The sequence below is a fragment of the Coprobacillus sp. AF33-1AC genome (genome assembly GCF_003475785.1).
Lineage (GTDB): Bacteria > Bacillota_I > Bacilli_A > Erysipelotrichales > Coprobacillaceae > Faecalibacillus.
Window position 1 is genome coordinate 1 of sequence record NZ_QRQB01000010.1, and the last position, 57,671, is coordinate 57,671.

Here is a 57,671-nt window from a genome sequence, read left to right on the forward strand (position 1 = left end):
TAACAAATTTTAAAAAGACTGTCGATAGTCAATTTGTCAACAGTCTGCGAGAAATAGTCAAAACTATTTCTCTTTTTTTTGCTCATTTATTTCCTTGGAAATATGAATATAGACATAAGTCAATAAATAATATACAATATTTTATAATGAAAAAATTAACGAAGATTCTTTTAAACATAAGGTATACCAAGACTCTTAAATTTTGTCCATTTGTCCAAGTGACAAACTTCAAATTCAATAAATTGTAACTGTATGTAAGGGCTTGTATAGTAAGAATTGTAAAGAGAACAACTACAGAAAGGACAAAGGAAAATGAAAGAAAAAGTACAAAAATTTGGTCGTACATTAAGTGCGATGGTGATGCCAAATATTGCTGTTTTCATTGCTTGGGGTTTAATTGCCTCGTTCTTTATTGCTAATGGATGGTTTCCTAATAAAACACTGGCAGCATTAGTAGAACCAATGAATAAGTTCCTCTTACCAATTCTTATTGCCTATACAGGAGGTCATAATGTCTATGGTCAAAGAGGTGGAATCGTTGGAGCGATTATGGCAATAGGAGTCTTAGTAGGAGCACCTATTCCTATGTTTATTGGAGCCATGATTGCAGGACCATTAGGAGCCTATTTAATGAAAAAAGTAGATGGTGTTTTAAAAGACCATACACCTCAAGGCTTTGAAATGTTAGTCAATAACTTTTCAGCAGGAATCTTAGGATTCATTCTAGCAATAATTGGTTGTCTAGCAATTAACCCAGCATGTATTGCATTGAATGATGTTTTATACTCAGGGGTTCACTTCTTTGTAAAACATGGTTTATTACCACTGTTATCAATTATTGTTGAACCAGCTAAAGTATTATTCTTAAATAATGCAATTAATCATGGAATCTTTTCACCAATTGGAATTCAAGAAGCAGCCGCAACTGGAAAATCAATTTTCTATTTAATAGAATCTAATCCGGGACCTGGTTTAGGAATCTTATTAGCTTATTGTTTCTTTGGTAAAGGATCATCTAAAGCATCCGCTCCAGGAGCAGCTATTATTCATTTCTTCGGTGGAATTCACGAAATCTATTTTCCATATATTTTAATGAATCCATTATTGTTAATTGCTGCGATAGCCGGTGGAGCAACAGGAATCTTAATTAATACAATTTTTAATTCAGGACTTGTTTCGGCAGCATCTCCAGGAAGCATCATTGCTATATTAGGAATGTGTTCATCTGATAGTTATTTAGGTGTGATTATCAGTGTCGTTGCCGCTACAGCCGTATCTTTCTTTGTTGGATCATTTATCTTAAAGATTTCCAAAAGTGAAGATGAAGATTTAGAAGAAGCAAAAGAAAGAATGGAAAGTATGAAAAATAAACCTGAAGAAAAAGTTGCTTATAATCAATTAAGAAAAATTGTTTTCGCCTGTGATGCCGGAATGGGATCAAGTGCTATGGGTGCAACAATCTTAACAAAAAAATTAAAAGCAGCCGGAATTGATGTTGATGTACCACATTATGCTATCAACGATATTCCTCAAGATACAGAAGTCGTTGTAACTCATCAATCATTAGTTGAACGAGTTAACAATTTACTTCCAAATGTTGTTGTATTCCCTATTACTAATTTTATGGGTGGTAGTGAATATGATGAAATTGTAGAAAAGTTAAAATAGGAGGATAAGAATATGTATTCATCTCGACAAGCAAAAATTATCATGTTTTATTTATGCAGGGATGAGTACGTCACTTATCAAGAAATATCAAAAGAATTACAAATCAGCTCAAGAACAATAATGAGAGAATTAAATCAAATCAAGGACTCTTTACAAAAAAATCATTTACAAATTCATTCCTTAAAAGGAAAAGGTATTCGTCTTATTGGTGAGGATGCTGATAAACAAAATTTAATGATGGATATCCAAGGATCAAAAATTGATTACATGGATAAAGAAGAAAGACAAGAACTCTTATCTTTAGAACTATTAAGAAATAAAGAAATCCAAAAACTATTTTATTACAGTAACAAATTTCAAGTATCAGAGGCGACTATATCACATGATTTAGATGATCTTGAAACATTCTTTAAAACATACCACATACAGCTAATTAGAAGACCTGGATATGGAGTTGGTGTCACTGGTGATGAAACGCATATTCGTCAAGCTATTTCAGTTATTATTAATAAAACAGTACAAAGGCAAATTGTTGATATTGACTTTGATCGCTATGATATCGAAGATGTAACAAATAATATTCTTTCAAGCCAGAATAATCCAGGACTTAAAAAACTTATCGACACTCAAATACTAACAAAAATACTCGAAGTCTTTAAAGCACATCATGAAGAATTAGAACTTGATACTATCGCTAAAAGCTCATATATGGGATTACTTATACATCTCATGATTGCAGTCAATAGAATTCAAGAAAATAGGCCAATGAGTGATAATCAAGAAATCTATAATCTTATCAATGATGAAAATGCTTATGCAAAAGCTAAAAAATTAATGACTTATCTATCTCAAGCATTTGATATTACTTTTGAAAAGACGGAATGTGCATTTATTGCTATTCATCTACAAACAGCGAAACCTGCTGTTATTGATCAAGAATCTTCAACAGAAGAATATAGTGATATCATTTATAAAATGCTGATGGTTTTTAATGAAGCAGGCTATAACTTACTATCAGATTATGAATTATATCAAAGTTTAACTGCTCATTTAAAACCAGCCCTTATTCGTTTAGAATACGGTTTACCTATATATAATCCAATGTTAAAAGAAATCAAAGAAAACTTTACTGAAATATTTAACATTACTAAACAAGCCAGTCGTGTTATTGAAAGTACATATCATCATGCTATGAATGATGATGAAATCGGTTATTTAGCCTTACACTTTGCAGCCGGTATTGAAAGATATAAAACTACACATTTAAGACCTATACAAGTGGGTGTTATTTGTAGTAGTGGTATTGGTTTATCATCTTTATTGATTGCAAGAATAAAAAGAATCGTTGATTACAATGTGCATCTTGTTCCATTATCAATCACTGATATTGAAACAAGTCAATGCGAATTATTAATTTCTACATTTGATATTGAAAATACATTATACGTGACGCCTTTGCTTAATCAAAATGATGTCGTTTCTATTTTAAAAGCCATAGAAGAAAAAAGAAAACATAAGCAAGTAAAACAAACAAAAAAAGAAAAATATGACTTATTAGAAATTGCTGAAACAATCAAAAATATAATTCAACAAATGAAACTGATCATTTTAAATGCTAATACAAACAAATATGATCTTATTCTTTCAGGATGTAAGCAAGTTACTCAAAACCCTATACTCATTCAACAAATCTTAAAAAGAGAAGAAAAAGGAAGTAATATTTATCATTCATTTCATTTTGCTTTATTACATACAACAACTTCTCTTGTTAATGATTGTATCGTCCATATTATTCAACCTGACCAACACTATTTCATAAATGAAGAACTTCATGATATTGAAATAGCACTCCTTATGCTTATCCCTGAAAATGGTAAAGAATATCAAAAAAGATTAATGTCATATATATCAGCCCAACTATTAGAAAATGCAGAATTTATAAAACAATTACACGATCATAATGAAAATCAAATAAAAGAAATGTTTAACACATTACTTCAAAACTGGATGTTAGATTATATAAAGGAGGAAGAAAAAATTGGCACATATTAATGTTTACTTTGCCTGCGATGCAGGAATGGGATCAAGTGCCCTAGGAGCAACCCTATTAAAAAAATTTGTTAACCGTGAGATATTTGTTTCCAATTGCTCAGTGTATCATATCCCTTTAAATTGTAATATTGTTATATGTCAAAAAAGCTTACTTCAACAAATAGATAGAAAGTATAGATTTTTAAAGATATATGAAATAGATAATTTTCTTGATGAAAAAAGACTTCAATTTATATCAAAGGAGATTATGGAAATGGTAGATACAAATCAGATTCTAGCAAAAGAATCAATTATTCTTGACTGCTCATCATGTACAAGTGATGAAGCCATTACGGCAGTAGGAAAACTATTAGTAGAAAAAGGATACGTAGAAGAACCTTATATTGAGGGAATGTTAAAAAGAGATCATGATTTAACAACTTATATAGGTAATGATTTAGCTATTCCTCATGGAGAATACGATGTAAAAGATTATGTAAAAACAACAGGTATGGCTGTGATGATTTATCCTGATGGTGTGGAATGGAATGGCAATAAAGCAAGAATCGTTATTGGTATTGCTGCTAATGGTGATGCCCATATGGAAATTCTATCCAATATAGCTTTAAAATTATGTGATATGGATACAGTAAATCAAATTGTAGAATCAAAAGATATTAATTATATCTATGATGTTCTAACAAAGGAATAATAAAATGATTATTACAGTAACTTTAAATCCAGCAATTGATAAAACTGCACAAGTCACAAAAATGGTTTGTAATGGATTAAACCGTTTAGACAATGTGATGTTGGATGTTGGTGGTAAAGGAATTAATGTTTCTAAAGCCATCAAAGAATTAAAAGGAGAATCAATCTGTACTGGATTTGTTGCTGGTGATAATGGTGTTTGGATTGAAAAGAAATTAGATGAATTAGGATTAAAGTATGACTTCAAACATGTTGAAGGAAATACAAGAATGAATCTAAAAGTTTTAGACGAAGATATGAACTTGACAGAGCTAAATGAAATCGGAACAGAAATTAAATCTGATGATTTATTAGCGATGAAAAAACAATTATTAGAAATGACTTTACCGGGAGATATTGTTGTCTTGTCTGGAAGTGTTCCTAAAGGTGTACCTCAAGATATTTATAAAGAATTAACACAGTTATTAAAAGATAAAGGAGCTAAAGTCATTTTAGATGCTGATGGTGATTTATTTACCGCAGGTATTGAAGCAGGACCACATTTAATAAAACCTAATAAATATGAATTATGTAAATACTTTGAATTAAGTGAAGATGTCAATGATGTTGAATTAATCGACCATGCTAAAAAACTATTATACAAAGGTATTGAAATGGTTGTGATTTCACTTGGAGCTGATGGTGCTATCTTCATTACTCATAATGAAGTAGCACGTGTAAAAGGTTTAAAAATTACACCACATTCTTCAGTAGGTGCAGGAGATTCCATGGTTGGTGCATTAGCTTATGGAATTGATCACGATTTTGAATTAGTTCGTTTAATTAAATGGGCAGTAGCTACATCAGCAGGAGCTGTGATGACAAAGGGAACAAAAGCCCCACATATTTCAGTTATTGAAAAATTAGTCAATGAAGTATCTATAGAGTTTAAATAATAAGGAGACAAACATAATGAAAACAAGAGCAGTACGTTTATATGACGTTGATGATATTAGATTAGAAGAATTTGAATTACCAGAAATTAAAGATGATGAAATCTTAGTAAAAGTCGTATCTGACAGTATTTGTATGTCAACATATAAAACTGTAAAACAAGGAGCAAAACATAAACGTGTTCCTAATGATGTTTATGATAATCCAATTATTATTGGTCATGAATTTGCTGGAGATATCGTAAAAGTAGGAAAAAAATGGCAAGATAAATTTAAACCAGGACAAAAATTCGCCCAACAACCTGCCATTCCAGGACAAATGGAATCACCAGGTTATTCTTATAGATGGTGTGGAGGAGATACAGAATATTGTATTTTCCCTAATGATATTATTGAAGCTGGTTGTTTATGGACATTTGAAGGAGATAGCTACTTTGCTGCTTCTGTAGCAGAACCTATGTGTTGTGTTATTTCTGGATTCCACAGTCATTATCATACTGTACCAGGATGTTATGATCATGTTATGGGTACTAAAAAAGATGGTGATATCATTATTTTAGGTGGTTGTGGACCAATGGGATTAGGTGCTGTAAGCTATTCATTAACTTATGAAAATAAACCTAAACGTGTTGTTGTTACAGATATTGATGACGCTAAAATTGCTCGTGCTCGTTCAGTTATTTCGGAAGAATATGCAGCGAGTCATGGTGTAGAATTACATTATGTCAATACAGCAAAAATGGATGATCCAGTTAAAGAATTGATGGCTATAACAGGTGGTAAAGGATATGATGATGTTTATGTTTATGTACCTATTCCAGCAGTATGTGAAATGGGAGATCAATTACTTGCATATGATGGAAACATCAACTTATTTGCTGGACCTACAGATGCTAAGTTTGCTGCACCAATGAATTTATATAATTGTCATTATTCAAGACATCGTATTTTAGGAAGTACCGGTGGAACAATTGATGATATGAAAGAAGCAATTGATAAAGATGCTCAAGGTTTAATTCAAACTGCTGTTATGATTACTCATATTGGTGGTTTAGATGCTGTAGTTGAAACAACAAAGAACTTACCAACTATTCCTGGAGGTAAAAAATTAATTTATACTCATATTAATATGCCTTTAACAGCAATTGCTGATTTTGAAGAATTAGGAAAAACTGATCCTTTATTCAAACAACTTGCTGATGCTGTAAGTAAAACAAATGGTTTATGGAATAGTGAAGCAGAAAAAATCTTATTAAATGCCAAACAATAAAAGGACTCATCAGTCCTTTTTTCATAAACAAAAGTTTAAATTTAAATGAAAATCAAGATTTATATTTACAGGTGATATGATAAAAGAAGACATGATAAAAAGCATAATATAAAGGAGATGGTTTTAAGTTATATGAAAACAATGGAAGATAAATATATGGCACTTTTAAATAAAGAATATCCTACAGATTCTATTATTATTCAAGAAATAATTAAACTAGAATCAATCTTAAATCTTCCTAAGGGAACAGAACATTATATCTCTGACTTACATGGTGAATATGATGCTTTTAAACATTTAATGAATAATTGTTCAGGAGTCATTAAAGAAAAAGTCATTTTTCTTTTTCAAAAAGAAATGAGTAATCAAGAGATTAATGATTTTTGTCAATTAATCTATTATCCAGATCTATATTTACCTAAAAAGGAAACGAATGAATGGTACTGTCAATGTTTATTAAGACTAATTCGACTAGCACGTTATATTACTTCAAAATATACAAGAACAACAATTAGAAATTATCTTCAACAAGATTATGCCGATATTATTGATGAATTAATTCATGCTCAATTAGATGAAATGGATCAAAAATATATTTATCATTTAAAGATTATTAATATGATTATTGAACTTCACCAACAAGATGATTTTATAAAAACAATCATTAAATTAATTAAACACTTTGCCGTCGATAAATTACATATTTTAGGTGATCTTTATGATCGTGGGAAAAATCCTCATAAAATCATTAATGATTTAATAGAGTATAAAAGAGTAGACATTCAATGGGGTAATCATGATATCTTATGGATGGGAGCGTATCTTGGTCAAGAGGCTTGTATTGTAACTGTGGTCAAAAATTGTGTTCATTATCAAAATTTAGCTTTGTTAGAGAGATACTATGGTATTCCCTTAAGAAATTTAATGTTAGAAGCAACGAAGTGTTATCCTCAAAAAGAAACGAATAAAGCTATGGAGCTATATTGTTTAGAATTAATCAAGCAATGTGAATTAAAACTCATTAAGCAATATCCTCATTGGCATATGGAATATCGTATTCAAAACCAAAATCCAGCTCATCTATCACCATCACAAATAGCCATTATTAAAGAATTAAAACATAGTTTTACTCGTAGTATGCCTTTAAAAAAGCATATGGACTTTATCTTTCAAAAAGGTTCGCTTTATTTAAAAACAAATCATAATTTATTATTACATGGTTGTATTCCTTTAGATGAAAATGGACAGCTTTATCAGTATCATCACTTTGATCAAATATTAAAAGGTAAAGCTTATTTTGATTATGTTGATCACTATATTAATGAATGCTATCAAAAGAAACAACAACCAGATTATTTTTGGTATTTATGGTGTGGTCAGTATTCTCCATTATGTGGCAGAAAGATTATCCTAGATCAACCAGGAATAGAATTAAAAAATAGTTATTATCACTATATTGAAGATGAAAAAATATGTCTTACATTATTAAGAGAATTTGGATTATACGGGTCAGATTGTCATATTATTAATGGACATACACCAATCAGGGTAAAAGATGGTGAAAGTCCTTTAAAAGGAAATGGAAGATTAATTATGATTGATGGTGGATTTTGTAAACAAAATCAAAAGAAAACGGGAGTAGCCGGATATACATTAATAAGCAATTCTCATGGAATGCGTTTAAAAACACATCATGTACATGTAGGGTCTTATCGTCATGATGTAGAATATGATTCAATGATTATCTATACAGCTAAAAATCAAGAATATATCAAGGATAAAAAGCGTGGATTAGAAATCATAGAACAGATGAATGATTTAAAAAAATTACTCGAATTAAAGCGTCAAAATGAAATATAAGATACCTTGCATTTCTTATTTTAATATCATATAATTAAATTAACGAAGGGGTGTTGTTTATGTGTTTGGGTATTATATTAATGTTGGTGGGAGTAAGCGTAGTTTATATGGGACTACAATATTTCAAATATGCGATGGAAGATTAATAATCTAACGAAAGTTAGATTATTTTTTTTACTTTAAATGTATGTTATGATTAAGACAAATTGTAGGTGATAAAATGAAAAAAATACAAGAAATTGTTGTTGTCGAAGGAAAAACGGATACAGCTACATTAAAACAACTTTTTGATGTAGATACTATTGAAACCCATGGTTTAGCTTTAAGTGATCAAACTTTAGAACTCATTAAAGAAGCAGGAAAAAGCAGGGGTGTGATTGTTTTAACTGATCCTGATTTTCCAGGTATGAAAATAAGAAACCAAGTAAGTGAAGTTGTACCTGATTGTAAACATGCATTTGTCGAAAAAAAGGATGCCCGTGGTAAAAAGAAATTAGGTATTGCAGAAGCGAGAAAAGAAGCGATTGTCGAAGCATTAGAAAATGTGGTCACTTTTCACCAACAACAAGAATCTATTACTTGGAAAGAATTCTTATCTTTAGATATTATTGGTGATAGTCAAAGAAGAAAACAAGTTTATCAATTATTTCATTTAGGATATGGAAATGCTAAAACATTATTTAAAAGATTAAACATGGTCGGTATCACAAAACAAGATATACAACATGCGTTAAAAAAGGAGACACAATGAAACCCATAGCAAGTATTTCAACAACTCAATATATATTAGACCACTATCATTTACAGGCTTTAAAAAAATATGGACAGAACTTTTTAATTGATGTCAATGTCGTTGAAAAAATTGTAGCCTGTGGAAATGTTGACCAAAATACTGCCGTGATTGAAGTAGGTCCCGGAATTGGGGCTTTAACTCAAATTTTATCTCAATATGCTGGTCATGTTTATAGTTATGAAATTGATGAAAGATTTAAACCGGTCTATCATGACTTTATTGATCAAGAAAAAGTGGATATTATTTTTGAAGACTTTTTAAGTAGTTCATTAGATAAAATTGAAAAGATAAAAGAGAAATATCCAAGAGTCATCTTAGTAGCTAATTTACCCTATTATATTACAACTCAAATTATTGAAAAAATTGTTTATAGTCAAGTAGCTATTGATGAAATGATTGTGATGGTACAAAAAGAAGTCGCTAAAAAGTATTGTGGTGATTATAAAAGCCCCCTTACCATGATGATTCATTATCGTGGTATGATAGAATACATGTTTACTGTATCAAAAAATGTTTTTATACCTCGACCTCATGTAGATAGTGCCATTATGAAAATATCACTTAATCGTCATTATCATCCTCAATTAAAAGAAGTATTAGATGTCAGTTTTAAACAAAGAAGAAAAACAATCTATAACAATCTAAAACAGCAATATTCACAAGCTCAAGAAATATTAGAAGCGTGTGGAATTAATGAAAAAACAAGAAGTGAACAATTAGAGATCGAAGATTTTATAAAAATCACAGATTATATAAAAGAACATAAAATATAATGGTGATGATATGAAAATTGGTGATCATGTTTGCCGTAAAAAATATGGCAAAGACATCTGTTTTGAAATAGTAGATATTAAAGATGATATTTATTATTTAAGAGGTATTGAATATCGGTTAGTTGCTGACAGTGATGAAAGTGATTTGGAAATAAAAGAGAGTAACGAACCTCATGAAGATATTCAATTAGATAATCCTCGTTGTTTAAAAGGATCAGTATTACACATTGATGGCGATCCTTACTATTTAAAAATGTGTTTAAATAAATATCATGAGTATGGAATACGCGTGATAGGTTATTATTATAAGGAAGAGGAAATAAAAGATCATATCATTCCTTTATTAGAAAAACATAAACCAGATTTATTAGTGATTACAGGTCATGATGCTTTGAAAAAAGATAGTAATCAAAAAGAAAGTCATAATTATCTTCATAGTCAAGATTATGTTCAAGCCATCATGAAAGCAAGAGAATATGAAGATGATAAAGATGCTTTAATTATTTTCGCTGGAGCATGTCAATCATACTATGAACTATTATTAGCGGCTGGAGCGAACTTTGCTTCTTCACCCGCTAGAAAAAATATTCATGCATTAGATCCGGTGGTAGTCATTTGCCAAATCGCAAATGCAAGTGTAAAGGAATATGTAGATTTAGAAAAAATTATAGATAAAACCTCGCATAAACAACTTGGTATAGGTGGTATTGATACTAGAGGCGTGGCGAGAAATTTATATCCGAGGTAACAGTTATGAAAGTAAAAGCATATGCAAAAGTGAATCTAGCTTTAGATGTTGTACGAAAAAGAGAAGATGGTTATCATGATTTAGAAATGATTATGGCACCAATTACTTTACATGATTTAATTTATGTAGATGTCATTAAAGAAGGGATAGAAATTAAATCTAATAGTAAAGTCATGCCCACAGATCAAAGAAACATTATGTATAAAGTCGCTAAACTCATGCAAGAAAGATATCATTTGAAAAAAGGAATTAAAATTTTTGTTTACAAACATATTCCTACTCAAGCAGGATTAGCGGGAGGTAGTGCTGATGGAGCAGCAATTATTAAAGCTATGAATCATTTGTTTAAATTAAATTTATCAATGGAAGAAATGGCTGCTCTAGGTAAAGAAGTAGGGGCTGATATTCCTTTTTGTATTTATGAACAAACAGCTTTTGTAGAAGGAGTAGGTGAAAAATTGCAATTTATTCAAACTCCATTTAATGCACATTTATTATTAGTTAAACCAAAAAAAGGTGTTTCTACTAAAAAAGCATTTAATCAATTAGATTTAAGTCAAGTTGTTCATCAAGATTGTCGTACAATGAAACAAGCGATAGAAAATAAAGATTATCAAGGAGTAATTGATAACTTACAAAATACCCTAGAAGGACCATCAATTAAAATGATTCCTGATATTAAAAAAATAAAAGCAGAAATGATTGAATTAGGTTTTGATGGGTCTTTAATGTCTGGTAGTGGTTCTTGTGTATTTGGACTTACTCAAGATGAAAAAGTATTAGAAGCAGGTTATGAATACTTTAAAGGAAAATACTATTTTGTTAGAAAGACAGATATTCTAAATAAATGACAAAAAGTGAGGCTTTTTGTCATGTTTTATCTTTAATTTATGTAAATATTTTGTTAGAATGTTGACCGTAGAGAGGTGACGCAATGAAAACATATGCAGTCGTTATGGCAGCCGGAAAAGGAACAAGAATGAAATCCGACAAGCCTAAAGTTGTTCATGAAGTTTTATATAAACCCATGATTTGTCATATTGTTGATGAATTAAAAGGTTTAGGCGTAGATGGTATCTACGTTATTGTAGGACATAAAGCGCAAGAAGTTGAAAAATTAGTTGATGGCGTTGAGTTTGTTTTACAAAAAGAACAGTTAGGAACTGGTCATGCTTTAATGCAAGCAAGGAGTGTTTTAGGTGATAAAGAGGGTACAACTATTGTTTTAAATGGAGATGCACCACTTATTACTAAAGAAACATTAAAGGGGTTAATTCAATATCACAATGATCATCATTTACAAGGTACAGTAATGACATGTGATTGTGATCTTGATAAGAAATTTGGTCGTATTATTAAAGAAAACGATCAAGTAACAGGAATTGTTGAATACAAAGATTGTTCACCAGAACAAATTCAAATTAAAGAAATGAATGTTGGTGAATATTGTTTTGACAACCAAGCATTATTCAAAGCATTAGAAAAAGTAACCAATGATAATGCCCAAAATGAATATTATATTACAGATGTATTAAAAATTATGAATGATGATCATTTAAATGTAGGTGGTTATAAAATTGCTGATTTAGCTGAAGTAGGTGGTATTAATGACCGCGTAGAACTTGCTGAAGCAACAAAACAATTACAACTTAAAGTCAATAAAAAACATTTACTAAATGGTGTTAACATCATTGATATTAATAATACTTATATTGGTGTTGATGTTGAAATCGGACCTGATACAACAATCGAACCAGGATGTATCATTAAAGGAAAAACAACAATTGGTAGTCATTGTCATATTGGACCATATTGTGAATTTGATAATGTAGAAATCAAAGATCATGTAGAAATTAAATTCTCAGTTATCGCTGATTCAATTATTGAAAATGGTGTTGATATTGGACCATATGCAAGACTTAGAAATCATTGTCATATCTTAGAAAATGTTCATATGGGTAACTTTGTAGAAATGAAAAAAGCCACTTTTGGTAAAGGAAGTAAAGCAGCTCATTTAAGTTACATTGGCGATGCTACTGTAGGTAGTGATGTTAATATTGGATGTGGAACAATTACAAGTAACTATGATGGAAAAAATAAATTCCAAACAGTGATTGAAGACAATGTCTTTGTCGGATGTAATTCCAATTTAGTTGCACCAGTTACTGTTGGTAAAAATGCTTTTATTGCTGCAGGATCAACAATTACTGATGAAGTTCATGAAGATGCTTTTGCTATCGCAAGAAGTAGACAAGTGAATAAAGAAGGATATAGTAAAGTATTAGAAGAAAAAAGAAATCAAATAAATAAAAAATAAAATAGAGGTAGAAAAGGAAATGAAAAACAAAATTACAGTATTTGCATTATCATCAAGTGTCAAATTAGCTAAAGACATTTGTGACAATTTAGGATGTCAATTAGGTAAATCTAAAGTTCATCATTTTGCTGATGGAGAAATCTTAGTTGAAATTGATGAATCAGTTCGTGGTAAAGATGTATTTATCGTTCAATCAACATCAAACCCAGTAACTGAAAACTTAATGGAAATTTTAGTTTTAGCTGATGCTTTAAAAAGAGCATCTGCTAAAGAAATTACAGCAATCATCCCATATTTTGGATATGCTAGACAAGATCGTAAAGCTAAACCAAGACAACCAATTACTTCAAAATTAGTTGCTGATTTACTTACAACTGCAGGAGTTAACAGAGTTGTTACTGTTGATTTACATGCAGCTCAAATTCAAGGTTTCTTCAATATTCCAGTTGATGAAATGCAAGCATTACCATTAATTAGTAATTACTTTAAAAATAAAGGTGTTGAAGATATTTGTGTTGTATCTCCAGACCATGGTGGAGCTACACGCGCTCGTAAATTAGCCGTTGCCTTAGATGCTCCAGTTGCTATTATTGATAAAAGAAGACCTAAACCTAATGTTGCTGAAATCATGGGAGTATTAGGTGATGTTAAAGGTAAAAACTGTATTATGATTGATGATATGATTGATACTGGTGGTACAATTGTTGCTGGTATTGATATGTTATTAGAAAAAGGAGCAAAAGATGTATTCGTAGCATGTACTCACCCAGTATTCTCTGGACCTGCTGTAGAAAGATTAAAAACATCTGCTGCTAAAGAAGTTGTTGTTACAGATACAATTATTCTACCAGAAGAAAAAACATTCGATAAATTACATGTTGTATCAGTAGCTGCATTACTTGCTAAAACAATTGAAAGTATTGAAAATAACTTACCAGTAAGTGATGTATTTAAAGAATTTGATTTCGAAAAATAATAGATATGAAAAGTCCAGAATTTCTGGACTTTTCTTTTTTTAAAATATGTTTCATTCACGAAACATATTTTTTTATTACAGATTATTAATATATGAGTAATTTTGTTACATATGTGAAACAAAATCACTCATTGAAATATCTATTAAGGATGATAAACTGTCTATAGTTAGTTTACGCTAACTGTAGGGAGGAAGAAAATGAAAAAATTATCAAGTCTTATTTTATCATTCATGTTGATGTTTGGTATACAATTAACAAGTTTGAATACTGTTTGTGCAGCAGTAGATTTAACTAAAGAGGGAACTTATACAGTAGATGTGGATTTATGGAATGAAACCAAAGATCAAGCATCTATGGCTGCAGGAGCTTTAGAAAAACAAGCTAGGATAGTAGTAAAAGATGGAAAAACTACAATGTACTTAACTGGTAAGGAAATGAGGATGGGGACAATTACTGCTTGGTTACAAGAATTATACATAGGATCAATGCAATCTAATTATCATGACCATAGTGCAACCGTGGAAAGTCGTGATGAACAAGGAAATCCAACATTGTGGTCATTTGAATTACCACATCAAGAAGAATATATTTCAGTAGTGATGAATCCACATGTAGCAATGATGGGAAATATGGATTTAGGTGCTCGAATTAAAGTTAATTATAATACTTTAAAATATGTTGAATCGGTGAATCCTGAAGAACCAGAACAACCTCATCAACCAACAACAGAACCTAAAAATGAGCAAACAAATAAAACTGAAGAGAATCCAGTAACACCTACAACAGTAGGTCAACAATCATCCACTGTTAATCAAAAATCAAAAGCAGTACAAACTGGGGATCAACAATCAATTGGATTATTTATCAGTTTAATGCTAGTATCATTAGTTTTTGCAGGATACACAATAAAAAAAGAATTATGTAAATAGGATAATGGGGCATAACAAAATGCCTCATTGTTTATTTGAATGGAGGAAAAATGAAAATAAAAGTCGCATCTTTATTATTTATATTCATGTTACTTATGCCAACACCAGTCTATGGATTCAATGATGGTGCATATTTAGTAACACGTACAACCAGTTATGTTAATCCACTTACAGGTCAAACTGAAGATGGAGGAACAAATATTACGTTAGGTGATAGTATGGTCTCAAATATTGTTGAAAATCAACTTTTAATTGAACAAACAGGAGAAAAATACTATATCACCATTGGACTAGGATTAGCGTCAAATGTAAAAAATGTTCGTTTTAAAATCATGAATAGTCTAGGAACATTTTCTTCTGTGGGGAGTAGTCAAACTGGAAGTTCTAGTGCTAACGGAGATACTGTCAATCATTATCGTATTCAAGTAAGCTCTTTAGATGTATATATTAGTCCTATTATTTATGTTTCACCAATGGCAAGAGATGTTCAATTTTTTATTAAGCCACATATTGAATCGGCAACACCGGGAACAGGAATTTATAAAAGTCAAATGATACCATCAAATCAAAATACAAGCTCAACTGAGGCAATACAACAAAAGACAAACAATGAAACAAGTACGAAAAATACAAATTCTGTTAATAAAAACACAGATACAGTTCAAGAACAACAAACAGAAAATCAAGTTGAACATGTAACAGTTGGGACTATCTCTAAAGAATCCTTATTAGAAGGACAAGGCTTAAAAAGTTATTTATTTGATCAAAATGGTAAAATAAATACCAAGCTAAAGTTAACACAAAAGAACTTGAAGAAATCCAAGCAAGAATCTAAACAAAAATCATTTCATTATGAATGGCTGATAGGAGTTGTACTTGTTATTATGGGAGGAATTATTTATGTTAAAAAAATTAAAAAATAGTTTACTCATATTATGTTTAATGATCGTAACAACAGGTTGTGTCAACCAAAATCAAGAAACTCACAGTCAACAAGTAAAACTTGTTTCAACATCAATAGCTATCAGTGAAATATTAGTATCTTTGAATATTTCTAAAGACCAAGTTGTAGGTATCCCTGAAACACAGTCATATAGCATACCTAAACGATATCAAAAGGCTACAAAAATAGGAACAGCAATGTCACCGGATATGGAAAAGTTGTCTCAATTAAAGCCAGATTTAATATTAAGTCCACAATCATTAGAAGGGGATTTAGCAAAGAAATATAAAAAATTAAAGTTAAATTCAAGTTTTGTTAATTTAAATAGTCTATCAGGAATGTATAAAAGTATTCAAGAATTAGGAAAACTATTAAATCATGAAAAGCAAGCATATCAATTAATTAATGAATATGTTGATTATATGACAGCTTTTAGAGAAAAACATCAAGACCAACAAAGCCCTCGAGTTCTTATTTTAATGGGGTTACCAGGAGGAAGTTATGTCGTTGCTACTGAATCAAGTTATGTAGGAGATCTTGTTAGACTAGCAGGGGGAACGAATATATATGGTAGTGGTGATGGTCAAGACTTTATTAACGTCAGTGTTGAAGACATGTTAAAACAAAATCCAGATATTATATTAAGAACCTCACATGCTATGCCACAGCAGGTTCAAGAATACTTTAAACAAGAATTCCAAAATAATGGAGCATGGTCACAATTTGAAGCGGTTAAAAATCAAAAAGTTTATGATTTAAATCATAAATATTTTGGAATGAGTGCTAATTTTAATTACCAAAAAGGATTAGAATCATTAGAGGATATACTATATGAAGCCAATTAAAAGACATCCTTATTTATTAATGACAATACTATTAATAGTATTGATTGTATGTTTTTTTATCGCTATTAATTTAGGCTCAATTAAAGTTTCGTTTGTTCAGTTGCTTAAAGGATTATTTATCGAATACGATCAACAAGTTGCCAGTGTATATCAAATTAGATTTCCTAGAATCATTGTGACTATATTATCAGGATGTGCCTTAGCATTATCGGGTTTATTATTTCAAGTTGTTTTAAAAAATCCACTCGCTGATCCGGGATTAATAGGTATGAGTAGTGGTGCTTATTTAGCTCATTTATTAGTAGGAATAATCTTACCTGAATTATATACAATCAAACCTTTACTAGCAGGACTTGGAGGATTATTAGCGTTTATTTTGATTTATGGATTATCGTGGCGAGACGGATTGAATACAACAAGAGTCATTTTAATTGGGGTGGCTATTCATTACTTTTTTAACGCAATAATTCAAGTGATTGAAAGTATGACATCTTCATCAAGTTCTGTATCTACCGTTACCCTTTATTCTTGGCATGATGTTTGGCTATTGTTCATTTATTTATTACCTTTAATGATTATGATGATGTTTCTAGCCAAGGCTTGTGATTTGATGAACTTTTCAAATCGAACATTACTATCATTAGGTGTTCCTGTTAATACATATCGTTTGGTTTTATCGTTAATAGCAGTCATGATGTGTAGTATATCGGTTGCTGTTGTAGGAATTTTAGGATTTATTGCTTTATTGGTACCACATCTAGCAAGATTACTTGTTGGCAGTCAACATCGTTATCTTATTCCAACATGTAGCATGTTAGGTGCAATTGTCCTATTGTTAGCTGATACAATAGGAAGAGTCATTATCGCTCCTTATGAAATTTCCCCATCATTTATTATGGCTATTATTGGTGCCCCATTATTTATTATCTTGTTAAAAAGGAGTCATGAATTACATGGAGATTAAAAAAGTATCATTTAGCTATAATCAAGAACCTTATATACAAGATTTATCATTATCAATATCTAAAGGGAAACTAACGACCATTATTGGAGCAAATGGCAGTGGAAAATCTACACTCCTTATGTTGTTAGGGCATATTTATAAAGTACAAAAAGGACAAATCGTTTTAGATAATAAGAATATTGATGATTATAAGTTAAAAGAATTTGCTAGAAACGTGGCTATAGTTCACCAAAAAAACGAACTATCAAGTGATCTTGATGTACGAACCATAGTGGGTCAAGGTCGTTTACCCTATTTAAATTATTATCAAAATTTAGGATCTAAAGATAATGAAATCATTGATTGGGCTATAGAAATTACAGGCTTAAAATCAATAGAAAATGAATTATTAAGAAATTTATCTGGGGGTCAGCAACAAAAAGTATGGTTAGCCATGGCATTAGCTCAAAAAACACCTTATTTATTACTAGATGAACCGACAACCTATCTAGATATTAAAGCACAAATAGAAATTTTAAATTTGATTAAGACAATAAATAAAGAATATCATATTACGGTTATTATGGTTCATCATGATATTAATCAAGCTATTTATTATAGCGATGAAATCATTGCTATGAAAAAAGGTAAGATTTTATATCAAGGAAAACCACAAGAAGTGATTCATCAACAATCATTGAAAGAAATATATAATTATGATTTAAAAATTATTAAAGATGATACCCATATGTTTATATTAAATTATGAAGACAGCATGAGATAACAATGCTGTCTTTTGACATAATAAGACATATATAGCATAAAATGATAAAGAATACGATAATCTATGTTTAAATTTCTCTTTTGTCTAAAAATAAAAAATAATTATAAAACAAAAATAAAAAACATGTCGATTTAATCAACTTAAATTTATTATGGATGATTGTGTGAACTTTAGAAATTTGACAAAACCATCTAGATTTGTTAGGATGTCAACCGAGGTGATTCTATGTACTTTGATACACATTGTCATTTAAACAGTGACGAATTATATGTTGATCACGATATGTTTATCAAAAATGCTTTAGCTAATGATGTTAGATATATGATGGTTGTTGGCTATGATTTAACATCATCGAAAAGAGCCGTTGAACTCGCACATGAATATGATTTTATTTATGCTGCTGTAGGAATCGGTCCTAATGATTGCAAAGACACAACAGATCAAGATTTAAACATAATCGATAAGTATTTAGAAGATCCACGTGTTTTAGCATTAGGAGAGATTGGTCTCGATTATTATTGGGATGATGTTACTCCTGAAAAGCAAAAAGAAATCTTTGATAAGCAAATGATATTAGCAAAGAAACATCAAAAACCAGTGTTAATTCATTGCCGCGATGCTTATGAAGATACTTATGATATGTTAAAACACCATGGACATCCAGGAGTCATGCATTGTTATAGTGGATCGGTAGAAATGGCTAAAAGATTTATTAACTTAGGGTTCTATATTTCTTTAGCTGGACCAGTTACATTTAAAAATGCCAGAGTTCCTAAAGATGTGGCAGCAAATATTGGTTTAGAACATTTATTAATTGAAACCGACTGTCCTTATTTAACACCTCACCCATATCGAGGAAAGTTAAATGAGCCTGCAAATGTTGTGTATATTGCCCAGGAAATAGCTAAGCTAAAGAACATGGAGATAGAAAACGTTGCAAGTGCGACAACGTTTAATGCTAAAAAAGTTTTTGGCATTAAATAGGAGGAAAATTAATGAACAAAATTAAACAAGCAGTTATTAAAGCGGACCCTCGTTTGAAGGGGTTATTAGTGGTGATGATTGCTTATATTGGGATTATGACAACGATGTTAGTATCGGGGGCTACATCCCAAATTGATCACTATCAAGAAACAGTAGCAATCGAAGTACAGGATGGTAGTGATGAACAAAAAGATTATTTAGTAAGACAAAATACTGTAAGAAAAGTTTTAAATGAATTAAATATTCATTTAAATCAAAATGATACAGTCAATAAAGATTTTAATTATATTGTACAAAATAAAGATTATTTAAAAATTAATCGTGTTTCAAAAGAAAATATTGATGAAGTTGTCACAACGCCATCTTCAACGATTAATACAACAGGATTACATCTTTTTACAACAGAAGTCAGACAACAAGGAAGCAATGGACAAGTTAAAAATACTTATCAAGTTACTTATCAAAATGGGCAAATCGTAAGTAAACAACTTGTCTCATCAACAGTAGTATCACCAGTAAGTGATACCATTATAGAAACAGGAGTTGTTCAACCAGGAGCATATTTTACTGGTAAATTAACAACTTATGGAGGAGATTGTGCCGGAGGTAGTGGTATCGGTGCATCGGGTGTTTCTTTAAGTCCAACAACAGGAGTACAAGGATCAAATACAGCTAAATTACGTTTTAATGGGCAAAGTTATTATTGTTTAGCTGCAGATCCATCAATACCATTTGGAACAATTATTGAAATTAGAAATCATAATTTAAGTATTGAACCAGTGGCTTATGGAATTGTTGTAGATCGCGGTGGAGCTATTAAGAAAAATCATATTGATATTTTTAATGGAACAGAAGCAGGAAAGTATTTTAAAGGTGGTTCTTCTAACCAAACAGAATTTAAAATTATTTCTGTAGGCAGTGGGAAAAACTTTTGGAAATAGTCGTCATGGATATGATGACTATTTTCTTTTGTAAAAGAGAATAGGTTGTAGTAAAATTCAAATAGAATTTACTACAAAAAAGGGGAATCAGAAAATGAAAGTAGGAATTATTCAAGCAACAAGTCAAATTAGTAAAAATAATTTATTGTATCAATATACTAAGGAATACGTAGAAGAAGTAGTTAATTTTGGTTGTTTTGAAGGAGAAAATAATTATTCATACGTAGAAATTGCATTAGAAATAGGATTATTAATATCAAGTCAAGCAGTTGATTTTGTTGTTACGGGATGTTCATCAGGTCAAGGAATGATGATTGCTTGTAATAGTTTACCAAATTTAATATGTGGGTATCTACCAACGCCACAGGATGCTTATTTGTTTGGAAGAATTAATGATGGAAATGTAGCCTCATTACCATTAGGATTAAATTATGGATGGGCTGGAGAAATTAATTTAAGGGCAACATTACAACAATTATTTTCTGAACCATTTGGAATAGGTTATCCTTTAAAAGATTCAAAACGAAAAATAGCTGATACGCAATTAATAAAGCAATTAAATAAACAAAGTAAAAAAGAAATGATAACTTTTTTAAATGAAATTGATCCTCAAATTATTTCTAAAATTATGCAAAAGAAAGACGTGATTAACTATATTGTTCATCATGGCAAAGATGAGCGTATTGTACAATGGGTAAAAAGTAAGATTTAGAACACTTTTGAAAATAATCTTTTTCTCGAAAAATAATAACTGTTGTAGTACAATAGTAAAGACTGAAAGGGGCGTTTATGATGTATGATGTAATAGTTGTTGGTGCCGGACATGCAGGGATTGAAGCATGCTTAGCGCCAGCTCGTATGAATAAAAAAACCTTATTAATCACGTCTAATTTTTCTAATGCTGGTTCAATGCCTTGTAATACATCAATAGGTGGTCCAGCAAAAGGAATCATAGTGCGTGAAATTGATGCATTAGGAGGACAAATGGGGTTAACAGCTGACCATACATATCTTCAAATGAAGATGTTAAATACAGCTAAAGGACCAGGTGTTCAATCGTTAAGAGCACAAGCTGATAAAAAAGCATATCCTCACTATATGCAAAAAGTATTAAAAGAACAAGAAAATTTAGATATTGTAGAAGCAATGGTTGAAGATTTAATCATTGAAGATCAAACTGTAAAGGGTGTTATTTTAGAAGATGGGACTCGTTATGATGGAAAAACAGTTGTTTTAACTACAGGAACATATTTGAAAGCTGAAATTTTGGTAGGACATGAAAAACACGCTAGTGGGCCAGATCAACAAAAAGAATCAAAGTTTTTATCTGATAAACTCAAAGATGCTGGCTTACATATACAAAGATTAAAAACAGGAACACCACCAAGAGTTGAAATTAATAGTATTGACTATTCAAAAACATCATTACAACCAGGTACAGATGATGAATTAGCGTTTAGTTTCCAAACAAATCATTATGTTCCTATTGAAGAACAAACACCATGTTATTTAACTTATACTAATGAAAGAACACATAAAATTATTCATGATAATCTAGAAAAATGTGCTATGTATAGTGGTTTAGTTAAAGGAATTGGTCCACGTTATTGCCCTTCTATTGAAGATAAAGTTGTTAAATTTTCTGATAAACCACAACATCAAATCTTCTTAGAACCAGAATCAAAAGAAATGAATACTATCTATGTACAAGGATTTTCAACATCAATGCCTCATGATATCCAAGAACAAATGATTCGTACTTTACCAGGACTAGAAAACTGTAAAATATTAAAATATGCTTACGCTATTGAATATGACGCTATTGATCCTTTACAATTATGGCCATCATTAGAAACAAAAGTATTACATAATTTATTTACAGCTGGACAAATTAATGGAACAAGTGGTTATGAAGAAGCAGCGGGACAAGGATTAATTGCTGGTATAAATGCAGCATTAAAGGTAGAAGGAAAAGAACCACTTGTATTAAAAAGAGATGAAGCATATATAGGAGTTATGATTGATGATTTAGTTACTAAAGGAACAAAAGAACCTTATCGTATGTTGACAAGTCGAGCTGAATATCGTTTATTATTGCGTCATGATAACGCTGATGAAAGACTTATGAAGCATGGACATGATGTAGGTTTAGTTAAAGATAAAGTGTACAATCAATATCTTGATAAGATGCAAGGCATCTATCAAGAAATAGAAAGATTGAAAACAATTCGTTTTACTCCTAAAGATGAAATTAATACGATGTTAGTAGAAAATCATTCATCTCATTTAAAGGAAGGCATTAGTGCAAAAGAATTAATTCAAAGACCAGAAATCACTTATCAAATGATTAAACCATATATTGAATCTGCTCATCTTTCTAAAGAACAAGAAAAAAGAGTAACTATTTTAATTAAATATGCTGGTTATATTGAAAAAGCAAAAAGACAAGCAGCAAAACAAATTAAAATGGAAGAAAAGAAAATACCAAGTGATATAGATTATGATTTAGTTAAGAATTTAGCTTTAGAAGCTAAACAAAAACTATCTAAAGTAAGACCACTAACAATAGGTCAAGCTTCAAGAATATCAGGTATTAATCCAGCAGATATTTCTGTTTTATTAATTTATTTAAAACAAAACTATAGTGAGGATTCATATGACAAATAATGAATTTAAAGAAGCATTAAAAGAAAAGAATATTCATTTAACTGATGAACAAATGAAACAATTCGATATTTATTATCATACATTAGTAGAATGGAATGAAAAAATGAACTTAACAGCAATTACTGATCAAGAAGGTGTTTATTTAAAACACTTCTATGATTCTATTAGTATAGCTTTTAACTTTCCTTTTTCTAATCAAAGTATTGTTGATATTGGAGCTGGTGCTGGCTTTCCTTCTATTCCTTTAAAAATTGTTTACCCAGATTTAAAAATAACCATTGTAGATTCATTAAATAAACGAATCACTTTCTTAAATCATTTGTTTAAAGAATTAAATTTAAAAGATTGTCAAGCCATTGCAATGCGTGGAGAAGATTATGCTTTAAAGCATCGTGAACAAGCTGATGTAGTCATGGCAAGAGCAGTAGCTAGACTTAATATACTTGATGAAATCTGTTTACCATTAGTTAAAAAAGACGGTTATTTCCTTTCATTAAAAGGAAGACAAGGTCATGAAGAATTAGATGAAGCAAGAAAAGGAATTCAAATACTAGGCGGACAAGTCGAAAGTATTCATGATTTTACACTTAGTGATGACGATGATCATCGAAGTCATATTCTTATTAAGAAAGTAAAATTAACACCGGCTAAATATCCAAGACAGTTTGCTAAAATTAAGAAGAAACCATTATAAAAGGAGTTTATATGTTAGAAAAAGTATATAAATTAATTGATATAAAAAAGATTTACGCTAATGAAAATCAACCAAGAAAAGTCTTTAATGATGAAAAGATAGAAGAATTATCGACATCAATAAAAGAAAATGGTTTAATTCAACCTATTGTTGTAAGAAAAACAAAAGAAGGATATCAAATTATTGCCGGTGAAAGAAGATTTCGTGCATGTAAACTTGCCGATATGACTAAAGTACCTTGTATTATTAAAGAATATGATGATAAGCAAGTAGAAACACTTGCGGTTATAGAAAATATTCAAAGAGAAGACTTATCTCCTTTAGAAGAAGCTAAAGCTTATAAATCATTACTTGATACTTATCAATACAGTCAACAAGAATTAGCTAAAGTAGTAGGGAAAAAACAATCTACAATTGCAAATAAATTAAGATTATTAAAACTATCAGATGGTGTAAAAGATGCATTAGATAATCGTACTATTACTGAGCGACATGCTCGTGCCATGGTTGGTTTAGATCAAGAAAAACAAGAAACTGTTTTAAAAGAAGTTATTCAAAAACATCTTAATGTTGCTCAAACAGAAAAGTTTATTGATAAAAAACCTAAACCTAAAAAGGTAAGGCCAAAAAAAGCAGTATCACAAAATGTTAAAATTGCTTTAAATACGATTAAACAAGCGACATCAATGATTGAAAAATCAGGCGTTACATTAGTACAAGAAGTAGCAGATGAAGAAGATCAATATATTATTACTATTAAAATAAATAAATAAATCCTCTACAACTCTAATTGACATTTCAAAGTGAGTGAATATAATAGAATACGTGACCGGAGGGTATAGAGATATGCTGGATAAGGTTATGGGAAACCATAATTTTATCCAGCTTTTTTTAGGAGGAAGAACATGAAAAATGATTTATTAAAAGGACATGTAGGAAAAACTCTTTTAGCGTTTGCTTTTCCTTTTATGCTATCAAATTTATTACAAGTCTTATATGGTTCTGCTGATATGTTTGTTGTAGGAAAATATGCTAATACTTCTGCCGTATCAGGCGTATCGACTGGTAGCCAAGTTATGACTTTAACTACTTATTTTGTTTTAGGATTAACAACAGGAATTACGGTTTTATTAGGACAATATTTTGGAGCTAAAAAAGAAAGAGAATTATCAAAAACCATTGGAGCCGGTATTGTTTTATTTGGATGTATTGGCATTGTTCTTACAATAATGATGTTGTTATTTAACCACCAAATTGTATCTTTAATGAATACGCCTCATGAAGCAATAGCAGCAACAAGATCATATATTTATATTTGTTCGATGGGCATTATCTTTATTGTTGGTTATAACGTAGTCAGTAGTATTTTAAGGGGGTTAGGTGATAGTACGACACCTCTTGTATTTGTGTTTATTGCTTGTGTAATTAATATTATTGTTGATTTTGTTTTAGTTGGATATGTCCATTTAGGTGCTGCGGGTGCTGCTATAGCTACTGTATCTGCTCAAGGGATTGCCTTTTTATTTTCATTAATCTATTTATATAAAAAAGGTTTAGGTTTCCCATTTTATATAAAAGATATATGCTTTTCTCAGCATATTATGAAAGTATTAAAAATAGGTTTTCCTTTAGGATTACAAAATGCCCTTATTAATATTTCTTTTTTAATTATTACTATTATTATTAATAAAATGGGTCTTGTTGCCAGTGCTGCAGTAGGGGTCAATGAAAAATTAATTGAGTTCTTTATGCTTCTTCAATCAGCTATGCAAAATGCCATTGCGACGATGGTAGCTCAAAATAGAGGAGCCAGACAAAATGCCAGAGCTTATGAATCATTAAAATGGGGTATGTTCATGTGCTTTAGTTGTGCTATTGTCATTGTTGGATTAGCTCAATATATGCCCACTTTCTTTACAAGTATTTTCTCGCATGATCCAGATGTAATTTATCAATCTTCATTATACTTACAAACTTATTCCATTGATTGTCTTCTTACAAGTCTCGTATTTTGCTTTAACGGATATTTTAATGGATGTCAAAAGACAGTATTTACTATGATCCATAGTTTAATTTCTACATTTATTGCCCGTATTCCGATTACCTTTTTGATGTCTACTTTAACAGGAGTAACATTGTGGCATATGGGTATTGCTTCTCCGGTATCAACGTTTTTATCCCTTATTATGTGTATCTTTTATTTAAGAAAAACAAAGAAAGAATTGCAATAAATAATGTAAGTGCTTTATCTTGATAAGGGTCATTGATTAATTAAAGACAAGTGGTATAATGGGAAAAAATGAGGGGACATTATGAAGTATATTAATCAAATTTTAGTTATTTTAGGAATCTCTTTTATAGGAGAATTATTAAGTCAATTTTTACCATTACCAGTACCAGCAAGTGTTTATGGATTATTTATTATGTTAATATGTTTATTTACACATATTATTAAATTAGATCAAGTTGAAGATGTAGGTAATTGGCTCATACTGATTATGCCAGTGTTATTTGTACCATCAGCAGTAAGTTTAATGAATGTTAAAGACGCTATTATGAATGATTTATTTGTTATCGCTTTAGTTACTTTTGTTAGTACAATTGTAGTCATGGTTGTTACGGGGAAAGTAGCCCAAATCATTATAGAAAGGAAGGAGAAGAAGTAATGAATGATGTATTTGTTGAAACTCTTTATTTTGGATTGGTTTTATCTTTATTATCCTATTGGGTAGCAGTCCAAATTAGAAAATTACTTCCTTATCCTATATTTAATCCTTTATTAATAAGTGCTATTATCTCTATTGCTGTTCTTGTATGTTTTGGTATTGATTTTAAAACATATAATCAAGGAGCTCAGTTTATTACGGTTTTACTGACACCAGCTACCGTATGTTTAGCGATACCATTATATAAACAAGCAAGATTATTACAAAAACATTTTGATGCTATTTGTATTAGTTTATTAAGTGGTGTGATTGCCGGAATTGTAGCTATATTTGTCATGTGTTTAGTGATGAAGGTGGATCCTGTTATTTATCATTCTTTATTACCTAAATCTATTACAACAGCTATTGCTATAGGGATATCTAATAAAATAGGTGGTAATTCTACAATAACTGTAGGAGTTGTGATTGTAACCGGTATTTTAGGAGCAGTGATTGCTAAATCTATATGTAAATTATTTAAAATTAATCATCCTATTGCCGTAGGATTAGCTCTTGGTAATAGTGCTCATGCTATTGGAACAAGTAAAGCTTTAGAATTTGGTGAAATAGAAGGAGCGATGAGTTCTTTATCTATCGTTATTGCTGGATTATTAACTGTTATTATTGCTCCAATTGTAGCTGTGCTTCTTTAATTTGCAATTCAATATAAAATTATGTAAAATGTAAAAGATGTCGAATATGACACCTTTTTTTTGTGCAGAGAGGATGGAAAGAATGAATGAATGAATTAAGAATATGGGTAACAGGTGCCCATGGTAAATTAGGACAAAACTTAGTGAGTTATTTAAGTGAAAATGAATATATGGTTTTACCAACTGATCAAGAAGTAGATGTATGTCGTTTAGAAGAAGTCATGCATTATGGAGAAAGTCAAAGACCAGATGTCATTATTAATTGTGCTGCCATCACAGGTATATCTAAGTGTGAAAGACATGAATTGGATGCTTATAAAGTAAATACTTTAGGAGCACGTAATATGGCTTTGGTAGCTCAAAGAATTCATGCAAAACTTATTCAAATATCAACAGATGATGTATTTCAAGGTGAAAATGATCAAAAACTTAATGAATTTGAAAAACCACAACCAACAACAGTATATGGTAAATCAAAATTAGCGGGAGAAGAATTCATTAAAGAATTATATCCAAAACATATTATTATTCGTAGTTCTTGGTTATATGGTAACCAACCAGGTAACTTCTTATATGATTTATTTAAACAAGTAGTAAATAATCAACAAGTAGAAGTATCTAAGGAACAATTCAGTTCACCAACAAGTGTTTTATCATTATGCAAAGTCATTGAAGTATTAATGAATGGAAATGAATATGGTTTATTTCATGCTTCATGTGAAGGACAATGCAGTCGTTATGAATTTGCAAGACGTGCATTAGAAATTGCGGGATATAGTCCAGATCATGTTATTTCTGGGCATAATGAATATGGACAAACAGGAAATTTTGTTTTAGAAAACTTAATGTTAAAAATGACAGATATTTATACTATGCCATCATGGCAAGATGATTTAAAAAATTTTATTGAACAAATTAAGGGGGATTTAAATGAAAAAGAAGAAGTTTAATTTAACAACAAGAATCATGCTATCCCTGATATTAGGGGCTATCGTTGGATCAATACTATATTTTTTACCAGCTAGTTCATTTAAAACAGATATTTTAGTAAATGGTATCTTTTATATTGTAGGGAATGGTTTTATTAGAATGATGCAAATGCTTGTCGTACCATTAGTATTTGTATCTATTGTATGTGGTAGTGCTGCTATTGGTGATACCAAAACATTAGGAAAAGTAGGAGTAAGAAGTTTGATCTTCTATTTATGCACAACAGCGATTGCTGTTGTAGTAGCCATTGGTGTAGCGAATATTATTAATCCAGGAATTGGTGTGAAGATGGCAAATATTGTTAAAACAGCAACATCTGCTACTTCATCAACGAAGTCAGTTTCTTTTGCTGAAACAATTTTAAATATTATTCCTACTAATCCGATTGAATCATTATCTAATGGAACCATGTTACAAATTATTTTCTTTGCTTTATTATTAGGAATTATTCTAGCAAAACTTGGAGATCGTGTTGATAGTGTAAGTCAATTCTTTAATCAATGGAATACAATTATGATGGAAATGACAAACATTATTATGTTAGTTGCGCCAATTGGTGTTTTTGCTTTGATTGCTAAGACATTTGCTACCCTTGGTTTCGATATGTTTTTACCAATGCTTAAATACATGGGATCAGTAGTTGGTGGCTTAGGTATTCATTGTATTGTTGTCTATATGGCATTATTAAAGATTTTTACAGGTTTAAACCCAGTTCGTTTTATTAAGAAGTTTTTCCCAGTGATGACTTTTGCTTTTTCTACAGCAACATCTAATGCTACAATTCCCTTATCAATTGAAACATTAGAAAAGAAAGTGGGAGTATCGAAAAAGATTTCTTCTTTTACAATTCCTTTAGGAGCAACTATTAATATGGATGGGACAGCTATTATGCAAGGAGTCGCTGTTGTCTTTACTGCTCAATTATTTAATATTAATTTAAGTGTAGCAGATTACCTTACTGTTATTGCAACAGCAACACTGGCTTCAGTAGGGACTGCAGGTGTTCCTTCAGTAGGTTTAATTACTTTATCAATGGTCTTTTCTTCAGTAGGTTTACCAGTAGAAGGTATTGCTTATATTATGGGTATTGATCGTATTTTAGATATGTTAAGAACAGCGGTTAATATTACAGGTGATGCTGTATGTACAACGATTGTCGCTCATCAAAATAAAGCATTAAATAAAGAAGTATTTTATCAAGAATAACTAAAAAGAGTAATGAACATAAATGCATGTTTATTACTCTTTTTTATTTTTGATAAGTGCTTCTTTTTCTTTACGAGTGAGTTGTTTAATTTGATACTCTCGTTTCATGGCTTCACTTTTAGAACTAAAGGTTTCATAGTATTCCAATTTAACAGGTCTTCTTGCTTTTGTGTATTTAGCACCTCGCCCCTCATTATGATCTTTAATTCTTTTTTCAAGATGATTTGTCCAACCGGTATAAAGGGTTTGATCATGACATCTTACAATATAAACATAATTATTTTGTTGTTGATCCAAAGCCACCATTTCTTTCATCAGTGACATCATCATCTTCAACAATACCGTATTCAAAGAAAATGCCTTGAACAATACCTTGACCTGCTTTTACAGTCACTGTTTTATCTTCATTACTATCATTCGTTAATTTAACAAATATATGTCCTTCATTATCACTATTGTAATAATCGCTATCAATAATACCAACAGTATTATTTAATTGAAGACGATACTTAAATCCCAATCCACTACGTGGATAAAGTCCTAGTACCCAAGAAGAATCAATATAAACACGAATACCTGTAGGTATTTTAATAGTTTCTCCTGGTTTTAATTCAATATCAATAGGTGTATAGAAATCATAACCTGCAGATCCTTTGGTAGCTCTTTTAGGTAATGAAATAGATTCATAAATATTTAAAATAGTATTTTCATCATATTGAGGAAATGAATCTTTAAAATCATTTAAGAATTGTTCTTTTGATACTTTATAAAATTTTGCTATTTTTTTCATTAGTTATACCTCTCTTTTTACATTCATTATAAAGAAAAGATATTTATAAAGGAATAGTAATTATAAAAATATTAAATATAGTATTAAAAACTATATTTAATAGAATAAAATAACTTATTTTGTGATAAATGTATTTACCTTTATGACATTATTGAGTATAATAACCGTAGTTGGAGGTGAAAACTATGAAAAGAACAAAATTAGCTGATCGTGTTTTACCTGAATATACTAAGGGTGAAGAAGTATTTAATATGGTCACACATATTGTAGGAGGGGCGCTAGGAATAGCAGCTTTGGTATTATGTATTGTTTTTTCGGTTAAACACCATAATGGTTATGGATTGTTTTCGGGGATTATATATGGGATTTCAATGATACTCCTTTATACTATGAGTAGTATTTATCATGGATTATCACCAAAATTAAAGGCAAAGAAAGTATTTCAAATTATGGATCATTGTTCTATCTTTGTTTTAATTGCTGGAACATATACACCTATTTTATTATGTTCTATTCGTCCAATTGATCCATTTTGGGGATGGTTATTATTTGCTGTAGTATGGATTGTAACAGCATTAGGGATTACTCTTAACGCTATAGATATTAAAAGATATAAGACTTTTTCCATGGTTTGTTATCTAGCGCTAGGATGGTGTATTATTTTTAAAATCAATCTTTTACCACCATCTATTGGTTATCAAGGAATTGTCTATTTAGTGGCAGGGGGACTTGCTTATACAATAGGAACCATCTTTTATGGCTTACAAAAAAAACATCGTTATATGCATTCTATTTGGCATTTATGGATTTTAGTAGGAACAGTATTACATTTTTTATGTATTATTTTATATGTAATTTAAGGGCTTGGAATCAAGCCTTTTTTCTTTTTTTAGAAAAAGAAAAAATATTAGATACAAAACAATGTTTTTAGGTTATAATGGAATGGATGCATAGACATATGCATTTATTGTTTTAAAAAATAATAAATGCATATGTCTTGCAAGTAGTAATGATTATTAATAATATAAAATTGAAATATATAGGGAGGAATTGCAATGAAAATAATTAAACGTAATGGGACAGAAGTTCTCTTTGATGAAAGCAAAATCACAGCAGCAATTCAAAAAGCAAATAATGAAGTTGTAGAAACAGAAAGATTAACAGAAGAAGAAATTGATAATATTACAAATAATGTTAAATACCAATGTGGTAAAATGTTAAGAGCATTAAGTGTAGAAGAAATTCAAAACTTAGTAGAAGATGAAATTATGAAATTGAATGCTTTTACTGTAGCTAGAAAATACATTACATATCGTTATAAAAGAGCTTTAATTCGTAAATCTAATACAACAGATGAACAAATTTTAAGTTTAATTGAATGTGATAACGAAGAAGTAAAACAAGAAAATTCTAATAAAAATCCTACTGTTAATAGTGTACAAAGAGATTATATGGCTGGAGAAGTCAGTAAAGATATTACAAAACGTTTATTATTACCAGATGACATTGTTAAAGCACATGAAGAAGGAATTATTCATTTCCATGATTCTGACTATTTTGCTCAACATATGCATAACTGTTGTTTAGTTAACTTAGAAGATATGTTACAAAATGGAACAGTGATTAGTGAAACAATGATTGAAAGACCAAAAAGTTTTTCTACTGCTTGTAATATTGCTACACAAATTATTGCTCAAGTTGCAAGTTCACAATATGGAGGACAAAGTATTACTTTATCTCATTTAGCTCCTTTTGTTGACGTTTCACGTCAAAAATTAAGAAAAGAAGTTAAAAAAGAAATGGAAAGTACAGGTATTCATTTAAGTGAAGAAGAAATTAATAAAATTGCTGAATTACGTGTACGTGAAGAAATTAAAAGAGGTGTTCAAACAATTCAATATCAAGTTGTTACTTTAATGACAACAAATGGACAAGCACCATTCATTACTGTTTTCATGTATTTAAATGAAGTACCAGAAGGACAAACAAAAGAAGATTTAGCATTAATTATTGAAGAAACATTAAAACAAAGAATGATTGGAGTCAAAAATGAAAAAGGTGTCTATGTTACACCAGCTTTCCCTAAACTTATTTATGTTTTAGAAGAAGATAATATTGAACCAGGTAGTCGTTATTATGGTTTAACAGAATTAGCAGCAAGATGTACAGCTAAACGTATGGTACCAGATTATATTTCTGAAAAGATCATGAAAGAATTAAAAGTAGATGATAAAGGTGTAGGACATTGTTATCCATCTATGGGATGTCGTTCATTTTTAACACCTTACATAGACGAAAATGGAGATCCAAAATATTATGGAAGATTTAACCAAGGTGTTGTAACAATCAACTTAGTTGATGTTGCTTGTTCATCTAAGGGAGATGTAAAGAAATTCTGGCAAATCTTTGATGAGAGATTAGAGTTATGTTATCGTGCTTTAATGTGTCGTCATGAAAGATTAATGGGAACTCCTAGTGATGTTGCTCCTATCTTATGGCAATATGGGGCATTAGCTCGTCTTAAAAAAGGAGAAACAATTGATAAATTATTATTTGATGGTTATTCAACAATTTCTCTTGGATATGCTGGATTATGCGAATGTGTTCAATATATGACAGGAAAATCGCATACTGATCCTGAAGCAACACCATTTGCTTTAAAAGTAATGCAACATTTAAATGATAAATGTACAGAATGGAAAGCTAAAGAAAATATTGATTTTAGTTTATATGGAACACCAATTGAATCAACTACTTATAAATTTGCAAAATGTTTACAAAAACGTTTTGGAAAAATCAAAGGTGTAACTGATAAAAACTATATTACAAATAGTTATCATGTTCATGTTACTGAAGAAATTGATGCATTTACAAAATTAACATTTGAATCACAATTCCAAAAATTATCACCAGGTGGTGCTATTTCGTATGTAGAAGTACCTAATATGCAAGATAATATTGAAGCTGTTTTAGCTGTTATGAAACATATTTATGAAAATATTATGTATGCTGAATTAAATACAAAGAGTGATTATTGTATGGTTTGTGGTTATGACGGAGAAATTCAAATCAGAACTGATGAAGATGGAAAATTGATTTGGGTATGTCCAAACTGTGGTAATAAAGACCAAGATAAAATGTCTGTAGCAAGACGTACTTGTGGTTATATTGGAACTCAATTCTGGAACCAAGGTAGAACACAAGAGATCAAAGAACGTGTATTACACTTATAATTTAGGAAATTTTTGAAAAATGAACATTGGTTAAGGGAACAAGAATTAATTCTTGTTCCTTTTTTGTAAAACAAAATTTAATTTCCAAATACAAAAAAGAAAAATAATAAAAATTATATTTTAATTTAAGACTTATGAAAGTAGAGATAGGGAAACTATCTATTTTATTTACATAAATTATGGTAAAATGTGTATATAAATACCCCGCTCAAAGAACGGGGTTTTATGTTCGATATTTAAAAAAATAATTTTGAAAGATGAGGAATAGAATTGTGAGTATTAAAAATAAAAATATTAAAGATGAAGTAGTAGATGAAACTGCTAACGAGACATCGAAAAAAGAGAAGAAACATAGTAATAAGAAAACCGTTTTGATGATTCTTGGAATAGTTGTTATTGCTTGTTTGGCAATTATCCTTATTAGAGGAGGATGGAATCCATTTAAAAGTAAAACTGTTGAAAAAGAGGCTATTAAACAATATGAAGAATCAGCTACAGTTGCTAATGATTTATGGACTACTTTAAACCCTGAAGATGCTGAATTAGATGAAAATAGTTCTTATTACAGGGAACTACAAGCAGAATTTGGACCAAATGGAAAATTTCCTTATGGTTTCCAAATTCTTGAAGATAATGGTAAAGAAGGGAAAAAAGGCGTTTTAAAATCAATGATTACAGCAAGTAGCGAATATGACAGTGCTTATGGATTTGATTACACTGTTTATTACATGATAAATGACGATTATGCAAATGAAAAATATAATCAATTAAAACATGGAGATACTGGTGTTAATGATTTTAGAAAAGAATATTCATTTTCTAATGGAAAAATTACAATCGCAAGAAGCGGTGAATTGGATTTGGTCCTTTTTTACATTAAAGTAGGAACAGTAGTTTATCAAATGGATGGTCGATGTTCAACGTATACAGTTGATAAAGTCCAAGCGTTGTTTAATAAACTTAATATCCAATATACACCTATAGAAGTAAAAGATATGCAATAAAATGAGAGATACTTGAATTTTAATATGTTTGTCATTAAAATGTAATGGTGAAGAATTTATTTAAAAAATAGATAATTTGTCTTTAATGAAAATGGAATATAAAAAAGAGATTTTATCTCTTTTTTTATATAGAATGGATGGGATAAAATGACAAAGAAATTATATGATGAAAATGCTTATCAAAGTGAATTTACAGCTGAAGTAGTCAGTTGTAATCCATGTCAAAAGGGATACGATGTATTACTGGATCAAACTTTGTTTTTTCCTGAAGAAGGAGGACAAACATGTGATCGAGGAACATTAAATGATATAGAAGTAAAAGATGTTCAAATTATCGATCAAGAAATACATCACTACGTTGAAAAACCACTAACTGGAAAAGTAAAGGGTAAGATAGATTTTGCTTATCGTTATTCAAATATGCAAAATCATAGTGGTGAACATATCATATCTGGGATAGTAAAATCATTATTTGGTTATGATAATAATGGTTTTCATTTAAGTGACCATGAAATTACAACAGATTATAATGGTTATCTTAGTCATGAACAATTAGCTACTGTTGAACAAATGGCAAATCAAGTTATTTTGGAAAATCATACTATTCATTGCTTTTATCCTGATTGTCCTGGTGATTATGATTATCGTAGTAAAAAAGAAATTAATGAAGCGATTCGTCTTGTTGAAATCGAAGGAATTGATTGTTGTGCCTGTTGTGCGCCCCATGTTCATTCAACAAGTGAAATTGGTATCATTAAAATACTTAAAGTAATCAAAAATAAAAAAGGTATAAGAATTTATTTTGTTTGTGGTCATCGTGCATACCAAGATTATCTTCTTAAACATGATCAGGCTATGTACATTTCTAAGCAACTTTCATTACCACCTTTACAATTAACAACAGGAATTGAACGTATTATTCAAGAAAATAACCAATTAAAACAAGAAATATCATCATTAAAAAAGCAAATGATTGATAATCAAATTCAATTACTTTATCATAAAACTACTCATATTGTTTTTATTGATGAACTAGACCATTCATTACAACAATATTATTTAAATCAATTAAGTATATATAGCGATAAATTAGCTGCTGTATTTGTAGGAAGTCAAGATCAATATCGTTTTATGATGTTAGGTGAGATGGCTCATACGACTTTACAACTATTAAAAGTCTCTTTTGAAGTAAAAGGTGGCGGGAAAGATATTGTTCAAGGGCAAATTATTGGTCAAGAAAAACTTATTAAAGAATGTATTGAACAAAGTGAAAGAGGGAAATAGGATGAACTATGCAACAATAAAAAAATGTGATATTGCAAATGGTACAGGAGTCAGGGTTTCTTTATTTGTCTCTGGATGTCGGCATCATTGTTTAGGATGTTTTAATGAAGAAGCATGGGATTTTCATTATGGACAAGTATTTAATGAAGATACGATTCAAGAAATTATGGATGCTTTAAAACCAAGTCATGTTGAAGGATTGACTTTACTTGGCGGAGAACCTATGGATTTAGATAACCAAGAAGGAATTTTACCATTATTACAAAGAGTAAAAAATGAACTACCAGACAAGGATATTTGGGTATATAGTGGTTATATTTTAGATGATTTATTACCTGGCGGTAGAGCTCATAGAGAGATTACAGATGAAATCTTAAGTTATGTTGATGTTTTGGTTGATGGACCATTTGTACAAGATTTAAAAGATATTTCATTAAGATTTAGAGGATCTTCTAATCAAAGATTAATTGATTTAAAAGAAACATTGAAACAAAAAGAAGTGATTTTATATCAAGGAAAAGATTTTTACAGGAAATAATCGATGATTATTTCCTTGTTTTATAGAATGAGGAGAAAAAGTAAAATAGTGAAATAATCTATATAATTTAATATATTTATGATATAATGTGTGCGTTATATAAAAAAGGGAGAAAAAATATGATTGGTTTTTATAGTTATACTGTAATCCTTACATATTTGTCATTGGTTTTTGCCATGGCTGGAATCCATTTATCATTTAACGGATATTACCAATGGGCTTTTATTTGTTTAATTATGTGTGGTATCTGTGATACTTTTGATGGAATGGTAGCACGTAGTAAAAAGAATCGTACAGAAGAAGAAAAAAAATTTGGTATTCAAATTGATTCATTATGTGATTTAGTTGCCTTTGGGGTATTTCCAGCAATATTAGGATATAATGTAGGATTATCTTCAGTGGGATGGTTAGCTATTGAAATATTTTATGTATTAGCTGCTGTCATCCGTTTAGCCTATTTTAATGTTACTGAAGAAACAAGACAACAACAAACAACAGAGAAAAGAAAATACTATCAGGGATTACCTGTTACATCATCATCTTTCATTTTGCCATTAGCATTCGCATTTCGTTATGTGATTTTTGGCCTTGATTATTTATATGGGACTTTAATGTTAATTACTGGTTTATTATTCATTATTGATTTTAAAGTACCAAAAGTTCAAGCTAAAGGTATTGCTGCATTAGGCGTACTTGTAGTTGTAGAATTAATCCAAATCGTATGGTTTTAGTTAAAGATCGTCAAGGGAATTTAGTTCAACAAGGAAAGAAACAAGATAACTTATTAAAGATATTATATGGCACATCGCTTGGAAGATGTGCCTTAAAGTTCTTGATTTGTAAGCCAGTAAGTGATTTGGCTGGTTTATATATGTCAAGTTGTATATCAACTGTCCATATTGATTCGTTTATTAAAAATAATCACATTGATATGAGTCAATATGTTGATAAGAAATATAAAAGTTATAATGATTTCTTTACAAGAAGAATTAAACCTGGACAAAGACCCTTTGAACAAGATGATGAAATATTAATGGCGCCAGCCGATAGTAAAGTATCTTATTATCAAATAAGAAAAGATAGTTGTTTTACAATTAAAGATACACCTTATTCTTTAAGTGATTTATTACAGGATGAAAAATTAGCTAAAGAATATGAAAATGGGATATGTCTTGTTTTTCGTTTAGCAGTAGATGATTATCATCGATATAGTTATGTTGATGATGGAGTTATTAAAGCAAGAAAGCATATTAAAGGCGTATTTCATACTGTCAATCCAATCGCTAATGATTATTATCCAATTTATAAAACAAATAGTAGAGAATATAGCATTATTGAATCAAAGAATTTTGGTGAAATGATTCAAATGGAAGTAGGAGCAATGATGGTAGGAAAGATTGTTAATTATCATCATCACTTAGCAACCAAAGGTCATGAAAAAGGATATTTCAAATTCGGTGGTTCAACTGTTGTTTTAATATTTAAAGAAAATCAAGTTATGATTGATCAAGACATCATTGATCGTTCAAAAGACATGATTGAAACAAAAGTGCGTTTAGGAGAGAGTATAGGACATAAGATGGGAGTGCATGAAAATGTCTAGAGTAATCGCAATAACAAATCAAAAAGGTGGCGTAGGAAAAACAACAACAAGTGTTAACTTAGCTGCTGCCCTAGCAAAGAAAAAATTAAAAGTATTATTAATCGATATGGATCCTCAAGCTAATGCTTCACAAGGTATTGGTATTGATCGTGATCATATTGAATTATCAACATATCATGTTTTAACTGAAGAAAGAGATTTAAGCGAAGTGATTATTCCTTCATATATTAAAGGGCTAGATGTTGCTCCGGCTGATATTGATTTAGCAGGTGCTGATTTAGAATTGGCTAATGTAAAACGTGGTAGAGAAAAAAGATTAAAGAAAGCTTTGGATAACATTAAGGATAGTTATGATTTTGTCATTATTGATTGTCCACCAGCTTTAGGATTATTAAATACGAATGCTTTAACAGCATGTGATTCAGTGCTAATTCCAGTTCAATGCGAATATTATGCTTTGGAAGGATTAACACAATTATTAAATACAATTTTATTAACACAAGGAACATTTAATCGTAAATTAACAATTGAGGGCGTATTACTTACTATGCTTGATCAAAGAACAAATTTAGGATTAGAAGTTTCTCAAGAAGTACGTAAATACTTTAAAGAAAAAGTTTATAAAACAGTGATTCCTCGTAATGTTAAATTATCAGAAGCACCAAGTTCAGGTGTATCAATCTTTGATTATGATAATAATTCTGAGGGAGCTAAAGCTTATCGTGCCCTAGCAAAGGAAGTGATTAGTAGAAATGTCTAATACAAAGAAAACGGTTAAGAATAAAAAATTAAATAAAGGATTAGATGCTATTTTTGGTGGCGATATTACCAGTATTATTGATGATATTGAAAAAAACGCTCCAGAATCAAGTCAAGAAAAGATATCTTTAGAACAAATTAGACCTAATCCATATCAACCACGTAAACTATTTAATGAAGAAGCATTAAATGAATTAGCTGTTTCTATTAAAGAACATGGTATTTTTCAACCAGTTATCTTAAAAAAATCAATTCATGGCTATGAAATTGTAGCTGGTGAAAGACGTTGTCGTGCAGCTAAAATTGCTGGATTAGAAGAAGTTCCTGCCATCATTGTAGATTTTACAGATGATCAAATGATGGAAATTGCCTTGCTAGAAAATATTCAAAGAGAAGATTTAAATGCTATTGAAGAAGCCCAAGCTTATCAAACAATGATGGATCGCTTTGAAATAACGCAAGCAGAATTAGCAAAACGTATTGGTAAATCAAGAACATATATCACAAATACTTTACGTTTATTAAATCTACCTGAAAAGATTCAAGAATATGTTTTACAGGGAATGCTAACAATGGGTCATGCTCGTGCGCTGATTACTTTAGATAAAGATAAAGCTTTAAGCATCGCTAAAAGAGCAATTGATGAAAAACTTACAGTAAGAGAAGTAGAAAACATTGTTAAAGGAATAGAATTACAAAAAGCACGTAAAGAAAAAACTAAGGTAGAAAAACCTAAAGAATATGAATATGTAGAAGGATTATTACGTAAGAAATATCGTACACGCATTAAAGTAGATGATAAATCCATTACAATTAAATATACAGACACTGATGATTTAAATCGTTTATTAGAATTAATGGGTGTTATTGAAGAAAGTTAAAGCCAGATTAAATCTGGTTTTTTTTATATTTAAAAAGGTAATTGACAAACTGTTATATACTGTTATATACTGTTTGTGGATGGAGGAGAAAAACTATGCGCATTATTATCAATAACTCATCTATGGTTCCAATCTACGAACAAATAGTAGATCAAATAAAAAAACTAATTAGTCAAAATGAATTAAAGGCAAATGATGCTTTACCTTCAGTTAGAGCACTTTCAAAAGAACTAAAGATTAGTGCTTTAACAGTTAAAAAAGCATACGATTTTTTAGAAGAAGAAGGACTAACAAAAACGATTCATGGCAAAGGAACGTTTGTTTTGGATGCAAACAAAGAAATAATCTTAGAAGAAGTGAAGAAAGAAATTGAAAATTTATTAGAAAAAGCAATTGAAAAAGCACATCATGCAGGTGTTGGAGATGATGAACTTCATGATATCTTTGATTTATTGATGGAGGAAAAATATGATAGAAATTGATGGTATAAAAAAGACATATAAGGATTTTACATTAGATTGTTCATTAACGATACAACCAGGCACGATTACTGGCTTATTAGGACAAAATGGAGCAGGGAAAACTACTTTATTTAAAGCTATCATGGATTTGATTCATGTAGAAAAAGGAAAAATATTGATATTTGGAAAAGATCATCAAGAATTAGACAAGAATCAAGTAGGTTTTGTTTTATCAAATACATGTATATGTGAATATTTAAAGTTAAGGGAATTAATTCAAATGCTTAATGCAGTTTATGATCATTTCCATTTAGATCACTTTATTGAACAATGCAAAGCATATCATTTGCCTTTTGATAAAAAAATCAATGAATTTTCAACGGGGATGAAAGCTAAATTAAATATCTTAATTGCTTTAAGTCACGAAGCTAAATTATTATTGTTAGATGAACCTACTGCAGGGTCAGATGTTGTCGCTAGAGAAGAAATTTTAGATTTAATCAGGACGTTTATGGAAGAAGATGAAGAGAGATGTGTCCTTATAAGCTCACATATTTCTTCTGACTTGGAAAGCTTATGTGATGATATTTATATGATCGATCAAGGACATATTATTTTACATGAAACAAATGATTGTTTATTAGATGAATATGGATTATTAAAAGTCACTAAAGAACAATATCAAGATTTAGATTTAGAATATATTTTGAAAACAAAAGAAGAAAATTACGGATATGCTTGTCTTAGCAATCATAAACAGTTCTACAAAGAGAATTATCCGGATATCGTTATTGAAAAAAATACATTAGATATTCTATTTTCAATGATGTTAGGGGGACATTAAAATGAAAGGGTTATTTATTAAAGATTATTCTTATATTAAACAAAGTAAATTTTTATTTCTTTTCTTAATTATATTTGGTTTAGGTTTTTCATTTATATACGATTATCATACTTTTGTATATGGATATTTTAGTGTATTTCCTAGCATTATGTTAATGAGCACTATCAATTATGATGATTATAATCATGGTTTTACCTCATTACTCTCTTTACCTATTAGTAAAAAGGAATATATTAAACAAAAGTATTGTTTAGGTTTAATTCTAGGATTATTGTTTTTAGCTATTGCCTTTATCATTTCATGTTTATCATATTATAGAAGTTTACATTCTTTCCAATTTTTAAATAGTGATTTATTTTGTGGTTGTATTATGTCATTGATGTTTGCTTATTTTATTATTGCATTAGCTACACCTGTTGCTATCTATTTTGGATCACAAAAAGGACAACTAGCAATGATGGTTATTTTTGGCGGAATCTTTGTTATGGGATTTATCATCTATTTCATCTTTAATTTATTGGGAATAGATTTAAAGGCATGGATTGATACGATAGCAAGCAGTTCAATTCCGTTTATTACTTTAGGAATTGTTGTGATAACAGCTATTTTAAACTTTATTTCTTATCAAATCAGTATCAAGATATTTAATAAAAAAGAATATTAAGCAGATACCTTGGGTGAAAACCTAAGGTATTTTTTATAAGTATTATCATGTGATTATTTTGTTAATTTTGTTATAATATAGATGTTATTTGAGGATGAGGTAAAATTATGGAAAAGAAATATATTAAAGGATTAGATGGACTTAGGGCCCTTGCAGTAATTATGGTTATAGGATATCATTTAAAACTACCTTTTTTTAAGGGTGGTGTTTTAGGGGTTACTGTCTTTTTTGTCATTTCTGGCTTCTTGATTACTCGTCTATTACTACAGGAATTACATGAAAATAATAAAATAGATTTAAAAAGATTTTGGGTCAAGCGTATAAGACGAATTTGGCCGGCAATGTTGTTTATGGTATCAGTTGTGATTATTGTTACAGCGATATTTAATCGCCCACTTTTTACAAAAGCAAGTAAAGATTTTGTTTCGGTTATTTTTGGTTTTAATAACTGGTATCAAATATTTAATAATATGTCGTATTTTGATCAAGGAGGAGCAGCCTCACCATTACTTCATTGTTGGTCTTTGGCGATAGAAACACAATTTTATTTAATTTTCCCATTGGTAATTGTTTTATTTAGTAAATTAAATGAACCGGATGCCAAAAAGAAAAAACACTTAATGCTGGTAACATTACTGTTGATTATTGTATCATCGTTATTGATGTTTATTTTATTTGATCCAACAGGGGATCCAACTCGTATTTATTATGGGCTAGATACGAGAGCATTCTCACTATTGGTAGGGGCAATGCTTGCGATGATCCACTTTTATTATCCACGTCTTAGATTGAGTTACCAATTTAGTACAATCATCAGTATTGCTTCATTGTTAGGTATCTTTATTATGGTAGCCCAAGTAGCAGGTTATGAAGCTTTCCTATATAAAGGTGGGTATTTACTTGCTTCTGTTTTAACAGCCTTTGTTATTGCGGGAATATTAAAACAAAAAGGATGGCTTACTTATATTTTTTCATTACCAATATTAGAATGGATTGGAAAACTATCATATAGTATCTATTTATGGCATTATCCACTTATTATTTTATTAACAGGTGGTAAAAAAGCATCTGTAGGAATGATGATTTTAGAAGTTGTTCTTACTTTTGTAATGGCTAGTTTTTCTTATTACATTATTGAAACACCAATTCGTTACCATTTATTTTCAAAGGTATTACAAGCAATGAAAGAACATACTGTATTTGCATCGAATAAGACAAAAAAACAATTTTCAATCGCATGCCTTGTTGTTTCTCTATTTGTTGTGAGTATTGTTTCAGTACGTTTTGTACCTAAAGAAAGTATGTCAGAACGTATGAGTATAGAAGCAAAAGTCAAAGAAAAAAAGAAAAAAGTTGTTCAACCAAAAACAGAAGTAACAAATCAAGAAACAGATGAAGAGATATTAAATAGATTAAATATCTTTATGGTAGGAGATTCAGTATCTTTGGGAGCTCAATCTGCTTTACAGAATGTATTTCCTAATGGTCGTTTTGATTGCAAGGAATCTCGTCAATGTCAACAAGGGGTAGAGATGATACAAAATGAAATTAATCAGAATCATTGGCAAGGAGATGCTATTATTTTTGCTTTAGGAACGAATGGACCTATTAGCGATGAACTAGATCAATTACAAAAACTAATTAAAAGCAATCAACATTTATTTATTTTAACTTTACATGATCCTTATGTTGATTGGATTGACGCTAATAATCAAAAAATAAAAGCAATATGTAAAAAATATAAAAATATTCATTTGGTTGATTGGGATAGTTACTGTACAGGACATAATGAATGGTTATATAGTGATGAAACACATATTAAACCAGATGGAGCAAATGAATATGCTAACTGTGTTAAACAAAGTGTATTAGAAGTTTATAAAAAACAACAAAAAAGTGATAAGCAAAATAAAAAAACGCAACAGGTTAAAGAAAAACAAAAATAACGATTTATGAAAGGCAATAGCCTTTCATTTTTAATATCCAAAAAAGGGAAATATAAATTAACTATACAAAAATAAATGAAAGTTGTATGATGAAAACTAGGTGATGATATGAATAGAAAAAAAACAGATATGATGGTCAAAGGAGCGATGGTAGCGTCCTTGTTTGGTGCGTTGGGCGTTATTAATGTTTATACAGGAACGATGTTTGATATTATTTTTTCGTATGTCATGGTAGTCTTTATTGTTTGGTATACAGTGAAATACGATTATCGTTACGCATTGTTAGTGACATTGTGTACGGGTGTCATTTTATTTTTAGTAGGAGATTTATATTTTACATTTTATTCTACTTTAACTTTATTATTGGGTATATTTTATGGTTATGGTTTAATAAAGCATAAGAGTGATCGTTATATTGACTGGGGTCTACGTTTATTATCTGCCATTAAAAATGGAATTGTGTTTATCTTGCTTGGGGGATTACTGGGCTTAAATGCTTATCAAGATTGTATAGAAATCTATCAAGATATTTTACATTTTATTCCTTTTGTTAAAAATGTGATTTCACCACATGTTGCCTTTGTATTATTAGGGATGGCATTAATATGGAGTGAAAGCTATATTATAAGGTGGTATTCTGACTTTTTTATGGTGAGAATTGCAAAAATAAAGAGTTGAAACAATGAATTATACGAAGATATCATGTATAATAATGAATAATAGAGGAGGAGTTATTAATGGTAAAAAAATTAATCCAGTTACGAAAGATACTCATATCACTATTATTACTGGAATTTATTTTTTCATTATTAGGTTATCTGTTTTTTAAATCAGAAGTTTCTTTTTTCTTGGCTGTTTATGTATTTATCAAGAACACGATTTGTATTCTTGTCATTTTATACGCTTCTTCTGTTATTAATGATGCAAATTATAGTGTCCAAGAAGCTTTAAATAAAGAAACAAAAAATGCCCTTATATTTGGTGGGGTTGGTTTAGTTAAATATGATGAAAATCGTAATATTGTATGGATGAGTGATCTTTTACATGAATTAGGTATTCGTCAAATAGGACATAAATTATTAGAATGGCAACCTTTATTAGCTTCTTTATTTGATGATGATGATGTAAAGGTGATTGACATTGAATCGCGTAAATATGAGGCTTATAACAGTAAAACATCAAGACTGATATTCTTAAAAGATGTGACTGATTATGAAACAGTAGCTAAAGAATATGAAGATCAACAATTATGTGTTGCTTACTTAACAATAGATAATTATGATGAATCTATTGAATATGCTGATGAACAAAAAGCAGCCTCTATCCAATCAACGACAAGACAAATTATTTTAGATTGGGCTGTCGCTAATGGAATTATTTTAAAAAGGTATAAAAGCGATGGTTATATTGCTATCTTTAATGAAAGAATCTATCGTAAACAAATTGAAGATCATTTTAGAATATTAGATGATTTTAAAAACAAAATAGAAGAATTAGGTGAAGTCATGGCTTTATCTATTGGAATTGGTCGAGGATCAACTGTACTTCGTGAATTAGAAGAAATGGCAATCAGTGCCATTTCCATGGCTTACTCTCGTGGTGGTGATCAAGTTATTGTTAAATCTAACAATGAAGATATTCGTTACTTTGGAGGTAATAGCGAAAGTAATGAAAAGATTAATCGTATTCGTGCGCGTGTCATTGCACAATCATTATCAGCTTTAATTAAACAAGCAGATAATGTTATGATTATGGGACATAAACAATCAGACTTTGATTCATTTGGAGCCAGTATAGCGATGCTTGCTATATCAAGAGCTTATGAAAAGAAAGCTCAAATTGTGATTGACTTAGATTCTATTGAAGAAAAAACTAAACAGATTGCGACTGAATTAAAAAGTGATAAGCGTTATAATGATGTGTTTGTTTCACCAGCAAGAGTAAATGAGTATGTTCAACCGGGAACATTACTTATCAGTGTTGATAATCATAAACCAAGTCTAGCTATATCGGAAGCTTTACTAGATATGGTAGAAAATAAAGTCGTTATTGATCATCATCGTCGAGGTGAAGAGTTTATTGATTTACCATTATTGACATATTTGGAACCGGCGGCTTCTTCAGCAGTGGAGTTAATTGTTGAATTATTCAATTATTTAAGAGAAGATATTACGGTAACTGAAAGAGAAGCAACGATTATGTACGCTGGTATGTTAATTGATACGAATTATTTCAGAACTCGTGTTGGGTCAAGAACATTTTTAGCAGCAGCCTCATTAAGAGATATGCAAGCCAATGTAGCAAGAGCTTATGAATTTTTACAAGATGACTATAAAACAACGATTGAAAAGCTCTCTATTAGTGAAAACTGTTATCAATTTGGTAATGATATTCTTATTGCTTATGGTAAAGAAGATGAATTTTATAGTCGAACATTACTTGCTAAAGCAGGTAATGAATTGATGAATATTGCAGGAATTAAAGCAGTGTTTATTGTTGGTAGAGTAAGTAAAGAAACTATTGCCATTTCGGCTAGAAGTAGAAAAGAAATAAATGTTCAAATAATTATGGAACAACTTGGTGGTGGAGGTCATTTTTCAATGGCTGCTTGTCAAATCAAGGAAGATAATTTAAAGAATGTTTTAAATAGTTTAGAAGAAGCAATTAATCAGTATTTAGATGAAAGGAAGTTGGATTAAATGAAAGTTATTTTATTAGAAGATGTAAGAAAAGTAGGAAAAAAAGGAGAAACTGTTAAAGTATCTGATGGTTATGGACAAAACTATTTAATTAAAAATGGTTTAGCTGTTATGGAAACAGCAGGTTCTAAAAAGATTGCTGAAGCGCAAAGAGAAGAAAAAAGATTACAAGATTTAGCTGATAAAGCCAAAGCAGAAGAATTAAAAGAAGAAATTGAAAAATTAACTTTAGAATTTTATTTAAAATCAGGAAAAGATGGAAAAACATTTGGTAGTATTTCTACTAAACACATTGTTGAAGAATTAAGAGAAAAATATGGTATTCGTGTTGATAAAAGAAAATTTATTGATGCTAGACCAGTAGGGGCGCTTGGTTATACAAATATGAAAGTAGAATTATATAAAGGAGTTGTCGCTACAATTAAAATTCACTTACAAGAAAAATAGGAGGTGGTTTGATGCCTAGAGAATTTCCTCATGACATTGAAGCAGAAAGATCATTATTAGGTTCAATGATTATTTCAAAAGAGAAATGTATTGATATTTTAAATAAAGCGATTGAATCTGATTTTTACGAAGAAGGACATCGTTTAATCTTTCATGCTATGAGTGAATTAAATACTCAAAATGTACCCATCGATGTGACAACCATCACTTCTTATTTATTAGATCATAATCAATTAGATAAAATGGGAGGAGTCGAATATTTACTCCAATTAGTTGATTCGGTACCAACGGTAGAACATAGTGATTTTTATTTAAAAATATTACATGATAAGGCTATATTAAGAAAAATCATTCGAGAAACAACTAAAATAGCTGAAGAAGCTTATGGCGATATAACGAATATTGATGATTTTATTGATGAAAGTGAAAAAACAGTTTTATCTATTACAAGAGATCGTAGTGCCGGAGAATTTGTTGATATCAAAAGAGTTATTAAAAATGTAACCGATCGTTTAAATTTACTTCAACAACATGATGGACATATTTCTGGTGTTAAAACAAACTTTGTCGATTTAGATAGAATTACATCAGGATTTCAAAAGGGTGATTTAATTATCTTAGCAGCTCGACCTGCGATGGGAAAAACAGCATTTGCGCTTAATATTGCCCATAATGTAGCCTATAAATCAGAAGAACCAGTGGCCATTTTCTCGTTAGAAATGCCTGCTGAACAGTTAGTACAAAGAATTATTTGTTCAATGGGAAGTATTGAAGGTTCAAAAATGCGTACCGGTGAAATTTTAAAGACAGATGCTAATAAATACTATGCAGCAGCAGAACATGTCAGCAAGTGTAATTTATACATTGATGATACACCAGGTATTAAGATTAATGAAATTATTGCTAAGAGTAGGAAGTTAAAACAGGAACATGGATTAAAATTAATTGTTATTGATTATCTACAATTAATTACCGGATCTTCACAAAATAGAGAATCAAGACAACAAGAAGTATCTGATATTTCTCGTCAACTTAAAATGTTAGCCAGAGAATTAGAAGTACCTGTCATTTCACTTTCTCAGTTATCACGTTCAGTAGAACAACGTCCTAATAAACGTCCAATGATGTCGGATTTACGTGAATCTGGAGCTATCGAACAGGATGCAGATATTGTTTCTTTCATTTATCGTGAGGGATATTACAAAGATCCTGCAGAACAAGGACAAGAAGATAATGGTTTAACGGAGATTATTATTGCTAAACATAGAAATGGGGCAACCGGTGAAGTTAATTTATCTTTCCAAAAGAACTTTAGTCGTTTTTCAAATTTAACAGATATTAACGCACCAGAGAGTGGTCCGGGTATTAAAGATATTAGAAGCTAGAGGTGAAACAATGTATCATCAATATCAAAAAGGATGGTTAGAAGTGATATGTGGATGTATGTTTGCTGGTAAAACGGAAGAACTCATTCGTCGTCTACATGTATTAAGTTATGCTAAACAAAAAATGGTTGTTTTTAAACCTAAAATAGATGATCGTTATTCAGATCATGAAATCGTCTCTCATTCAGGAATGAAAATTCCTTGTTATGTGGTTGAACAAGCTAAAGAAATTTTACCAATGATTGAAGAAGATATAGAAGTTGTTGCTATTGATGAAGCTCAGTTCTATGATCGTTCAATAGTAGATATTTGTGATTATTTAGCGGATAAAGGAATTAGAGTGATGGTATCGGGATTAGACACAGACTTTAGGGGTGAAGCTTTTCCGGTCATGGCAGAGTTGTTAACTCATGCAGAGTTCGTTACCAAGTTAACAGCAGTCTGTGCCAAATGTGGAGCGCCAGCAACACGTACTCAAAGAATTATTGATGGAGCACCGGCTTCGTTTGATGATCCTGTTATTCTAGTTGGAGCTAATGATTACTATGAACCACGTTGTCGTCATTGTCATGAAGTGACGCATAAACCTAAAAAAGAAGCATAAGTTCACAATAAATTAACAAAACTATATTATGATACAAGTGAAGTTAGTAGTAAACCTCCCTTAAGAACATAAATGAAAAAGGCACAAGTTTAACTTGTGTCTTTTATCATATTGAAACAAAATATGAATGAGACTATAATAATGACGGTGATTTTATGGAAAAGGAAAATGAAGTAGAAAAATTAGAGGATGAACTTGAGGAAGTTGAAGAAGAACTTGAAGAGGAAGAGGAAAGTTATCTTGAGTGTGAAAGGTGGCATTGTTTCCTATTATTAATTACTGTAGGCGGGTTCTTTGGAGCTTATACTTTTGCTCAAAAAGGGGGTATCTTCTGTAATGCCCAAACAGCCAACATTGTTTTATTTGGGATGGCATTAGGAAGAATGGATTGGTCTCAGGCACTTTATTTAATTATTCCTATTAGTGCTTACTTTATAGGAACAATGTTTTCAGAATATACAGCATTAAAAATAAAGAAATATCGTAAATTAAGATGGGATACGCTTTTAGTGGGTATTGAAATTATCACAGTTGTCATATTAGGACTTTTACCAAGTAGTGTACCTGATCAAGTATTCCAAGTAACAATTAACTTTATTTGTGCAATGCAGTTTAATACTTTTAGACAGGCAGAACATATTCCAATGGCTACAACTTTTGTTACAAATCATATTAGACAAACAGGAAGTTTTTTTGTTCGTTGGTTAAGAAAAAGAAGTGAAAAGAAATATTTATTTAGATCGATGAGACATCTATGTATGATTTTATGTTTTATTGCTGGAGCGATAGTCTCTACAATTTTATGTCATTACTTTAAAGATCAGGCTATCTTTGGGGCACTTGTTTTCTTATTCATCTTACAAGGTGATTTACTATACGCTGATTTAGTCAAAGAAAAAGAAATGTTGGATAAAGTTCCAAGTGGGCATTAATGCCCATTTTTTCTTGTTTAAATCATGTATTTCATGTATTATTAATGTGCTATGAGTATAAAAATATAATGGAGGTAAAAGCTATGAATGAAAGTATGTTAGATAGATTGAAATCAATGGAAAATAGATTTGAAGAATTAGGACACATGTTGATGGATCCTGATATTGGTAGCGATATTAAAAAAATGACTGAAGTAACGAAAGAACAAGCCTCTTTACAAGCTGCCTATGATTTATTTCAAGAATATAAAAAAGTAGAACAAGGAATCAGTGAAGCTAAAGAATTAGCTAAAGAAAATGATCCTGAAATCAAAGAAATGGCAAAAATGGAATTAGAAGAATTAGAAACAAGAATGCCAGAAATTATTTCTAAATTAGAAGTAGAGTTAATTCCAAAAGATCCAAATGATAATAAAAACGTAATTATGGAAATTCGTGGTGCTGCTGGTGGAGATGAAGGAAATATCTTTGCTGGTGATTTATACCGTATGTATGTCAAATACTGTGAAAGCCAAGGATGGAAAATTGATGTTTTAGAAGCAGACGAAGCTGAAGCCGGTGGATATTCACTTATTTCATTTAATGTTATTGGTGATGATGTTTATGGTAAATTAAAATACGAATCAGGTTCACACCGTGTTCAACGTGTGCCAAAGACGGAAACTCAAGGTCGTGTCCATACTTCTACAGCAACAGTTCTTGTTATGCCAGAAATGGAAGAAGTTGATGTTCAAATTAATAAAAATGATTTAAGAATTGATACTTATCGTGCAAGTGGTGCCGGAGGACAACATATCAATAAAACTGATTCAGCAGTCCGTATTACCCATTTACCAACCGGTATTGTTGCTGCCAGCCAAGATGGTCGTAGTCAACATGATAACAAAGATAAAGCAATGAAAACATTAATTGCCCGTGTTTATGATTATTATCAATCTCAACAAACAGAAGCTATTGATAGTGAAAGAAAAAGTAAAGTAGGTACTGGGGATCGTGCTGAAAAGATTAGAACTTATAACTATCCTCAAAACAGAGTGACTGATCATCGTATCGGTCTTACTATTCAACAATTAGATCGTATTATGGATGGTAAATTAGATGATATTATTACTGCATTAATTAATGAAGATCAAAGACTTAAATTAGAAGGACAAAAATAATGAAAACAGTAAAACAACTTATTAAAGAAGCTGAAAGTCATTTAGATGATGAACATAAAGATGTCAATGTAGCCAAAGTATTATTTTATCATTTAGCTAAAAAAGAGCCTCATGAACTTTATTTAATGATGGATGAAGAAGTTGATCCTGAATTGGAAAAACAATTTCTTGCGGGAATGGAAGAATATTATAATGGAAAACCAATTCAGTATATTAAAGGATATGAAACATTTTTTGGCAGAGATTTTGATGTCAATGAAGATGTTCTTATTCCTCGTTATGAAACAGAAGAATTAGTAGAAAATATTTTATATCGTATAGATGATTACTTTAGTGATTATCAAGATATTCATTTATGTGATGTGGGAACTGGAAGTGGGGCTATTGCGATTACTTTGGCTCTGGAAGAACCTCGTTTAAAAGTGATTGCTACTGATATTTCTGATGATGCTTTAACAGTGGCTAAGCATAATGCTAAAAAGTTAGGAGCAAATATTGAATTTAGAAGTGGAGATATGTTAGAACCTTTATTAAAAACAAATGAAAAGGTAGATATCTTTGTTTCTAATCCACCTTATATTCCTAATGATCAAGAAATAGAAGCAATGGTTAAAGACAATGAACCTCATGTTGCTTTATTTGGAGGAAATGATGGTTTATATTTCTATCGTAAAATATTTAATGAAGTAAAACCATTACTTAATGATCGTGCATTATTAGCTTTTGAAATGGGATTTGATCAAAGAGAATTAATGGAAGAAGCAATTCATCAATTCTTTGGCGATGTTCCTTTTGAAATAATTAAGGATATTAATGGTAAAGACCGTATGTTATTTATTTACCATCATTTAAAAGATCATGATTAATACAGATAGATTAATTATTGAACCATTAAGTTATGATGATGCCAAGAGATTTAGTGAATACCGTGATAAAAAAGAAGTTGCAAAATATCAATCATGGCATCGCTATTCTTATAATCAAGCAAAAAAAAGAATTAATCAATGTTTAAAATACCCACTTACTAATAAAGTAGGAAACTATCAATTAGGTATCTATACCAAATATGATCATTATTTAATTGGTGATTTATATATAGAAGTTGATGGCTATACAACCTTTTCATTAGGTTATACATTAGATAGCCATTATTGGCATTATGGATATGGTAGTGAAGCAGTAAAAGCAATTTTAAATTATATGTATGAAACATATCAGTTTAAAAGGTGTTTATGTCGTGTTTATCAAGATAATAGGCGTTCTATTCATTTATTAGAAAAACTAGGGTTTAAACGTATTAGTCAATCAAAATTCTTTCAAGATGCACTTTATGCTAAGGATTTAAATGATAATATAAAATAATGTCATTATATGGATGGTAAGCAATGATTAAAAGCAACAGATACATGTCATGTGTATTTGTTGTTTTTTGTTAGAGAGCGAATTATCAAAGATGGTATGATTCTCATTAATATATAAGTCGTAAAGTGATTATGGAGTTGTTGCGAAATAATAGTAAATAATTAAACTTAGTTGGAGACAAAAAATATGATTTTATGATATAAAGTAGTAAATAACTCACTGTTTTTTTAAAAACCAGTGAGTTGTATTCTATACAATTCACTAAATTTAAAAAAAACAGTGAATAATTAGTTGTTGGTTAAAGAAATCTTCAAGATTTTATCATTACTCTTTTTAATGACAAATTATGCATTTTCACCCCTATATAATATAGCCGAGGTGGGGAAAATGGAGTTTATTATATCAAAACGTAAGAAACAAACAACCAATATGATGATGCCCGTCAGTTTGTTTTTAGTAACGTTAGGCTTATCATTAATTCTGATCGATCATACATCAGTATGTTTTGTTTTACCGATTCTACTCGTTGCTTTAAGTAGTGGGTATTTATATGTTTTTATCTATTTAGTGGCTTTAGCGATGACTTTGTTATTTGTAGAAAATAGTATGATGACGCAATACATATCATTAACAGGACTTATTGTTTTTTATTTGTTGAGTTATTTTCATTTCTTTAAAACAAAGTATATGCCACTTGTTTTAACTGCGATTACAGCTATTTTTTTATATGTTTTTCATTACACTTGGATTCAAATAGGGGTGATTTCATCAGTGACACTCATGAATAGTTATTTATACTTACAACTGGTACCAATTATCATGCATAATAAAGCAGATGTTTATACACCTGATCGACTGATGATTATCAGTATTATCGTTTTAACGATGATGACGAGTCTGATGCCTTTAAATGTAGCGTATATGATGATCCTGATTCGTTTTTATTTATTGATCACTATTTATTATCTAACAATTCAAACAATTGTACCAGCTATCTTTTATGTTTCTATTCTATTAATCTTGATGTCTTTACAAATGCAAAATGATGTCTTGGCTTTAATTTTGCCATTAAGTTTTTATTTATTATATCAACCTAAAAATAAATATATTTTTACAGGTTATTATTTATTAAGTCATATTATTCTTCCTTTTTTTATTACTTATCAGTATCAATATTATACGTTAATTATTGTTATTTCAGCGGGGTTGTTTGTGTTAACACCCCAATTTAAAAATAGAAAGATCATAGTATCTGATGATTATCATGATATGACAAAACAAAATCGTTTAATGAGTAAGGCTGATTCATTTGCAGCACTATTTCAGCAGCTCACAGACGTTTTCATGGATAACACCAAAAATTCTTATTTATCACAATATATAGGTTATGTTTATGAGGATGTTTGTAGTCATTGTTCATCTTGTGAATATTGTTTTTATTCTAAAGATGGTGTGAGTCGTTTAGGTAAATTATTATCTAAAGGAATGAAAGAGGAATTTAAACAAGAGGATTTAGATTATATTCAAAAGTATTGTGTTGATCCCATCAATTATCAAGAAACTATTAAAAGATATCGTCGTAGTTATGAAAATATGATGAAAGTTGAAAATGCCAATAGACATATGAGGAAAGATTTATTTAAAGAATTTTCGATGATAAGTCATGTCTTTTCAGATTTTTCAAAAACAATCCAAAGACTTCCTCAACAATTAGAAAAGAGTCTTATTGAACATCTAAAGGCTTATCAATTTGATATTGTTTATTTAAAAAAACATCAAATTGATCAATCGACCTATACTTTAGAAATAGGTTTAAGAGATGTTAAAAAGAGTGTTATTGAAGAAGAACTCATTCCTATATTAGAAAACTTTTTAAATCATTCTTTAGAAGTTCTTTCTATTTATGATCATCCTCATTATCTAGGTTATACTTCTATTGTATTAAAGCATCAATTATTATTTCATATTCAATATGGTTACCAACAATTTTCATTAGATCAAAATGATTGTGGAGATAGTTACTGTTCATTCCATCATGACCAACATTTCTATATGGTTTTATCTGATGGGATGGGACAAGGTTTACAAGCGGCTAAAGAAAGTCGTTTAGCTTTAGAAATCTTTACAAAGCTCATTAAAAACGGAATTGAATTGAAAGATACTTTAAGATCATTAAATAGTTTATTAAAAATAAAAAATCAAGGAGATATGTATACGACTCTTGATTTATGTGATTTTGATTTAGTTTCTGCTAAATTGAAAATGATTAAATATGGTGCTTTTGAAAGTTATGTCATGAGAGACCATAAAATAGAAACCATCAAAGCCTGTTCATTACCTATGGGAATGGCTTCTAAACTAAAAATGATGTCCTATGAAATGAAATTATGTCCTCATGATATCATTATCTTAGTCAGTGATGGGGTTGGCAATGAATTTATTGATATACTTGAAAGAAATAAAGAGGAGATTGCTTTGTTACATCCAAGTGAAGCAGCAACACTCTTAATGTCTGAAGTTTTAACCTTACATCATTTAGATGATATGAGTATTATTGTTTTAAAGGTTGAAAAAAATAATTAGTTTCTTTTATAATAATTGTGGTGATACTATGAATGAAGCATTATTAGATAAAAAATTAAAATATATTGTAGGGGTATCGGGAGGAAATGACTCGATGGCCCTTTTAAATATGTTAAACGAGAAAGGCTACTTGATCTATGTTTGTCATGTTAATTATCATATTCGCCATGATAGTAATGAAGATCAAGTATTGGTAGAAAAGTATTGTAAAAGCCACCAAATCCCTTATTTTATAAAAGAAGTTGATTTACATGATTATCACGAAGATAATTTAGAAATGAAGGCGCGTCTTATACGTTATGATTTCTATCGTGAAATAGGAAAACTACATCATATTCATCATGTCATTTTAGCTCATCACTTAGGCGATATTTTAGAAACAATGATCATGCAATTACAGCGAGGAAATGTAAAAGGATACCTAGGAATTCAAGAAAAAACAGTGATTCAAGATATGGTTATTGTACGTCCTTTATTAAATACAACCAAACAAGAACTAAGAGATTACTGTGCATTACAACACGTAGACTATCACGAGGATTATACTAATCATGATGATCATTATCGTCGTAATGCAATTAGATTGCATGTTTTACCGACTTATAGTCAACAACAAATCAGTTTGTTGTTGAAACAAATGAAAGAACATAACCAAAGAATTGATGAACAAAATAAACAATTACAACCATTATTTGATCAATATGATCAAAAGCATTATTTATCATTAAAGGATATTCAAGAAGAACAATTGCCATTAGTGATTTATTATATGTTAAAAAAAGTCATTTACCCGCCACTCATTAGTGATGCTTTAATTCAAGAAATAATCAAACAAATTCAATCTTGTAAACCAAATATTCAAATGCAGTTACCAGTTAATTTTCTGTTCATAAAAGAATACGATAATATCTATACTTCAAATAATATGAACACGAGGGAATATTGTATAAAGTATGAACATCTTGTTTATGATAGACATGAGGCATTTTATTTAGCTAAAGAGGGTCATTTAAATGAAGGTGTTTATTTAAGTGAAAAGGATTTTCCTATTGTCATAAGAAGTTTTCTACCAGGAGATAAAATTAAAACAAGTGGTGGTACTAAAAAAGTATCTCGATTATTTATCGACGCGAAGATTCCAAGTCACCAAAGAAAAACATGGCCGATTGTTGTAAACAATCATCAAGAAGTTGTTTTAATTCCTAATCTAGCTAAAAATATCAAGTATTTAACTACAAAACCCAATATATTTGTGGTAAAATTATAAACATCTTGGTGAGGTGAAATGCAATGCATAAAGATATAAAAGAAATATTATATACAGAAGAACAAATTGAACAAAAATGTGAAGAATTAGCTAATCAAATTGATCAAGATTATGCTGGTGAAGAAATTTTATTAGTTGGATTGTTGAAGGGATCAGTTCCTTTTTTAGCTGAACTTGGAAAACACTTAAAGAGTGATGTGACTTTTGATTATATGAAAGTAAGTAGCTACAGTGGTGTGGAATCAAAAACTTTAGTAGTTCAACAAGATTTAAAAGAAGATATTAGAGGAAAAAATATTTTAATTGTTGAAGATATTTTAGATACTGGAAAAACACTATATAATGTTAAACAAATGCTTTTAAAACGTGGTGTAAGAAGTGTTAAAATCGTAACATTATTAGATAAAGAAGAAGGTCGTGTATTTGATATGAAAGCAGACTATTCAGGATTTAAAATCCCTAATGCTTTTGTTGTTGGATATGGTTTAGACTTTAATGAAAAATATCGCCAACTTCCTTATGTAGGAATATTAAAAGAAGATTGTTATAAAAAATAGTAAGGAGATTGTATGAATAACAAAAAAGGTTTATTAAAATCTTTATTACCTTGGCTTATTTTATTAGCTGGTTTAAGTGTCATGATTCCCTTTTTAAATCAAGGAAACAGTCATGAAATTAAATACAATGAATTTGTTAAGGTAGTACAAGATGAAAAGGTACAAAGTGTAAAGATTACACCTTCTTCATTAGTGATTGATGTAGACGGGGTATATACTAAAAAAGTAGATGGTCAAAAGAAAGAAGTTTCTTTCTCTACTACAATTCCTAAAACTGATTCTGAATTAGATTCTTTAATTAATCTATTAGATGAAAAGAATGTTCAAATCAAAATGATCGATCAAAATGATCGTGGCATTTTTATGGAAATTGTGATGACATTATTACCATATGTTCTTATCATTGGCGCAATGTTCTTTTTAGTAAGAATGATGTCCAATGGTGCTGGTGGTAACGCTAAAGCCTTTGAGTTTGGAAATTCAAGAGCTAAACTTGAAAAGAATTCAAAAACACGTTTTAGTGATGTTGCCGGAATGGATGAAGAAAAAGAAGAAGTAAAAGAACTTGTTGATTTCTTAAAAACACCTAAGAAATTCTCTGATATGGGTGCTAAGATTCCTCGTGGTGTTTTATTAGTTGGACCACCAGGAACAGGGAAAACATTATTAGCGAGAGCTGTAGCTGGTGAAGCAAACGTACCATTCTATTCTATTTCCGGTTCTGAATTCGTGGAAATGTTTGTCGGTGTTGGTGCTGGACGTGTGCGAGACATGTTCAAAAAAGCTAAACAAACAGCACCATGTATTATCTTTATCGACGAAATTGATGCAGTAGGACGTCAAAGAGGTACTGGTATGGGTGGTGGACACGATGAACGTGAACAAACTCTTAACCAATTATTAGTAGAAATGGATGGTTTCTCTGGAAATGAAGGAATTATCGTTTTAGCTGCAACAAACCGTGCTGATGTTTTAGACCCAGCTTTATTAAGACCAGGTCGTTTTGACCGTCAAATTCAAGTAGCAAATCCAGATAAAGCAGCACGTGCTAAAATTTTAGCAGTTCATGCTCGTAATAAAAAATTCACTCCAGATGTTAATTTTGAAAATATTGCTCAAAGAACACCAGGTTTTTCTGGGGCTGAGTTATCAAACGTATTAAATGAAGCAGCTTTACTTGCAGTAAGACAAAATCATGATTTGATTACAATGGCAGATATTGATGAAGCTGTAGATCGTGTTATGGGTGGACCTGCTAAGAAGTCTCGTAAATATACTGAAAAAGAACGTCGTTTAGTTGCCTA

56 protein-coding genes (1 of these 56 running past the window's edge) are annotated in these 57,671 nt (G+C 30.1%); 54 read left to right on the forward strand and 2 right to left on the reverse strand.

The features are described 5' to 3' along the window. Nucleotides 1-312 precede the first annotated feature (312 nt). From DWZ53_RS05065 to DWZ53_RS05200, 28 genes are all read left to right on the forward strand, one after another. Nucleotides 313-1,668: a PTS mannitol transporter subunit IICB gene (locus DWZ53_RS05065; protein WP_118432613.1), complete on the forward strand. Its 1,356-nt coding sequence runs from the start codon at nt 313-315 to the stop codon at nt 1,666-1,668. Between the two features lie 12 nt (nt 1,669-1,680). Further along, nucleotides 1,681-3,720 (forward strand): BglG family transcription antiterminator, encoded by a 2,040-nt coding sequence (locus DWZ53_RS05070; protein WP_118432614.1) that lies wholly within the window; start codon nt 1,681-1,683, stop codon nt 3,718-3,720. 253 nt (nt 3,721-3,973) lie between these two features. After that, nucleotides 3,974-4,411 (forward strand): PTS sugar transporter subunit IIA, encoded by a 438-nt coding sequence (locus DWZ53_RS11100; RefSeq protein ID WP_158568181.1) that lies wholly within the window; start codon nt 3,974-3,976, stop codon nt 4,409-4,411. A 4-nt stretch (nt 4,412-4,415) separates the two neighbouring features. Next, the gene (pfkB, locus tag DWZ53_RS05080) at nt 4,416-5,345 is read left to right on the forward strand and encodes a 1-phosphofructokinase (protein WP_118432616.1); all 930 of its coding nucleotides are present in this window, start codon (nt 4,416-4,418) and stop codon (nt 5,343-5,345) included. Between the two features lie 16 nt (nt 5,346-5,361). Beyond that, a complete protein-coding gene (locus DWZ53_RS05085; protein ID WP_118432617.1) occupies nt 5,362-6,612 on the forward strand; it encodes a zinc-binding dehydrogenase in 1,251 nt (416 codons plus the stop codon). 132 nt (nt 6,613-6,744) lie between these two features. Then, nucleotides 6,745-8,472 carry a fructose-bisphosphatase class III gene (locus DWZ53_RS05090; RefSeq protein ID WP_158568183.1) on the forward strand — a complete coding sequence of 576 codons (1,728 nt, stop codon included), beginning with the start codon at nt 6,745-6,747 and terminating at the stop codon, nt 8,470-8,472. A 220-nt stretch (nt 8,473-8,692) separates the two neighbouring features. Next, nucleotides 8,693-9,223: a ribonuclease M5 gene (gene rnmV / locus DWZ53_RS05095; RefSeq protein ID WP_118432619.1), complete on the forward strand. Its 531-nt coding sequence runs from the start codon at nt 8,693-8,695 to the stop codon at nt 9,221-9,223. Beyond that, entirely contained in the window at nt 9,220-10,038 is an 819-nt protein-coding gene (gene rsmA, locus DWZ53_RS05100; protein ID WP_118432620.1) for a 16S rRNA (adenine(1518)-N(6)/adenine(1519)-N(6))-dimethyltransferase RsmA, read from the forward strand. The genes rnmV and rsmA overlap by 4 nt, the downstream gene beginning before the upstream one ends. A 10-nt stretch (nt 10,039-10,048) precedes the next feature. Continuing rightward, entirely contained in the window at nt 10,049-10,786 is a 738-nt protein-coding gene (locus DWZ53_RS05105; RefSeq protein ID WP_118432621.1) for a sporulation peptidase YabG, read from the forward strand. Between the two features lie 5 nt (nt 10,787-10,791). Beyond that, nucleotides 10,792-11,637, forward strand: coding sequence for a 4-(cytidine 5'-diphospho)-2-C-methyl-D-erythritol kinase (ispE, locus tag DWZ53_RS05110; protein ID WP_118432622.1), 846 nt, complete (start codon nt 10,792-10,794; stop codon nt 11,635-11,637). 83 nt (nt 11,638-11,720) lie between these two features. After that, nucleotides 11,721-13,103: a bifunctional UDP-N-acetylglucosamine diphosphorylase/glucosamine-1-phosphate N-acetyltransferase GlmU gene (gene glmU / locus DWZ53_RS05115; protein WP_118432623.1), complete on the forward strand. Its 1,383-nt coding sequence runs from the start codon at nt 11,721-11,723 to the stop codon at nt 13,101-13,103. A 19-nt stretch (nt 13,104-13,122) separates the two neighbouring features. Beyond that, on the forward strand, nt 13,123-14,079 hold the full coding sequence (locus tag DWZ53_RS05120) for a ribose-phosphate pyrophosphokinase (RefSeq protein WP_118432624.1): 957 nt from the start codon (nt 13,123-13,125) through the stop codon (nt 14,077-14,079). A gap of 198 nt (nt 14,080-14,277) precedes the next feature. Then, nucleotides 14,278-15,009, forward strand: a complete 732-nt coding sequence (locus DWZ53_RS05125; RefSeq protein WP_118432625.1) for an NEAT domain-containing protein — start codon at nt 14,278-14,280, stop codon at nt 15,007-15,009. 50 nt (nt 15,010-15,059) lie between these two features. Continuing rightward, nucleotides 15,060-15,932: a heme-binding Shp domain-containing protein gene (locus tag DWZ53_RS05130; protein WP_118432626.1), complete on the forward strand. Its 873-nt coding sequence runs from the start codon at nt 15,060-15,062 to the stop codon at nt 15,930-15,932. Beyond that, the gene (gene isdE / locus DWZ53_RS05135) at nt 15,910-16,797 is read left to right on the forward strand and encodes a heme ABC transporter substrate-binding protein IsdE (protein ID WP_118432627.1); all 888 of its coding nucleotides are present in this window, start codon (nt 15,910-15,912) and stop codon (nt 16,795-16,797) included. Before DWZ53_RS05130 ends, isdE begins: the two co-directional genes overlap by 23 nt. Then, nucleotides 16,784-17,761: an iron ABC transporter permease gene (locus tag DWZ53_RS05140; RefSeq protein WP_118432628.1), complete on the forward strand. Its 978-nt coding sequence runs from the start codon at nt 16,784-16,786 to the stop codon at nt 17,759-17,761. Before isdE ends, DWZ53_RS05140 begins: the two co-directional genes overlap by 14 nt. Beyond that, nucleotides 17,751-18,524, forward strand: a complete 774-nt coding sequence (locus DWZ53_RS05145; protein ID WP_118432629.1) for an ABC transporter ATP-binding protein — start codon at nt 17,751-17,753, stop codon at nt 18,522-18,524. The genes DWZ53_RS05140 and DWZ53_RS05145 overlap by 11 nt, the downstream gene beginning before the upstream one ends. Nucleotides 18,525-18,749: 225 nt before the next feature. After that, nucleotides 18,750-19,508, forward strand: a complete 759-nt coding sequence (locus tag DWZ53_RS05150; RefSeq protein ID WP_118432630.1) for a TatD family hydrolase — start codon at nt 18,750-18,752, stop codon at nt 19,506-19,508. An 11-nt stretch (nt 19,509-19,519) separates the two neighbouring features. Next, nucleotides 19,520-20,449: a G5 domain-containing protein gene (locus DWZ53_RS05155; protein ID WP_118432631.1), complete on the forward strand. Its 930-nt coding sequence runs from the start codon at nt 19,520-19,522 to the stop codon at nt 20,447-20,449. A 94-nt stretch (nt 20,450-20,543) separates the two neighbouring features. Beyond that, on the forward strand, nt 20,544-21,161 hold the full coding sequence (locus DWZ53_RS05160) for an RpiB/LacA/LacB family sugar-phosphate isomerase (protein ID WP_118432632.1): 618 nt from the start codon (nt 20,544-20,546) through the stop codon (nt 21,159-21,161). An 80-nt stretch (nt 21,162-21,241) separates the two neighbouring features. Further along, the gene (mnmG, locus tag DWZ53_RS05165) at nt 21,242-23,116 is read left to right on the forward strand and encodes a tRNA uridine-5-carboxymethylaminomethyl(34) synthesis enzyme MnmG (protein ID WP_118432633.1); all 1,875 of its coding nucleotides are present in this window, start codon (nt 21,242-21,244) and stop codon (nt 23,114-23,116) included. Beyond that, nucleotides 23,106-23,810 (forward strand): 16S rRNA (guanine(527)-N(7))-methyltransferase RsmG, encoded by a 705-nt coding sequence (gene rsmG, locus DWZ53_RS05170; RefSeq protein WP_118432634.1) that lies wholly within the window; start codon nt 23,106-23,108, stop codon nt 23,808-23,810. The genes mnmG and rsmG overlap by 11 nt, the downstream gene beginning before the upstream one ends. A gap of 11 nt (nt 23,811-23,821) precedes the next feature. After that, the gene (noc, locus tag DWZ53_RS05175) at nt 23,822-24,583 is read left to right on the forward strand and encodes a nucleoid occlusion protein (protein WP_118432635.1); all 762 of its coding nucleotides are present in this window, start codon (nt 23,822-23,824) and stop codon (nt 24,581-24,583) included. 132 nt (nt 24,584-24,715) lie between these two features. Next, complete coding sequence (locus DWZ53_RS05180; RefSeq protein WP_118432636.1) at nt 24,716-26,041, forward strand: MATE family efflux transporter; 1,326 nt, start codon at nt 24,716-24,718, stop codon at nt 26,039-26,041. Nucleotides 26,042-26,122: 81 nt separating this feature from the next. Then, complete coding sequence (locus DWZ53_RS05185; RefSeq protein ID WP_118432637.1) at nt 26,123-26,476, forward strand: CidA/LrgA family protein; 354 nt, start codon at nt 26,123-26,125, stop codon at nt 26,474-26,476. Further along, the gene (locus DWZ53_RS05190; protein WP_118432638.1) at nt 26,476-27,168 is read left to right on the forward strand and encodes an LrgB family protein; all 693 of its coding nucleotides are present in this window, start codon (nt 26,476-26,478) and stop codon (nt 27,166-27,168) included. Before DWZ53_RS05185 ends, DWZ53_RS05190 begins: the two co-directional genes overlap by 1 nt. An 86-nt stretch (nt 27,169-27,254) precedes the next feature. Further along, a complete protein-coding gene (gene rfbD, locus DWZ53_RS05195) occupies nt 27,255-28,118 on the forward strand; it encodes a dTDP-4-dehydrorhamnose reductase (RefSeq protein WP_118432639.1) in 864 nt (287 codons plus the stop codon). Then, nucleotides 28,099-29,364 (forward strand): dicarboxylate/amino acid:cation symporter, encoded by a 1,266-nt coding sequence (locus DWZ53_RS05200; protein ID WP_118432640.1) that lies wholly within the window; start codon nt 28,099-28,101, stop codon nt 29,362-29,364. Before rfbD ends, DWZ53_RS05200 begins: the two co-directional genes overlap by 20 nt. Nucleotides 29,365-29,397: 33 nt before the next feature. On the opposite strand, the gene DWZ53_RS05205 is transcribed toward DWZ53_RS05200, so the two are convergent. Further along, a complete protein-coding gene (locus DWZ53_RS05205; RefSeq protein WP_199589091.1) occupies nt 29,398-29,679 on the reverse strand; it encodes a GIY-YIG nuclease family protein in 282 nt (93 codons plus the stop codon). Then, nucleotides 29,642-30,154 (reverse strand): dUTP diphosphatase, encoded by a 513-nt coding sequence (locus tag DWZ53_RS05210; protein ID WP_118432642.1) that lies wholly within the window; start codon nt 30,152-30,154, stop codon nt 29,642-29,644. The genes DWZ53_RS05205 and DWZ53_RS05210 overlap by 38 nt, the downstream gene beginning before the upstream one ends. A gap of 185 nt (nt 30,155-30,339) precedes the next feature. Between DWZ53_RS05210 and DWZ53_RS05215 the strand changes: the two genes are divergently transcribed. The 26 genes from DWZ53_RS05215 to ftsH all read left to right on the forward strand — a co-directional run. Then, complete coding sequence (locus tag DWZ53_RS05215; protein ID WP_118432643.1) at nt 30,340-31,014, forward strand: hemolysin III family protein; 675 nt, start codon at nt 30,340-30,342, stop codon at nt 31,012-31,014. A gap of 195 nt (nt 31,015-31,209) precedes the next feature. Further along, nucleotides 31,210-33,387, forward strand: a complete 2,178-nt coding sequence (nrdD, locus tag DWZ53_RS05220) for an anaerobic ribonucleoside-triphosphate reductase (RefSeq protein WP_118432644.1) — start codon at nt 31,210-31,212, stop codon at nt 33,385-33,387. A 272-nt stretch (nt 33,388-33,659) separates the two neighbouring features. Beyond that, nucleotides 33,660-34,391, forward strand: coding sequence for a hypothetical protein (locus DWZ53_RS05225; RefSeq protein ID WP_118432645.1), 732 nt, complete (start codon nt 33,660-33,662; stop codon nt 34,389-34,391). Nucleotides 34,392-34,538: 147 nt separating this feature from the next. Then, nucleotides 34,539-35,675, forward strand: a complete 1,137-nt coding sequence (locus tag DWZ53_RS05230) for an alanyl-tRNA editing protein (protein ID WP_118432646.1) — start codon at nt 34,539-34,541, stop codon at nt 35,673-35,675. A 1-nt stretch (nt 35,676) separates the two neighbouring features. Then, nucleotides 35,677-36,213 (forward strand): anaerobic ribonucleoside-triphosphate reductase activating protein, encoded by a 537-nt coding sequence (gene nrdG / locus DWZ53_RS05235; RefSeq protein ID WP_118432647.1) that lies wholly within the window; start codon nt 35,677-35,679, stop codon nt 36,211-36,213. Between the two features lie 119 nt (nt 36,214-36,332). Further along, the gene (locus DWZ53_RS05240; protein WP_118432648.1) at nt 36,333-36,944 is read left to right on the forward strand and encodes a phosphatidylcholine/phosphatidylserine synthase; all 612 of its coding nucleotides are present in this window, start codon (nt 36,333-36,335) and stop codon (nt 36,942-36,944) included. Then, nucleotides 36,935-37,816, forward strand: coding sequence for a phosphatidylserine decarboxylase (locus DWZ53_RS05245; RefSeq protein WP_118432649.1), 882 nt, complete (start codon nt 36,935-36,937; stop codon nt 37,814-37,816). Before DWZ53_RS05240 ends, DWZ53_RS05245 begins: the two co-directional genes overlap by 10 nt. After that, complete coding sequence (locus DWZ53_RS05250) at nt 37,809-38,576, forward strand: ParA family protein (protein WP_118432672.1); 768 nt, start codon at nt 37,809-37,811, stop codon at nt 38,574-38,576. The genes DWZ53_RS05245 and DWZ53_RS05250 overlap by 8 nt, the downstream gene beginning before the upstream one ends. Further along, nucleotides 38,569-39,456 (forward strand): ParB/RepB/Spo0J family partition protein, encoded by an 888-nt coding sequence (locus DWZ53_RS05255; RefSeq protein WP_118432650.1) that lies wholly within the window; start codon nt 38,569-38,571, stop codon nt 39,454-39,456. Before DWZ53_RS05250 ends, DWZ53_RS05255 begins: the two co-directional genes overlap by 8 nt. A gap of 95 nt (nt 39,457-39,551) precedes the next feature. Next, on the forward strand, nt 39,552-39,938 hold the full coding sequence (locus DWZ53_RS05260; protein WP_118432651.1) for a GntR family transcriptional regulator: 387 nt from the start codon (nt 39,552-39,554) through the stop codon (nt 39,936-39,938). Then, nucleotides 39,925-40,761, forward strand: a complete 837-nt coding sequence (locus DWZ53_RS05265; RefSeq protein WP_118432652.1) for an ABC transporter ATP-binding protein — start codon at nt 39,925-39,927, stop codon at nt 40,759-40,761. Before DWZ53_RS05260 ends, DWZ53_RS05265 begins: the two co-directional genes overlap by 14 nt. Before the next feature lies 1 nt (nt 40,762). After that, nucleotides 40,763-41,425 carry an ABC-2 transporter permease gene (locus DWZ53_RS05270; RefSeq protein WP_118432653.1) on the forward strand — a complete coding sequence of 221 codons (663 nt, stop codon included), beginning with the start codon at nt 40,763-40,765 and terminating at the stop codon, nt 41,423-41,425. A 107-nt stretch (nt 41,426-41,532) separates the two neighbouring features. Then, nucleotides 41,533-43,371, forward strand: coding sequence for an acyltransferase family protein (locus DWZ53_RS05275; RefSeq protein ID WP_118432654.1), 1,839 nt, complete (start codon nt 41,533-41,535; stop codon nt 43,369-43,371). Between the two features lie 108 nt (nt 43,372-43,479). Further along, entirely contained in the window at nt 43,480-44,049 is a 570-nt protein-coding gene (locus tag DWZ53_RS05280) for a DUF2232 domain-containing protein (RefSeq protein WP_118432655.1), read from the forward strand. Nucleotides 44,050-44,108: 59 nt separating this feature from the next. Then, complete coding sequence (locus DWZ53_RS05285; protein ID WP_118432656.1) at nt 44,109-46,070, forward strand: DHH family phosphoesterase; 1,962 nt, start codon at nt 44,109-44,111, stop codon at nt 46,068-46,070. Beyond that, complete coding sequence (gene rplI / locus DWZ53_RS05290; RefSeq protein ID WP_118432657.1) at nt 46,071-46,517, forward strand: 50S ribosomal protein L9; 447 nt, start codon at nt 46,071-46,073, stop codon at nt 46,515-46,517. Between the two features lie 11 nt (nt 46,518-46,528). Further along, nucleotides 46,529-47,902, forward strand: a complete 1,374-nt coding sequence (gene dnaB / locus DWZ53_RS05295) for a replicative DNA helicase (RefSeq protein ID WP_369831768.1) — start codon at nt 46,529-46,531, stop codon at nt 47,900-47,902. A 10-nt stretch (nt 47,903-47,912) separates the two neighbouring features. Next, on the forward strand, nt 47,913-48,506 hold the full coding sequence (locus tag DWZ53_RS05300) for a thymidine kinase (RefSeq protein WP_118432659.1): 594 nt from the start codon (nt 47,913-47,915) through the stop codon (nt 48,504-48,506). Between the two features lie 155 nt (nt 48,507-48,661). Next, on the forward strand, nt 48,662-49,438 hold the full coding sequence (locus DWZ53_RS05305; RefSeq protein WP_118432660.1) for a YoaK family protein: 777 nt from the start codon (nt 48,662-48,664) through the stop codon (nt 49,436-49,438). A gap of 83 nt (nt 49,439-49,521) precedes the next feature. Continuing rightward, nucleotides 49,522-50,598, forward strand: a complete 1,077-nt coding sequence (gene prfA / locus DWZ53_RS05310; RefSeq protein ID WP_118432673.1) for a peptide chain release factor 1 — start codon at nt 49,522-49,524, stop codon at nt 50,596-50,598. Then, a complete protein-coding gene (gene prmC, locus DWZ53_RS05315; protein WP_118432661.1) occupies nt 50,598-51,464 on the forward strand; it encodes a peptide chain release factor N(5)-glutamine methyltransferase in 867 nt (288 codons plus the stop codon). Before prfA ends, prmC begins: the two co-directional genes overlap by 1 nt. Next, nucleotides 51,457-51,960, forward strand: a complete 504-nt coding sequence (locus tag DWZ53_RS05320) for a GNAT family N-acetyltransferase (RefSeq protein WP_233541845.1) — start codon at nt 51,457-51,459, stop codon at nt 51,958-51,960. The genes prmC and DWZ53_RS05320 overlap by 8 nt, the downstream gene beginning before the upstream one ends. 387 nt (nt 51,961-52,347) lie before the next feature. Beyond that, nucleotides 52,348-54,543, forward strand: a complete 2,196-nt coding sequence (locus tag DWZ53_RS05325) for a SpoIIE family protein phosphatase (protein ID WP_158568185.1) — start codon at nt 52,348-52,350, stop codon at nt 54,541-54,543. A 28-nt stretch (nt 54,544-54,571) separates the two neighbouring features. After that, nucleotides 54,572-55,810, forward strand: coding sequence for a tRNA lysidine(34) synthetase TilS (gene tilS, locus DWZ53_RS05330; protein WP_199589100.1), 1,239 nt, complete (start codon nt 54,572-54,574; stop codon nt 55,808-55,810). 23 nt (nt 55,811-55,833) lie between these two features. Next, complete coding sequence (gene hpt, locus DWZ53_RS11175; protein ID WP_199589102.1) at nt 55,834-56,367, forward strand: hypoxanthine phosphoribosyltransferase; 534 nt, start codon at nt 55,834-55,836, stop codon at nt 56,365-56,367. Between the two features lie 12 nt (nt 56,368-56,379). After that, a protein-coding gene (ftsH, locus tag DWZ53_RS05335; protein ID WP_118432664.1) for an ATP-dependent zinc metalloprotease FtsH crosses the window boundary here: on the forward strand, nt 56,380-57,671 show its 5' portion. 661 nt of this gene lie beyond the right edge of the window; the window shows 1,292 of its 1,953 coding nt (coding positions 1-1,292); the start codon lies at nt 56,380-56,382; its stop codon lies off the right edge, out of view.

Coding starts and splice junctions, on each gene's coding strand:
- DWZ53_RS05180 (WP_118432636.1), top strand. CDS start 24,716: ATGAAAAATGATTTATTAAAAGGACATGTAGGAAAAACTCTTTTAGCG.
- ispE (WP_118432622.1), top strand. CDS start 10,792: ATGAAAGTAAAAGCATATGCAAAAGTGAATCTAGCTTTAGATGTTGTA.
- DWZ53_RS05190 (WP_118432638.1), top strand. CDS start 26,476: ATGAATGATGTATTTGTTGAAACTCTTTATTTTGGATTGGTTTTATCT.
- rfbD (WP_118432639.1), top strand. CDS start 27,255: ATGAATGAATTAAGAATATGGGTAACAGGTGCCCATGGTAAATTAGGA.
- DWZ53_RS05215 (WP_118432643.1), top strand. CDS start 30,340: ATGAAAAGAACAAAATTAGCTGATCGTGTTTTACCTGAATATACTAAG.
- DWZ53_RS05230 (WP_118432646.1), top strand. CDS start 34,539: ATGACAAAGAAATTATATGATGAAAATGCTTATCAAAGTGAATTTACA.
- DWZ53_RS11100 (WP_158568181.1), top strand. CDS start 3,974: ATGGTAGATACAAATCAGATTCTAGCAAAAGAATCAATTATTCTTGAC.
- DWZ53_RS05285 (WP_118432656.1), top strand. CDS start 44,109: ATGGTAAAAAAATTAATCCAGTTACGAAAGATACTCATATCACTATTA.
- pfkB (WP_118432616.1), top strand. CDS start 4,416: ATGATTATTACAGTAACTTTAAATCCAGCAATTGATAAAACTGCACAA.
- DWZ53_RS05185 (WP_118432637.1), top strand. CDS start 26,123: ATGAAGTATATTAATCAAATTTTAGTTATTTTAGGAATCTCTTTTATA.
- dnaB (WP_369831768.1), top strand. CDS start 46,529: ATGCCTAGAGAATTTCCTCATGACATTGAAGCAGAAAGATCATTATTA.
- DWZ53_RS05255 (WP_118432650.1), top strand. CDS start 38,569: ATGTCTAATACAAAGAAAACGGTTAAGAATAAAAAATTAAATAAAGGA.
- DWZ53_RS05155 (WP_118432631.1), top strand. CDS start 19,520: ATGAACAAAATTAAACAAGCAGTTATTAAAGCGGACCCTCGTTTGAAG.
- DWZ53_RS05245 (WP_118432649.1), top strand. CDS start 36,935: ATGGTTTTAGTTAAAGATCGTCAAGGGAATTTAGTTCAACAAGGAAAG.
- DWZ53_RS05125 (WP_118432625.1), top strand. CDS start 14,278: ATGAAAAAATTATCAAGTCTTATTTTATCATTCATGTTGATGTTTGGT.
- rsmA (WP_118432620.1), top strand. CDS start 9,220: ATGAAACCCATAGCAAGTATTTCAACAACTCAATATATATTAGACCAC.
- DWZ53_RS05140 (WP_118432628.1), top strand. CDS start 16,784: ATGAAGCCAATTAAAAGACATCCTTATTTATTAATGACAATACTATTA.
- DWZ53_RS05150 (WP_118432630.1), top strand. CDS start 18,750: ATGTACTTTGATACACATTGTCATTTAAACAGTGACGAATTATATGTT.
- nrdG (WP_118432647.1), top strand. CDS start 35,677: ATGAACTATGCAACAATAAAAAAATGTGATATTGCAAATGGTACAGGA.
- tilS (WP_199589100.1), top strand. CDS start 54,572: ATGAATGAAGCATTATTAGATAAAAAATTAAAATATATTGTAGGGGTA.
- DWZ53_RS05160 (WP_118432632.1), top strand. CDS start 20,544: ATGAAAGTAGGAATTATTCAAGCAACAAGTCAAATTAGTAAAAATAAT.
- DWZ53_RS05130 (WP_118432626.1), top strand. CDS start 15,060: ATGAAAATAAAAGTCGCATCTTTATTATTTATATTCATGTTACTTATG.
- hpt (WP_199589102.1), top strand. CDS start 55,834: ATGCATAAAGATATAAAAGAAATATTATATACAGAAGAACAAATTGAA.
- nrdD (WP_118432644.1), top strand. CDS start 31,210: ATGAAAATAATTAAACGTAATGGGACAGAAGTTCTCTTTGATGAAAGC.
- rnmV (WP_118432619.1), top strand. CDS start 8,693: ATGAAAAAAATACAAGAAATTGTTGTTGTCGAAGGAAAAACGGATACA.
- DWZ53_RS05085 (WP_118432617.1), top strand. CDS start 5,362: ATGAAAACAAGAGCAGTACGTTTATATGACGTTGATGATATTAGATTA.
- mnmG (WP_118432633.1), top strand. CDS start 21,242: ATGTATGATGTAATAGTTGTTGGTGCCGGACATGCAGGGATTGAAGCA.
- DWZ53_RS05240 (WP_118432648.1), top strand. CDS start 36,333: ATGATTGGTTTTTATAGTTATACTGTAATCCTTACATATTTGTCATTG.
- DWZ53_RS05275 (WP_118432654.1), top strand. CDS start 41,533: ATGGAAAAGAAATATATTAAAGGATTAGATGGACTTAGGGCCCTTGCA.
- DWZ53_RS05280 (WP_118432655.1), top strand. CDS start 43,480: ATGAATAGAAAAAAAACAGATATGATGGTCAAAGGAGCGATGGTAGCG.
- rsmG (WP_118432634.1), top strand. CDS start 23,106: ATGACAAATAATGAATTTAAAGAAGCATTAAAAGAAAAGAATATTCAT.
- DWZ53_RS05210 (WP_118432642.1), bottom strand. CDS start 30,154: ATGAAAAAAATAGCAAAATTTTATAAAGTATCAAAAGAACAATTCTTA.
- DWZ53_RS05070 (WP_118432614.1), top strand. CDS start 1,681: ATGTATTCATCTCGACAAGCAAAAATTATCATGTTTTATTTATGCAGG.
- DWZ53_RS05265 (WP_118432652.1), top strand. CDS start 39,925: ATGATAGAAATTGATGGTATAAAAAAGACATATAAGGATTTTACATTA.
- DWZ53_RS05305 (WP_118432660.1), top strand. CDS start 48,662: ATGGAAAAGGAAAATGAAGTAGAAAAATTAGAGGATGAACTTGAGGAA.
- DWZ53_RS05205 (WP_199589091.1), bottom strand. CDS start 29,679: ATGAAAGAAATGGTGGCTTTGGATCAACAACAAAATAATTATGTTTAT.
- DWZ53_RS05200 (WP_118432640.1), top strand. CDS start 28,099: ATGAAAAAGAAGAAGTTTAATTTAACAACAAGAATCATGCTATCCCTG.
- DWZ53_RS05300 (WP_118432659.1), top strand. CDS start 47,913: ATGTATCATCAATATCAAAAAGGATGGTTAGAAGTGATATGTGGATGT.
- DWZ53_RS05145 (WP_118432629.1), top strand. CDS start 17,751: ATGGAGATTAAAAAAGTATCATTTAGCTATAATCAAGAACCTTATATA.
- isdE (WP_118432627.1), top strand. CDS start 15,910: ATGTTAAAAAAATTAAAAAATAGTTTACTCATATTATGTTTAATGATC.
- DWZ53_RS05105 (WP_118432621.1), top strand. CDS start 10,049: ATGAAAATTGGTGATCATGTTTGCCGTAAAAAATATGGCAAAGACATC.
- DWZ53_RS05250 (WP_118432672.1), top strand. CDS start 37,809: ATGTCTAGAGTAATCGCAATAACAAATCAAAAAGGTGGCGTAGGAAAA.
- DWZ53_RS05325 (WP_158568185.1), top strand. CDS start 52,348: ATGGAGTTTATTATATCAAAACGTAAGAAACAAACAACCAATATGATG.
- prfA (WP_118432673.1), top strand. CDS start 49,522: ATGAATGAAAGTATGTTAGATAGATTGAAATCAATGGAAAATAGATTT.
- DWZ53_RS05270 (WP_118432653.1), top strand. CDS start 40,763: ATGAAAGGGTTATTTATTAAAGATTATTCTTATATTAAACAAAGTAAA.
- rplI (WP_118432657.1), top strand. CDS start 46,071: ATGAAAGTTATTTTATTAGAAGATGTAAGAAAAGTAGGAAAAAAAGGA.
- DWZ53_RS05090 (WP_158568183.1), top strand. CDS start 6,745: ATGAAAACAATGGAAGATAAATATATGGCACTTTTAAATAAAGAATAT.
- DWZ53_RS05065 (WP_118432613.1), top strand. CDS start 313: ATGAAAGAAAAAGTACAAAAATTTGGTCGTACATTAAGTGCGATGGTG.
- noc (WP_118432635.1), top strand. CDS start 23,822: ATGTTAGAAAAAGTATATAAATTAATTGATATAAAAAAGATTTACGCT.
- glmU (WP_118432623.1), top strand. CDS start 11,721: ATGAAAACATATGCAGTCGTTATGGCAGCCGGAAAAGGAACAAGAATG.
- prmC (WP_118432661.1), top strand. CDS start 50,598: ATGAAAACAGTAAAACAACTTATTAAAGAAGCTGAAAGTCATTTAGAT.
- DWZ53_RS05260 (WP_118432651.1), top strand. CDS start 39,552: ATGCGCATTATTATCAATAACTCATCTATGGTTCCAATCTACGAACAA.
- DWZ53_RS05120 (WP_118432624.1), top strand. CDS start 13,123: ATGAAAAACAAAATTACAGTATTTGCATTATCATCAAGTGTCAAATTA.
- DWZ53_RS05320 (WP_233541845.1), top strand. CDS start 51,457: ATGATTAATACAGATAGATTAATTATTGAACCATTAAGTTATGATGAT.